This window comes from Azotobacter bryophylli (assembly GCF_042643485.1).
Taxonomy (GTDB): Bacteria; Pseudomonadota; Gammaproteobacteria; order Pseudomonadales; family Pseudomonadaceae; genus Azotobacter; species Azotobacter bryophylli.
On the sequence record NZ_JBHRSJ010000004.1, the window covers coordinates 1 to 55,301 of the forward strand.

The 55,301-nt window shown below is 69.2% G+C and carries 49 protein-coding genes, 3 pseudogenes and 3 riboswitches (1 of these 55 running past the window's edge); of the genes and pseudogenes, 30 read left to right on the plus strand and 22 right to left on the minus strand.

Annotated elements, in window-relative coordinates; translation table 11 throughout:
* The 4 genes and pseudogenes from ACFOJE_RS02680 to cobG form a co-directional block, all read right to left on the minus strand.
* Positions 1–652, minus strand: a pseudogene (locus tag ACFOJE_RS02680) (precorrin-3B C(17)-methyltransferase); the annotation flags it as partial.
* Complete coding sequence (locus tag ACFOJE_RS02685) at positions 652–1,398, minus strand: precorrin-2 C(20)-methyltransferase (protein ID WP_377812709.1); 747 nt, start codon at positions 1,396–1,398, stop codon at positions 652–654. The gene ACFOJE_RS02685 and the pseudogene ACFOJE_RS02680, both read right to left, overlap by 1 nt.
* Complete coding sequence (locus ACFOJE_RS02690; protein WP_377812710.1) at positions 1,395–2,021, minus strand: precorrin-8X methylmutase; 627 nt, start codon at positions 2,019–2,021, stop codon at positions 1,395–1,397. Before ACFOJE_RS02690 ends, ACFOJE_RS02685 begins: the two co-directional genes overlap by 4 nt.
* Positions 2,018–3,367: a precorrin-3B synthase gene (gene cobG / locus ACFOJE_RS02695; RefSeq protein ID WP_377812711.1), complete on the minus strand. Its 1,350-nt coding sequence runs from the start codon at positions 3,365–3,367 to the stop codon at positions 2,018–2,020. Before cobG ends, ACFOJE_RS02690 begins: the two co-directional genes overlap by 4 nt.
* A gap of 94 nt (positions 3,368–3,461) precedes the next feature.
* A riboswitch (cobalamin riboswitch) is annotated at positions 3,462–3,634 on the minus strand.
* 61 nt (positions 3,635–3,695) lie between these two features.
* On the opposite strand from cobG, the gene cbiE reads away from it, so the two are divergent.
* From cbiE to ACFOJE_RS02710, 3 genes are read left to right on the plus strand one after another with little or no spacing between them, the layout of a single operon-like run.
* Positions 3,696–4,919, plus strand: coding sequence for a precorrin-6y C5,15-methyltransferase (decarboxylating) subunit CbiE (gene cbiE, locus ACFOJE_RS02700; protein WP_377812712.1), 1,224 nt, complete (start codon positions 3,696–3,698; stop codon positions 4,917–4,919).
* Positions 4,912–6,012, plus strand: a complete 1,101-nt coding sequence (locus ACFOJE_RS02705; RefSeq protein WP_377812713.1) for a cobalt-precorrin-5B (C(1))-methyltransferase — start codon at positions 4,912–4,914, stop codon at positions 6,010–6,012. Before cbiE ends, ACFOJE_RS02705 begins: the two co-directional genes overlap by 8 nt.
* Positions 6,009–6,743, plus strand: coding sequence for a cobalt-precorrin-6A reductase (locus tag ACFOJE_RS02710; RefSeq protein ID WP_377812714.1), 735 nt, complete (start codon positions 6,009–6,011; stop codon positions 6,741–6,743). Before ACFOJE_RS02705 ends, ACFOJE_RS02710 begins: the two co-directional genes overlap by 4 nt.
* A gap of 100 nt (positions 6,744–6,843) precedes the next feature.
* Here ACFOJE_RS02710 and ACFOJE_RS02715 read toward each other — a convergent pair whose 3' ends face one another.
* A complete protein-coding gene (locus ACFOJE_RS02715; RefSeq protein ID WP_377812715.1) occupies positions 6,844–7,515 on the minus strand; it encodes a glutathione S-transferase family protein in 672 nt (223 codons plus the stop codon).
* An 83-nt stretch (positions 7,516–7,598) separates the two neighbouring features.
* On the opposite strand from ACFOJE_RS02715, the gene ACFOJE_RS02720 reads away from it, so the two are divergent.
* Positions 7,599–8,162 (plus strand): TetR/AcrR family transcriptional regulator, encoded by a 564-nt coding sequence (locus ACFOJE_RS02720; protein ID WP_377812716.1) that lies wholly within the window; start codon positions 7,599–7,601, stop codon positions 8,160–8,162.
* A gap of 88 nt (positions 8,163–8,250) precedes the next feature.
* Positions 8,251–8,450 (plus strand): annotated as a pseudogene (locus ACFOJE_RS02725) (precorrin-6A/cobalt-precorrin-6A reductase); the annotation flags it as partial.
* Between the two features lie 137 nt (positions 8,451–8,587).
* On the opposite strand, the gene ACFOJE_RS02730 reads toward ACFOJE_RS02725, so the two are convergent.
* The gene (locus tag ACFOJE_RS02730) at positions 8,588–9,250 is read right to left on the minus strand and encodes a hypothetical protein (RefSeq protein WP_377812802.1); all 663 of its coding nucleotides are present in this window, start codon (positions 9,248–9,250) and stop codon (positions 8,588–8,590) included.
* Positions 9,251–9,331: 81 nt separating this feature from the next.
* On the opposite strand from ACFOJE_RS02730, the pseudogene ACFOJE_RS02735 reads away from it, so the two are divergent.
* From ACFOJE_RS02735 to ACFOJE_RS02750, 4 genes and pseudogenes are all read left to right on the plus strand, one after another.
* Positions 9,332–9,565, plus strand: a pseudogene (locus ACFOJE_RS02735) (transposase domain-containing protein); the annotation flags it as partial.
* A gap of 28 nt (positions 9,566–9,593) precedes the next feature.
* A complete protein-coding gene (locus ACFOJE_RS02740; RefSeq protein WP_377812717.1) occupies positions 9,594–9,767 on the plus strand; it encodes a hypothetical protein in 174 nt (57 codons plus the stop codon).
* A gap of 127 nt (positions 9,768–9,894) precedes the next feature.
* Positions 9,895–10,899: a restriction endonuclease gene (locus tag ACFOJE_RS02745; RefSeq protein WP_377812718.1), complete on the plus strand. Its 1,005-nt coding sequence runs from the start codon at positions 9,895–9,897 to the stop codon at positions 10,897–10,899.
* A 39-nt stretch (positions 10,900–10,938) separates the two neighbouring features.
* A complete protein-coding gene (locus tag ACFOJE_RS02750; protein ID WP_377812719.1) occupies positions 10,939–11,643 on the plus strand; it encodes a YiiX/YebB-like N1pC/P60 family cysteine hydrolase in 705 nt (234 codons plus the stop codon).
* A gap of 212 nt (positions 11,644–11,855) precedes the next feature.
* Here the strand turns inward: ACFOJE_RS02750 and ACFOJE_RS02755 are convergent, their stop codons facing one another.
* Positions 11,856–12,146 (minus strand): helix-turn-helix domain-containing protein, encoded by a 291-nt coding sequence (locus ACFOJE_RS02755; protein WP_377812720.1) that lies wholly within the window; start codon positions 12,144–12,146, stop codon positions 11,856–11,858.
* On the minus strand, positions 12,143–13,453 hold the full coding sequence (locus ACFOJE_RS02760) for a type II toxin-antitoxin system HipA family toxin (RefSeq protein ID WP_377812721.1): 1,311 nt from the start codon (positions 13,451–13,453) through the stop codon (positions 12,143–12,145). Before ACFOJE_RS02760 ends, ACFOJE_RS02755 begins: the two co-directional genes overlap by 4 nt.
* A gap of 300 nt (positions 13,454–13,753) precedes the next feature.
* On the opposite strand from ACFOJE_RS02760, the gene ACFOJE_RS02765 reads away from it, so the two are divergent.
* The gene (locus ACFOJE_RS02765; RefSeq protein ID WP_377812722.1) at positions 13,754–14,326 is read left to right on the plus strand and encodes a flavin reductase family protein; all 573 of its coding nucleotides are present in this window, start codon (positions 13,754–13,756) and stop codon (positions 14,324–14,326) included.
* Positions 14,327–14,391: 65 nt separating this feature from the next.
* Here ACFOJE_RS02765 and ACFOJE_RS02770 read toward each other — a convergent pair whose 3' ends face one another.
* The 5 genes from ACFOJE_RS02770 to cobW form a co-directional block, all read right to left on the minus strand.
* Positions 14,392–15,042 (minus strand): energy-coupling factor ABC transporter permease, encoded by a 651-nt coding sequence (locus ACFOJE_RS02770; protein WP_377812723.1) that lies wholly within the window; start codon positions 15,040–15,042, stop codon positions 14,392–14,394.
* Between the two features lie 55 nt (positions 15,043–15,097).
* Positions 15,098–15,270: riboswitch (cobalamin riboswitch) on the minus strand.
* 243 nt (positions 15,271–15,513) lie between these two features.
* On the minus strand, positions 15,514–16,251 hold the full coding sequence (locus tag ACFOJE_RS02775) for a vWA domain-containing protein (protein ID WP_377812724.1): 738 nt from the start codon (positions 16,249–16,251) through the stop codon (positions 15,514–15,516).
* On the minus strand, positions 16,176–17,180 hold the full coding sequence (locus ACFOJE_RS02780) for an ATP-binding protein (RefSeq protein WP_377812725.1): 1,005 nt from the start codon (positions 17,178–17,180) through the stop codon (positions 16,176–16,178). The genes ACFOJE_RS02775 and ACFOJE_RS02780 overlap by 76 nt, the downstream gene beginning before the upstream one ends.
* A gap of 21 nt (positions 17,181–17,201) precedes the next feature.
* Positions 17,202–20,936 (minus strand): cobaltochelatase subunit CobN, encoded by a 3,735-nt coding sequence (gene cobN / locus ACFOJE_RS02785; protein WP_377812726.1) that lies wholly within the window; start codon positions 20,934–20,936, stop codon positions 17,202–17,204.
* A gap of 16 nt (positions 20,937–20,952) precedes the next feature.
* Positions 20,953–22,008 carry a cobalamin biosynthesis protein CobW gene (cobW, locus tag ACFOJE_RS02790; protein WP_377812727.1) on the minus strand — a complete coding sequence of 352 codons (1,056 nt, stop codon included), beginning with the start codon at positions 22,006–22,008 and terminating at the stop codon, positions 20,953–20,955.
* A 124-nt stretch (positions 22,009–22,132) separates the two neighbouring features.
* A riboswitch (cobalamin riboswitch) is annotated at positions 22,133–22,325 on the minus strand.
* A 218-nt stretch (positions 22,326–22,543) separates the two neighbouring features.
* Here cobW and ACFOJE_RS02795 point away from each other — a divergent pair.
* The 12 genes from ACFOJE_RS02795 to ACFOJE_RS02850 all read left to right on the plus strand — a co-directional run bounded on the left by ACFOJE_RS02795 (position 22,544) and on the right by ACFOJE_RS02850 (position 35,966).
* Positions 22,544–22,996: a cobalamin biosynthesis protein gene (locus ACFOJE_RS02795; RefSeq protein WP_377812797.1), complete on the plus strand. Its 453-nt coding sequence runs from the start codon at positions 22,544–22,546 to the stop codon at positions 22,994–22,996.
* Positions 22,993–23,721 (plus strand): precorrin-4 C(11)-methyltransferase, encoded by a 729-nt coding sequence (gene cobM, locus ACFOJE_RS02800; protein WP_377812728.1) that lies wholly within the window; start codon positions 22,993–22,995, stop codon positions 23,719–23,721. Before ACFOJE_RS02795 ends, cobM begins: the two co-directional genes overlap by 4 nt.
* Positions 23,722–23,790: 69 nt before the next feature.
* Complete coding sequence (locus ACFOJE_RS02805) at positions 23,791–24,477, plus strand: SDR family oxidoreductase (protein ID WP_377812729.1); 687 nt, start codon at positions 23,791–23,793, stop codon at positions 24,475–24,477.
* Positions 24,478–24,603: 126 nt separating this feature from the next.
* The gene (locus tag ACFOJE_RS02810) at positions 24,604–25,956 is read left to right on the plus strand and encodes an 8-oxoguanine deaminase (protein WP_377812730.1); all 1,353 of its coding nucleotides are present in this window, start codon (positions 24,604–24,606) and stop codon (positions 25,954–25,956) included.
* 213 nt (positions 25,957–26,169) lie between these two features.
* On the plus strand, positions 26,170–27,240 hold the full coding sequence (locus ACFOJE_RS02815) for a BMP family ABC transporter substrate-binding protein (RefSeq protein WP_377812731.1): 1,071 nt from the start codon (positions 26,170–26,172) through the stop codon (positions 27,238–27,240).
* A gap of 68 nt (positions 27,241–27,308) precedes the next feature.
* The gene (locus ACFOJE_RS02820; RefSeq protein WP_377812798.1) at positions 27,309–28,265 is read left to right on the plus strand and encodes a 2-oxoglutarate and iron-dependent oxygenase domain-containing protein; all 957 of its coding nucleotides are present in this window, start codon (positions 27,309–27,311) and stop codon (positions 28,263–28,265) included.
* Between the two features lie 65 nt (positions 28,266–28,330).
* A complete protein-coding gene (locus ACFOJE_RS02825) occupies positions 28,331–29,278 on the plus strand; it encodes an adenosine deaminase (protein WP_377812732.1) in 948 nt (315 codons plus the stop codon).
* A 41-nt stretch (positions 29,279–29,319) separates the two neighbouring features.
* Positions 29,320–30,771, plus strand: a complete 1,452-nt coding sequence (gene xdhA, locus ACFOJE_RS02830) for a xanthine dehydrogenase small subunit (RefSeq protein WP_377812733.1) — start codon at positions 29,320–29,322, stop codon at positions 30,769–30,771.
* A complete protein-coding gene (gene xdhB / locus ACFOJE_RS02835) occupies positions 30,764–33,205 on the plus strand; it encodes a xanthine dehydrogenase molybdopterin binding subunit (protein WP_377812734.1) in 2,442 nt (813 codons plus the stop codon). Before xdhA ends, xdhB begins: the two co-directional genes overlap by 8 nt.
* Positions 33,202–34,038 (plus strand): xanthine dehydrogenase accessory protein XdhC, encoded by an 837-nt coding sequence (gene xdhC, locus ACFOJE_RS02840; protein ID WP_377812735.1) that lies wholly within the window; start codon positions 33,202–33,204, stop codon positions 34,036–34,038. The genes xdhB and xdhC overlap by 4 nt, the downstream gene beginning before the upstream one ends.
* A gap of 34 nt (positions 34,039–34,072) precedes the next feature.
* Positions 34,073–35,380, plus strand: coding sequence for a guanine deaminase (gene guaD, locus ACFOJE_RS02845; protein ID WP_377812736.1), 1,308 nt, complete (start codon positions 34,073–34,075; stop codon positions 35,378–35,380).
* Between the two features lie 202 nt (positions 35,381–35,582).
* Positions 35,583–35,966, plus strand: coding sequence for a diacylglycerol kinase (locus tag ACFOJE_RS02850; RefSeq protein ID WP_377812737.1), 384 nt, complete (start codon positions 35,583–35,585; stop codon positions 35,964–35,966).
* Positions 35,967–36,213: 247 nt separating this feature from the next.
* On the opposite strand, the gene cptA is transcribed toward ACFOJE_RS02850, so the two are convergent.
* Positions 36,214–37,971 (minus strand): phosphoethanolamine transferase CptA, encoded by a 1,758-nt coding sequence (gene cptA, locus ACFOJE_RS02855; protein ID WP_377812738.1) that lies wholly within the window; start codon positions 37,969–37,971, stop codon positions 36,214–36,216.
* A gap of 307 nt (positions 37,972–38,278) precedes the next feature.
* Here cptA and ACFOJE_RS02860 point away from each other — a divergent pair, with 307 nt between their 5' ends.
* Entirely contained in the window at positions 38,279–39,109 is an 831-nt protein-coding gene (locus ACFOJE_RS02860; protein ID WP_377812739.1) for a nucleoside triphosphate hydrolase, read from the plus strand.
* Positions 39,110–39,269: 160 nt separating this feature from the next.
* Positions 39,270–40,109: a hypothetical protein gene (locus ACFOJE_RS02865; RefSeq protein WP_377812740.1), complete on the plus strand. Its 840-nt coding sequence runs from the start codon at positions 39,270–39,272 to the stop codon at positions 40,107–40,109.
* A gap of 49 nt (positions 40,110–40,158) precedes the next feature.
* Here the strand turns inward: ACFOJE_RS02865 and fdhE are convergent, their stop codons facing one another.
* From fdhE to uraH, 5 genes are all read right to left on the minus strand, one after another.
* On the minus strand, positions 40,159–41,088 hold the full coding sequence (gene fdhE, locus ACFOJE_RS02870; protein ID WP_377812741.1) for a formate dehydrogenase accessory protein FdhE: 930 nt from the start codon (positions 41,086–41,088) through the stop codon (positions 40,159–40,161).
* Positions 41,085–41,774, minus strand: a complete 690-nt coding sequence (locus ACFOJE_RS02875; protein ID WP_377812742.1) for a formate dehydrogenase subunit gamma — start codon at positions 41,772–41,774, stop codon at positions 41,085–41,087. The genes fdhE and ACFOJE_RS02875 overlap by 4 nt, the downstream gene beginning before the upstream one ends.
* On the minus strand, positions 41,771–42,691 hold the full coding sequence (fdxH, locus tag ACFOJE_RS02880) for a formate dehydrogenase subunit beta (RefSeq protein WP_377812743.1): 921 nt from the start codon (positions 42,689–42,691) through the stop codon (positions 41,771–41,773). Before fdxH ends, ACFOJE_RS02875 begins: the two co-directional genes overlap by 4 nt.
* A 10-nt stretch (positions 42,692–42,701) precedes the next feature.
* Positions 42,702–45,764, minus strand: coding sequence for a formate dehydrogenase-N subunit alpha (gene fdnG / locus ACFOJE_RS02885; protein ID WP_377812799.1), 3,063 nt, complete (start codon positions 45,762–45,764; stop codon positions 42,702–42,704).
* A gap of 204 nt (positions 45,765–45,968) precedes the next feature.
* Positions 45,969–46,319, minus strand: a complete 351-nt coding sequence (uraH, locus tag ACFOJE_RS02890) for a hydroxyisourate hydrolase (protein WP_377812744.1) — start codon at positions 46,317–46,319, stop codon at positions 45,969–45,971.
* Between the two features lie 190 nt (positions 46,320–46,509).
* On the opposite strand from uraH, the gene puuE reads away from it, so the two are divergent.
* The 5 genes from puuE to ACFOJE_RS02915 are packed head-to-tail and all read left to right on the plus strand — an operon-like array spanning position 46,510 to position 50,715.
* Entirely contained in the window at positions 46,510–47,436 is a 927-nt protein-coding gene (gene puuE / locus ACFOJE_RS02895) for an allantoinase PuuE (protein WP_377812745.1), read from the plus strand.
* On the plus strand, positions 47,433–47,948 hold the full coding sequence (gene uraD / locus ACFOJE_RS02900; protein WP_377812746.1) for a 2-oxo-4-hydroxy-4-carboxy-5-ureidoimidazoline decarboxylase: 516 nt from the start codon (positions 47,433–47,435) through the stop codon (positions 47,946–47,948). The genes puuE and uraD overlap by 4 nt, the downstream gene beginning before the upstream one ends.
* Before the next feature lie 9 nt (positions 47,949–47,957).
* Positions 47,958–48,953: an allantoicase gene (gene alc / locus ACFOJE_RS02905; RefSeq protein ID WP_377812747.1), complete on the plus strand. Its 996-nt coding sequence runs from the start codon at positions 47,958–47,960 to the stop codon at positions 48,951–48,953.
* Positions 48,954–48,974: 21 nt separating this feature from the next.
* The gene (locus ACFOJE_RS02910; protein ID WP_377812748.1) at positions 48,975–49,475 is read left to right on the plus strand and encodes an ureidoglycolate lyase; all 501 of its coding nucleotides are present in this window, start codon (positions 48,975–48,977) and stop codon (positions 49,473–49,475) included.
* 43 nt (positions 49,476–49,518) lie between these two features.
* Positions 49,519–50,715 (plus strand): urate hydroxylase PuuD, encoded by a 1,197-nt coding sequence (locus tag ACFOJE_RS02915; RefSeq protein WP_377812749.1) that lies wholly within the window; start codon positions 49,519–49,521, stop codon positions 50,713–50,715.
* A gap of 5 nt (positions 50,716–50,720) precedes the next feature.
* Here ACFOJE_RS02915 and ACFOJE_RS02920 read toward each other — a convergent pair whose 3' ends face one another.
* The 3 genes from ACFOJE_RS02920 to ACFOJE_RS02930 form a co-directional block, all read right to left on the minus strand.
* Positions 50,721–51,245 (minus strand): ATP-dependent zinc protease family protein, encoded by a 525-nt coding sequence (locus tag ACFOJE_RS02920; RefSeq protein ID WP_377812750.1) that lies wholly within the window; start codon positions 51,243–51,245, stop codon positions 50,721–50,723.
* Positions 51,246–51,398: 153 nt separating this feature from the next.
* Entirely contained in the window at positions 51,399–52,184 is a 786-nt protein-coding gene (dsbG, locus tag ACFOJE_RS02925; protein ID WP_377812751.1) for a thiol:disulfide interchange protein DsbG, read from the minus strand.
* A complete protein-coding gene (locus ACFOJE_RS02930) occupies positions 52,181–53,023 on the minus strand; it encodes a TlpA family protein disulfide reductase (protein ID WP_377812752.1) in 843 nt (280 codons plus the stop codon). The genes dsbG and ACFOJE_RS02930 overlap by 4 nt, the downstream gene beginning before the upstream one ends.
* Positions 53,024–53,271: 248 nt before the next feature.
* Between ACFOJE_RS02930 and ACFOJE_RS02935 the strand changes: the two genes are divergently transcribed.
* A protein-coding gene (locus ACFOJE_RS02935) for a heavy metal translocating P-type ATPase (protein ID WP_377812753.1) crosses the window boundary here: on the plus strand, positions 53,272–55,301 show its 5' portion. The gene runs 436 nt beyond the window's last position; only the first 2,030 of its 2,466 coding nucleotides appear in the window; the start codon lies at positions 53,272–53,274; its stop codon lies beyond the right edge, outside the window.

Here is a 55,301-nt window from a genome sequence, read left to right on the forward strand (position 1 = left end):
GCTCGGCGGCGGCGGCCGGCACGGCGACCACCAGCGCGCGCGGGTGGATCAGCAGCTCGCGCGCATCCGCGCCGCTCTGGCAGGACACCCGGATGCGCCGCCCGGCGTCCTCGCGCAGCGGCAGGCGCGCCTCGGCCAGCCAGGGCGCGTCGCCCTCGACGCTGACCCCCTCGCCGCCCAGCAGGTCGGCGACGAAGCGCTTGCCCTCGTCGACGTCGGCCAGCGCGTAGCCGTCCGGCGGGTTGAGCAGGCAGGTGCCGAAGCGCAGCTCGCCGGCCGTGGTGATCGCCGCCGGAATACCGAAGATCGCCGCGATGTCGCGGGCCAGATGGTTGACCCCGGCCAGCCCGCCGAGCAGCGGTACCACCGCGCTGCCGTCCTCGGCCACCGCCAGCACCGGCGGCTCCTGCTCCTTGTCGGCCAGCGCCGGGGCCAGGCTGCGGATCACGATGCCGGCGGCGCACAGTGCGACGATCGGCGTGCCGCTGCGGTACAGCTCGCGCAGGGTGGCGGCGAAGTCGGCGTAGGCGATATCCGCCTCGACGCGGCCCTGCAGGCCGTAGACCGGCGCCTGCGGGTAGCGCGTCTGGATGCGCCGCGCGGTGGCCAGGCTGGCGGAGCCGAGAATCACGATTGCGGGAGTCTTGAGCATCAGCCGCGCCACCTCTGGCCGGGGACCAGGATCAGGGAGAAGTACGGCGAGGCCATCGGGTCGACCTCGTCGAGCGCCAGCACGCGCTGCTGGGCCATGGTCGCCCGCTCGATGTACAGCGCGCGTTCGGCCAGGCCGAGGCGCTCCAGCACGCGGCGCACCTTGTCGAAGTTGCGGCCGAGCTTCATCACCACCGCCGCCTCGGCGCCGGACAGCCGCTCGGTCAGCTCCTCCTCGGACAGCACCCCGGAGAGCACCAGCAGGCTCTGGTTGCGGTAGACCAGCGGCGAACCCAGCGCGGCGGCGCCGCCGAGCATCGAGCACACCCCCGGCACCACTTCCGCCTCGTAGCGGCCGGCCAGGCGGTCGTGCAGGTACATGTAGGAGCCGAAGAAAAACGCATCGCCCTCGCAGATCACCGCCACGTCGCGGCCGGCGTCGAGGTGCTCGGCCACCTGCTCGGCGGCGGTATCGTAGAAGTCGGCGATCACGTCCTCGTAGGACAGCGGCGGCTCGAGCTTCTCGGTGGTCACCGGGTAGACCAGCGGCAGCAACTGCTGCGCCAGGTCGAGGTGCTGCTCGATGATGCCGAAGGCGTTGCCGCCCTGCCCCTTGCTGGCCTTGGCCTTGGCGACGAAATAGGCCACCACCGGCGCGGCGCGCAGCAGGCGCAGCGCCTTGACGGTGATCAGCTCCGGATCGCCCGGCCCGACGCTCAGGCCCAGCAGTCGTCCCTTGCTCATCATTCCACCTCCGTGGCCAGCGCGTTGACCGCCGCGGCGGCCATGGCGCTGCCGCCGCGCCGGCCGCGGACGATCACGTAGGGCACGCCGCGGCTGTCGGCGGCGAGCATGTCCTTGGATTCCGCGGCGCCGACGAAGCCGACCGGGAAGCCGAGGATCAGCGCCGGCTTGGGCGCGCCGGCGTCGAGCATCTCCAGCAGGTAGAACAGCGCGGTCGGTGCGTTGCCGATCACCACCACGCTGCCCTCCAGGTGCTCGCGCCAGTGCTCCAGCGCCACCGCCGAGCGGGTGTTGCCCAGCTCGCGGGCCAGCGCCGGCACCTCGGGGTCGTTGAGGGTGCAGATGACCCGGTTGTCGGCCGGCAGGCGCGCGCGGGTGATGCCCTCGGCGACCATCCGCGCGTCGCAGAGGATCGGCGCGCCGGCGGCCAGCGCGGCGCGCCCGGCGGCGCCGGCACCCGGCGAGAAGCGCAGCGCGTCGACCACGTCGACCATGCCGCAGGCGTGGATCACCCGCACGGCGAGCTTCTCCAGATCGGCGGGGATCGCCGCCAGATTGGCCTCGGCGCGGATGATGGCGAAGGATTGGCGGTAGATCTCCTGGCCATCGCGGATGTAGTCGATCATGCGGGGAACTCCGGGCAGGGAGCGGCCAGCCGCGCGGCGGCCTGCTCGATTGTCAGGTGGTCGGCCAGTTCGCGGCCGAAGCCGGCCACGCCGGGGTCGCGCGCCAGCAGGCGGTAGCGGCCGGGGGCGGTGGCCAGCAGGGTGTAAGGGGCGACCTGGGCGGACGCGCAGCTGCGCGGGCAGCCGCTGAGGTGCACCGCCGGCAGCTCGGCGCCGGCCGGCAGCAGTTCGGCCAGCGCGCGGGCGTCGGCCTTGGTCTCGGCCAGCGCGCGGGCGCAGCCGGACTGCCCGGTGCAGGCCACCAGCCGGGCCAGCGGCGCGGCCGGGTCGGTGAGCAGGCCGAGGTTCTGCAGGTCGGCGGCCAGCGCGGCGGCGGCGTCTGCCGGCACGTTGGGCAGCAGCACGCCCTGCCAGGGGGTCAGGCGCAGCGTGGCGTCGCCGTGGCGCTCGCTGAGCCCGGCCAGCGCGGCGAGCTGCGCGGCGTCCAGCCGGCCGAGCACCGCCTGCGCGCCGACCTGGCGCAGCCCGGCCTCGCATTGGGCCTGCACGCCGAAGCGCAACAGCGGCGCGGCCGGGGCGCGGCGCCAGGCGGCCAGCGCGGCGTCCTGACGCAGTTCCAGCTGCGGATGGCGCTCGCGCAGGCGGGCCAGCAGCCCGGCGGCCGGCAGCGTTTCCAGCAGCTGGCGCATGCGCGTCTGCTCGGGCGTAGCGCAGTCGAGGAACAGCTCCAGCATGGCGAACACCAGCTCGGCGGCCTGCGCGGCCGGCACCGCGGCCAGCGCCGGGGCGTCGCCGGGCTGCTGCGGCGGGCAGCCGGCCAGGCCGAAGGCATAGGCCAGCGCGCCCGGCAGGGCGGCCAGCCACAGATCGTGGGGGTGGTCGAGCATCGCCAGCGCCTCGCCGCCGTCGAGCTGCACGGCGAACTTGGGCGACAGCGCGTGCCAGCGCGGCTCGCCTTCCAAGCGGGCGAGCAGCGCGGCGGCCAGCGGCCGGGTATCGGCCAGCGCCTGCGGGTCGTGGCCGGCGGCGGGGCTGAGCATCAGGTTGCGCACGTCGTCGCCGCCGGCGCTGGCGGCGCCGAGGCCGGCGGCCAGCAGGCGCTCGATCAGCTCGGCCTCCCGGCCGGGCAGCACGCCGCGGATCTGCAGGTTGGCGCGGTTGGTCGCCTCCAGCACGCCGCCGGCGCAGGCCGTGGCGGCCGCGGCGATGGCGCGCGCCTGGGCGGCGTCCAGCCGGCCGCCCGGCAGCTTGATCCGGCAGATGCCGCCGTCGCGCGCGGCGACGATGCGCAGCAGGCCGGGACAGGCGGAAGGTCGCGGCACGGCCGCGTCAAGCGAATGGTTCAACAGGGTCACCCGGTGGCATCGCGCGGCGACCCTGCGCCGTCCGCGCACGGCGGACGGGTCGGCAGCATCGGTACACCCCGCCCGATGTCGGCGCGCGCGACTGGCTTGGCCGGCAGGTCTCCTGGCTGGCAGCTCGGCGTCCGCCACGCCTTCCCGGTTGCCCAGTGGCCTGTGTGGCGGACTCGCTGCGGACAGTTGCGGGGGCAGCCACGGCGATCCGTGTTCCCTCTTCGGCCCTGAACGGGCACCGGCGAGCGCGCTATTATGCCTGCCTTTTCACGCCCTGGCTGCGCGACGCGCCAACCGGGCCCCATCACGAGGAGATCGCATGACGCCCTGGCTGACCATCGTAGGCATCGGCGAGGACGGTTTCGCCGGCCTGGGCAAGACGGCGCGCCGCGCCCTGCTCGGCGCCGCGCATATCGTCGGCGCCGAGCGCCAGCTCGCCCTGCTGCCGCGCTGCGTGGCCGGCGCGCGCGCGACCTGGCCCAGCCCGTTCGGCCTCGCCCCGGTGCTGGCTCGGCGCGGCACGCCGACCTGCGTGCTGGCCAGCGGCGACCCGATGTTCTACGGCGTCGGCGCCAGCCTGGCCCGCGAGCTGCCGGCCGGCGAGCTGCGCGTGCTGCCGGCGCCCTCCTCGCTGTCGCTGGCCGCCGCGCGGCTCGGCTGGGCGCTGCAGGACTGCACCTGCGTGTCGCTGGTGGCCCGCCCGCTGGCCGCGCTCAACCGCCACCTCTACCCCGGCGCGCGCCTCTTGGTGCTGAGCAACGACGCGGACAGCCCGGCGCAGGTCGCCGCGCTGCTGCGCGAACGCGGCTTCGGCCCCAGCCGCCTCAGCGTGCTGGAACACCTCGGCGGCGCGGAGGAGCGGCGCATCGACGGCCTGGCCGACGACTGGCAGCTGCCGCCGGGCGCCGCCCTCAACCTGCTCGCCGTCGACTGCCGCAGCGATGCCGCCATGCAGCCGCTGCCGCCCACCGTCGGCCTGCCCGACGAGGCCTACCGCCACGACGGCCAGCTGACCAAGCGCGACGTGCGCGCGGTGACCCTCGCCCGCCTCGCCCCGCTGCCCGGCGAGCTGCTCTGGGACGTCGGCGCCGGCTGCGGCTCCATCGGCATCGAGTGGCTGCGCGCCCATGCGCAGTGCCGCGCCATCGCGGTCGAGGCCGACGAAGGCCGCCAGGCGCACATCCGCCACAACCGCGACGCCCTCGGCGTGCCGCACCTGCAGCTGGTCGCCGGCAGCGCGCCGCAGGCGCTGGGCGGCCTGCCGGCGCCGGACGCGGTGTTCATCGGCGGCGGCGTCACCGTACCCGGGGTGCTGGAAGACTGCTGGGCGGCGCTCAAGCCGGGCGGACGGCTGATCGCCAACGCCGTCACCCTGCAGAGCGAGGCGCGGCTGATCGACTGGCACGCCCGCCACGGCGGCGAGCTGCTGCGCCTGCACATCGCCCACGCCCGGCCGCTGGGCAGCTTCGACACCTGGCGCCAGGCGCTGCCGATCACCCTGCTCGCCGTGCGCAAGCCCATCGAGGCCGCCGCCGATGCGTGAGGAAACCCCGGAACAGCCGCGCCCGCTGCGCACCGGCCTGACCACCGGCAGCTGCGCCACCGCCACCAGCCTGGCCGCCGCGCGCCTGCTGCTCGGCGGCGCCGCCTGCGACGCGGTGGAGATCGTCCTGCCCAGGGGCCAGCGGGTCAGCATGCTCCTGGAGTTCTGCCGGCCGTGCGAAGGCGGCGCCGAGGCCGGCACGCTCAAGGACGGCGGCGACGACCCGGACGCCACCCACGGCGCGCTGATCACCGCCCAGGTGGCGCTCGATCCGCGCCCCGGCGTGCGCTTCCACGCCGGCCCCGGCGTCGGCACCGTCACCCGCCCCGGCCTAGTGCTGGCGGTCGGCGAGCCGGCGATCAACCCGGTGCCGCGGCAGATGATGACCGAGCACCTCACCGCCCTGGCCGCCGAACACGGCTATGCCGGCGGCTTCGAAATCACCGTCTGCGTGGAGAACGGCGCGGAGATCGCCCTGAAGACCATGAACCCGCGCCTGGGCATCCTCGGCGGCATCTCCATCCTCGGCACCACCGGCATCGTCCGGCCGTTCTCCTGCTCGGCGTACATCGCCTCCATCCACCAGGCCATCGACGTCGCCCGCGCCAACGGCCTGCAGCACCTCGCCGCCTGCACCGGCAACGCCAGCGAAGACGCCATGCGCCGCCACTACGGCCTCGATGACTGCGCGCTGATCGAGATGGGCGACTTCGCCGGCGCGGTGCTCAAGCACCTGCGCCGCGCCCCGGTGGCGCGCATGACCCTGTGCGGTGGCTTCGGCAAGATCAGCAAGCTGGCCGCCGGCCACCTCGACCTGCACAGCCGCCGCTCCAGCATCGACCTGCCGCAGCTGGCCGAGTGGGCCGCCGAACTGAGCGCCGACGGCGCGCTGCAGGACGCCATGCGCGCCGCCAACACCAGCCAGCAGGCGCTGGCCCTGGCCGCCGCCGCCGGCATCGCCCTCGGCGACGCGGTATGCGCCCGCGCGCTGGCCTTCGCCCGCTCGATAGTCCCGGCGCAGGTGCGCCTGGAAGTCTTCGCCATCGACCGCCAAGGCCGCTTCGTCGGCCAGGCACTGGAACCCGCACCATGAGCAACCGCATCCTCCTGCTCGGCGGCATCGGCGAGGCGCTGGCCATCGCCCGCCGCCTGCCGGCCGACGCCATCTACAGCCTCGCCGGCCTCGGCAAGGTGCCGGACGACCTGCCCTGCCAGGTGCGCGTCGGCGGCTACGGCGGCGCCGAGGGGCTGGCGCGCTTCATCAGCGAGGAAGGCATCGGCCTGCTGGTCGACGCCACCCACCCCTACGCCGCGCAGATCAGCCGCAACGCCGCGCGCGCCACGCAGCTCGCCGGCATCCTCTGCTGGGCGCTGCGCCGCCCCGGCTGGCAGGCCGGCCCCGGCGACGACTGGCGCGAGGTGAACGACTGGGCGGAACTGATCGCCGCCCTCGCCCCGTTCCGCCGCCCGCTGTTCACCCTCGGCCGCGAACCGCTGGAGCACCTGGAAGAAATCCCCGCCCACCAGCACTGGACCGTGCGCTGCCTCACCGCCCAGCCGCCTGCACCGCGCGCGGAAATCCTCGGCGCCCGCGGCCCCTTCGCCCTCGACGACGAACGCGCGCTCATCGCGCGCATCGACTGCGACGTGCTGGTCAGCAAGAACAGCGGCAGCCAGGCCACCGAACACAAACTGCAAGCCGCCCGCGAGCGGGGGATTCCGGTATTGGTGTTGAAACGGCCGGAGTTGCCGGCGGTGGATCGGGAGTTTGCTAGCGGCGAGGTGCTGCTGGCTGGGTTGGCCGAGGACGGCTGGCTGGCCTGACCGGCACGCCCCGCCGCGTAGGGTGGAAAACGACCGCAGGTCTTTTCCACCGAATCTTGCGCGGCTCGGGCTGGTAGAAAACGCTGCGCGGTTTTCTACCCTACGGGCTCGTCTGGGCGGCGCGCTGCAGCTCCGCGAAGTCGGGCGCGACCAGCACCTCGCGCCCCGACGGGCGTTGGCGCAAGCGCTGCAGGTAGGCAGCGAGCGTGGGGTGGCCGGCCAGCCACTCGCTATTCGGGACCCGCGTCAGGTAGTCGAGCATGGGCACGAGCAGCGCGTCGGCAAGGCTGAAGCGCGCGCCGCAGAAGAAGCCTTTCTCCCCGAGTTCGCGCTCGAGCACCGTCAGTGTCTGGTCGACCACCATTTCGGCCTCAACCAACGCCTGGCCATTGAGCGGCTCGATGACCCGCGGGCCGGCGACTCTCAGCAGATAGCGCCGGATCAGCCGGGTATCGACCGTGGTGATCAGCGCGCTCGCCCACTGATCGACCAGCGCTTGCGTGGCCGCGTCTGTCGGCTCCAGAGAACTGTCGGGAAAGATCCGGTCGAGATAACGACAGATAGCCAGGGTTTCGAAAACCCGGTTCCCGTCGTGCAGCAATACCGGCATTTGCCCGAAAGGATGCAAAGCGAAATGCTCGGCGCTGTGCAGAGGCACAGGCCGGCCGTCGACACTCATCCCGCTACCAACTGCCAAACCTTTCTCCAGACAATACAGCCGCACACTGCGTACGAGCGTGCTGAAAGCGGGACCATAGATATGCAAAGCCATCGGAAAGCTTCCTTCTTCGGAGGGAGGCCTGCATGCTGCCAAGTGGCACCTTATGTTCAAGAACATAATCCGGAGGACTCTCGATGGCATGGCCAGAAAACCGCTGCGATCAGACCAGGGAACGCATCCTCGACAGCGCCGCCCGGCTGTTTTCGCTACGCGGCTTCGATGCGGTTGGGATCGACGAACTGATGGAAGACGCCGGCCTGACGCGCGGCGCCTTCTACCACCACTTCCGCACCAAGTCGGAACTCTATGGCGAGGCCATCGCCCACGCCGCGCGAGTCGGCGCCGCGCATCTCGACACCCTGGGCGAGCATGGCCTGAGCAGGCTGGTGGACGGCTATCTGCAACACGACCATGCGCAGGGCGGCAACCCGCGCTGCCCGCTGGCCTTCATGGCCATCGATGTGGCGCTCAGGGAAACCCGCGTGCGGCAGAGCTACACGCGCACATTCAGCGGCTTTGTCGAGCGGCTGCAAGCGGCGCTACCGGGCGATACCGGAACAAGAGAAAAGGCGTTGCAGCTGGCGGTGACGCTCATCGGTGGCGTGGCACTGGCACGCGCACTGGACGATGCGGAGCTGAGCGAGGAGCTTTTGGCCGCTTGCCGCGATCACAGTCAGGCATTACTGGAGGAGTCTTGAGAGCGATGGCTGCCGAACGGCATCCACGGGACAGTTAGCAAAGTAACCCCTACAAGCAGAACTGGCGCATGTGCTGCCTCACCGTCCAGGCGCCCACGGCCCCTTCGCCCTCGACGACGAACGCGCGCTCATGGAACGCATCGACTGCGACGCAAGAACAGCGGCAGCCAGGCCACCGAACACAAGCTGCAGGCCGCCCGCGAACGGGGGATTCCGGTATTGGTGTTGAGAAGGCCGGAGTTACCGGCGGTGGCGCGGGAATTTGACAGTGGCGAAGCGTTGCGGGCGGGGTTGGCCGAGGGGCTAGCTGGCCTAGCCGGCACGCCTCATAGCGTAGTGTGGAAAACGACCGCAGGTCTTGCCCACCGGGTATTGCGACGGGGACAGATTGGTAGAAAACGCTGCGCGGTTTTCTACCCTACGTGCTACGCGCTTTCTTGAATCAGTCTCAATGCCCTGTCCCGGTACTTCCGTCCCGCTACGTACCTAGGATGGCTAGTACGGAAGCACGTCGACTCCCCTACCTTAAATTCCCAGAGTGACTTCGGAGTCATCACGTTGCTGTCCGTGATAAGGCCACCCAGGCTCTGCTTGAGATAGCTGTCATAGCGCCAACCGCATACGAAAATCACAGCCTCCGGTTTGATGATCTCAAGCTGCTTTCTTAAGAGCACACCAGAGAGCTCGAGGATCGGTGCGAAAGCCGCGCTGCGAACCGGAGAGGTCTTCCTATAGCTGACGGCCAGAAGATTCCCCCAGCCGATCTGCCCCCGCTCATATCCAAGAGTGCTTGCCGCGTGCAGGTGGAACCGCCCAAAGCTTGAGCGCTTGGTTGGCAGCGTCAGGTACTTCCGGTGCAGGCTCATAGATGACTCGATGTAGTTCCGGATCTCCCCATTGCGCACAGCCCTGAAGTGGCCGTTCCATTTCCTAGTCTCCATGCCAACGATCATCAGGGGCATACGCTCTTCCGGAGCAGAAGGTAGGAATATTCCCGCCAGGTCGTCGTCCTTGCCTTCAAATTGCCTGAGGACTGCTGGAGAAAGGGCTTCCGCGTATGCCTCGATCAGTCGTTCATTGATACCCATAGTTTTTCCGTTTTTGATCGGCTCAGGCGCCGTTTCCGGCCAGAAGCGGACAGCAGCCCAATAAATAAATCTGTCCCCGTTTCTCCGTTCGTCATCGGCCGCAAGAACTGGCTGCTCAGCGACACCCCCAAGGGCGCCACGGCCAGCGCGCGGATCTACAGCCTGATCGAAACCGCCAAGGCCAACGGCCAGGAGCCCTACGCCTGGCTACGGCACATCCTCGAACGCCTGCCAGCGGCACAATGCGTGGAAGACTACGAAGCGCTGCTGCCGTGGAGTTGCTCACCTACGCCTGCGCTTTGCAGCTCCACATGAGCCTTATCCATATGCAAGGGTGGGGTTCGTGGAGCGCTTACAGAGCAAACGCCACCAGCGCCTGCACCTGTTCTTCATCCGAGACATCAGTCTTGAGAAACGACGCCTGCCTGCCATCGGCCTTGATCAGCTCAAGGGTTTCCAGCGCAGCCGCTGGTTTTGCTTTTCAGCACTGCTTGTCAAAGATAGGCTTACGCACTGATTTATCTACACTTTCGTGGCTACATTAGCGCTTGGAAATGTCAACTCTGACTTGTCAAAAGACTGAGCTAGTAATTGGCTTTTTCAGATTGGATAGTCGCTAAGCCAAAACACCCTAAGGATGACAGTTGGAAACTCTCAACTTCCTGCCAAGCCAGTGGCAGCAAAAGTTCATTGAAGAATTTGTGGCATCAGACCGCCAAAGAAACACCTTGGTTGCCGCAATTGGCACTGGAAAAACAACGGCAGTCATTCATGCAGCTCATAGAAGGCTCAAAGAAGGCAGAAACAAAAAGCTAGTAGTCATCTCAGACTTTCAAGTTCGCCTTGAGCAGTGGGCAGAAACCGCCAAGGCGAAACAAATAGATCTAAGCCTTGCCTTTAGCGAGTTCGAGGAAGATGGAATAGCTTTCTCGTACAGCGACTTGCTCATTGATGGCATGTTTAATCGCCTTATCAAATACGCCTCCTCGGGAGGACTGCTCGTAATCATTGATGATGTGAATATACATCATAAAGAGGCGATTAATATCGCCGACAGATTACTGCTTGAAAATCAAACCAATCAGTGCTTATATGTTTCAACCACCCCACTAATGGGAAGCACTATCGACTGGACTTTCAATATTGAAAGGGAGTTCTTTTTCGATTTTCAAGCACTCGCTCTACCAGAAACAAGAATACAGATAGCAAGATTCGCCCCTAGCATTGATTTAGCATCAAGACTTTACGCCAAGACGAATAATCTAGATGACTTGAGTTGGCGTCAATTTGAAATCTTCGTTTCGAAACTACTCGAATCCGACGGCTACGAAATTGAGCTTATGGCCGGAACAAAAGATAATGGAATAGATATTGTTGCCGTCAAAGACCTCGGCGAACATGGGTTATTCAAAGCCCTTTGGCAAGCCAAGAAATACAGGGCAGGCAGGAAGATCGGAATCGAGACAATCAGAGAGTTAGCGGACGTAAGAAATGAGCACAAAGCCAGTAAAGGGATCATCGTCACCTCTAGCTTCCTGACCTCTGGAGCTTTGCAACGAGTTCAACGCGACCAATACATACTAGGAAAAGTAGATAGAAACGATTTAACCGCATGGATTGATAGAAAGCTATTCGGACACACCAGCTAACAAACAAACTAAAATTTCGCCTAGAGGAGAAAAATAGCGGTGAAGCCTGGTGATATTTTGCTAGTTACTGGCCTGACTGGCCAATCAAAGACAATTGTCTATGCGCAGAAACCTTGTTACTGGAGAGCAAAGTCCAGTCATGTCGCCGCGATATACGCGGAGAACGCTATTGTTCACTCAATCGGTGGCAAGGGGGTACATCTCGCCGAGATGACTGAAGAGTTAAAGTCATGCCAATCTGACTGGCGTGTTATGCGGCTTAGGGGATTGACTGAGGCGCAGGAAGAGGAGCTACAGAAAAGCGCACTATATTTTCAGAGACAAAAGTATAACCGCGCATTTATGATGGGCGGAAACGAGGTCTCATCTTTTTGCTCTGAATTTGCAGCCAAAACACACAAGCGCGCGGGAATTCGAATACTAAACGGAAGAAAGCTAAGCAAAGTAATACCTGCCGATTTCGATAAAGAATTCGATGCACAAAACGACTGGATTGCCGTGACTTCTGAGTACGCTGCTGACTTGGCCACATGGGGGCAAATATTACCTCTCATACATGTGAATCTGGCGTTCCAGCAAATGATTTTTGCTCGACGCAATCTCCACAGCCAAATTAGAAAGCAAATTTTTGATCACTTTGAAACCAATGGCTCCCCGGAAATGAAGAAAACTGTGGCGGAGGTAAAAGAAAGCTTTCGCACTGGTAGGGCTCTGAATTTTTGGGATGAAAATGACGCCATATAGCCATTGCAGAATTAGTCAATAATTACCAAACAAATCAGTCAGTGCTGAACCTCATTATTACTATACAGCTGACGGTAAGTCGTATGACATCCTCATTAAGGTCTTGTGAATGGAAAAAGGGGACAGATTTATTTATTGGGCTGACTGTCCGCTTCTGGCCGACTGCAGCGGGTTGCCAACGGATTCGCTCACTCAGTTCCTGCAACTCATAGTCACTCAGTCCCCCCAACCTCCCTCCTCTTCACCGCCACAACCCCCACCCGCATCCCGAACAACCTCAACACACTGTCCAGCGTCGCCACCGTGGGGTTGCCGGCGTCCTGTTCGAGCTGGCGCAGGGTGCGCAAGGAGAGTTTGCACATGCGGGCGAAGTCGGTCTGGTTCAGGCCGGTGACGCGCAGGCGCAGCTGGCGGATGGCGCCGCCGAAGCTCAGGGTGCCGTCGGCCAGTTGCTGGCGGATGTCGTCAAGTACCGCGCCGCGGTCTTCTTCCGGTTTCTTCATAACAACCCCCAGCGGCGCAGGGTGGTTTCCAGGCGGGCGAGCGGGATGGTCGGCGCCTGCCAGGTCTGTTCGGGCAGGCCCAGTTCGTTCAGCAGGTCCGGCAGGGCCAGCAGTCGCCGGGCGTCGGCGCGCAGGCCCTCAAACAGCCGCTCGGGGTCGCTCCAGCGCGCCAGGGCGTTACAGGCGGCACGCCAGTCGGTGCCGTCCAGCCGCTCGATGCCTTCGGGCCAGCGGGTCGTGCGCACCACGCCTTCGGGGTCCATCGCCATCGGCGCGAGGTCGTAGATCGGCGCCAGGTCGATGCGCTCGCGGCTGCGCAGGATGGAGAGGTTGCGCCCGTGGTTGTCGGTGTTGCCGAGGATCTGGTTGAGCAGGTCGCGGCGCAGGTACTCGGCGACCAGGGCGGGAATTTCCGCGCCCTGCCCGGCGGCGTCCCAGGTTTGCGCCAGACGGGCGACCACTTCGACATGCTCCAGGCGGCTGCCCGGCCGGGTCACGCCGCAGAGGGAATAGGCGGACTCGACGGCGATGCGCTCGACCCCGGCCGGGCCGACCCGGCGGTCGAAGCGGCGCATCCACAGGCTGGGCTTCTCCGCTTCCTCGTAGGCCAGCCCTTCGGCGGAGATGGTCTCGATGCCCAGCCGGTCGAGCGCGCGGTAGTAGCAGTATTCGCTGCGCAGGATGTTCCGGTCGGTTTCCGTCCCGGCGTTGCGCGGAAACTTGACGAACCAGTGCCGGCGCACCTCGGCGTCGGGCAGGCTGGCGTCCGGGTGGAGGTCGCCGGCGGCATCCTCGGCCAGCAGCAGCTTGGGCGCCTCGCCGCCAGCCCCCGTGGCGCCGCCGACGGCCGCCCCGCGCTCGTAGGCGTAGTCGAGGAAACGGATGTCGCGGCGGATCACTTCTTCGCGCGGGAAGCCGACCGCCTCGCACGGGGCGGCGACGGACTCCTTGACGCGCAGGTTGCCGACCGGCGCCATGGTGCAGCGCTGCAGCAGGAAGAACTCTTCCGGCGCATCGAGGGGCAGCGCCATGCACGCCAGAATGTGCCGCCGCGCGGCGCCGGCGGGGACGATGTCGTGCAGGAAGGCCGGGGCGATGCCCCGGTAGTCTTCCCAGCCCAGGGGGAACGCCGCGCTCACCGCCGGCGCCTTCGCCGTGCCCAGCTCGTCGAGGTGGGCGACCAGGTAGTCGGCCTCGTAGCTGGCGCTGCAACGGCTGCGCAGCCCGTCTGCGGGCGCGTCGAAGCGCACCCGCAGCGCATCGCGCCACTGGCCGTCCAGGTGGACCTGCAGGGTTATGGTTTCCATGGCATGTCCGGCTGCGCTTGCCGCCCCTCCGCTGAGTCGGTATCGATGGGCATCTTAATGCCTATTCTGGACCACTCCAAGTCGAAAAGAGGTATTTTAATGCCTATTATGCGGGCTGACAGGCAAGAAAAAGGCAATTTATTGCCTATCTGACAGACAGACGCCTTGCCCCGCCTCGAACTTCGTCGCCGGACGCCGGCATTCCCCGATTGCCCCCCGCCGCCGCGCCACCGGTAATATCTGCCCGGGCCGCTCTCTTTCGGGCGGTCTTCGTTCGTCATCAGGATCGAGAGGAGCAGTATGCACGACCGCCATATCGCCCCGGTGGAGCTGGCCAAGGCCAACCGGTTGCTCAACCACGGGCCGACCGTGCTGGTGTCGGCACGCCACGCCGGCGTCGACGACGTGATGGCCGCAGCCTGGGCCTGCGCGCTGGATTTCATGCCGCCCAAGCTGAGCGTGGTGCTGGACAAAGCGTCGCGCACCCGCGCGCTGCTGGAAGGCAGCGGCCGCTTCGTCATCCAAGTGCCGACCGTCGCCCTGCTGCAGCAGACCCATCAGGTCGGCAGCCACGGCCTGGCCGAGCAGCCGGACAAGCTGGCGCGCGCCGGCGTGGAACTGTTCGACCTGGAAGGCCACGACCTGCCGTTCGTGGCCGGCTGTTCGGCCTGGCTGGCCTGCCGGCTGCTGCCCGAGCCGCACAACCAGCAGACCTACGACCTGTTCATCGGCGAGGTGATCGGCGCCTGGGCCGACACCCGCGCGTTCCGCGACGGCCACTGGCTGTTCGAACAAGCCGACCCGGCCTGGCGCAGCCTGCACTACATCGCCGGCGGGCGCTTCTACGCCATCGGCGAGGCGCTGGACGTCTGAGGTCCGCCGCAAACGAAAACGCCCGCTGACCGTCGCCGGCAGCGGGCGTTTTGCTTGGTACGCGATCAGGCCAGGCGCAGCTTGCCGACGCAGGTCAGGCGCTGCAGCAGCGCGGATTGCGGCCAGCGCTTGAGCAGGCGCACGGCCAGGCAGGTGAACAGCGGCTCGCACAGCACCAGCGGCGCGTAGGAGGCGGCGAACAGCAGCCAGTTGTTCAGCGGCAGCGGCTCCTCGCCGATGGACAGCCAGAAGCCGACCATGGCCACCACGCCGCTGTAGTACACGGCGTCGAAGCGCACCACTTCCTGCCAGCTCAGGCTGCGCGCATCGCAGCCGAACAGGCGGCGACCGAACAGGCCGTGGGCGGCGATCAGCGGCAGCATCAGCGACAGCGAGTTGACGCCCAGGTGTACCAGGTCCTGCGGCTCGAACAGCAGGCCCTGCAGCAGCAGGCCGATGGCGAAGCCGAACAGGGTGGGCAGGAAGCCGAAGATGAAGTAGATCGCCGAGGCGCCGACGAAGTGCAGCTCGGAGACGCCCACCGGCAGGTGGTAGACCTCCATGAACAGCGAGAAGAACAGCGCGGCCAGCAGGGTCTTGGCCACCTGGTCGAGGCGGCTGATCCAGCGCGGAGCGTAGAGCAGCAAGGTGGCGATGGCGGCCGCGTGGCCGTAGAGCACTTTGGCGGCGTTCAGCGCGCCGGGTTCGATATGCATCGGACTCCCTCCGAGGGATGCGTGGGTCGGGTGGCCGCGTGGGCGGCCGGGGTTGCCGGCAGGTCTCCTGGCTCGCGGGTCGTCGCCCTCCCGCGCCTTCCCGGTCCGAAGACCAGTGGCACCTCGCGGAAGCGCTCGCCGCTCACAGTTGCGGGGGCAGCACGGGAATCGCCCGCGAGCGGGCTCACCCGTTTCCCTGTTGTCACCGCCGCAGTGCGGCGGAACCGGATTGCTTGGGCGGGTCGCCATCGGAGCAGCCCGCCGGTGTTCTATTCGTTCCTCTTCTCGGCACTCATGGTCGAGGTGGGTGACTCGGTAGAAAATCGCTGCGCGAGTTTTCTACCCTACGGCGCGAAGGCGTCCCGAGGCGTAGGGTGGGCAACTCGTGCAGCGATTGCCCACCGCAGTACTCCGAGGTGGACAAGGCTGCGCCGTTGTCCACCCTACGCCGGACCTTCTTTCCTGCACCGCTCATAACAACGTCAGCTCGTCGATATGCCGGTATTCGGCGCCCAGCGCCTCGGCCAGCGCACGGGCGAGGCCGAGGCGCAGCGGGCCGCTCTCGATGTCGATGAGCAGCGCCGGGCAGGCCGCCGCCGGCACGGCCGGCAGTGCGCGCAGGCGGCCGTCGGTGAGCAGCCAGAGCTGCTGGCGCTCGCCGGGATGGCTGCGTCGGCGCCGCGCCAGCCAGGCGTCGGCCTCGGCCAGCGCGGCGGACAGCGGCGTGCCGCCGCCGGCACCGAGCTGCTCCAGCCAGCGCCGCGCGGCCTGCGGGGCACGCTGCCCCTGGCAGAACCAGCGCGGCCGAGCGCCGTCGGCCTGCAGCAGGGCCAGCGCCACGCGGCGGCGGCGCGCCTGTTCGAGCAGTTCGGCGAGCAGGCCCTTGGCGCGGCGCAGCGCGCCGTGGCGGCGGGTCGAGGCCGAGGCGTCGACCACGATCAGCCACAGCGCCGGCGCAGCACTCACGCGGCTGCGGTAGTGCAGCTCGGCGCGCGAGCGCGGCCGGCCGCGTTGCAGGCTGCGCGGCCAATCCGGGCAGCCGCGACCGGGCGCGCCGGCGCGGCCGCGCGGGGCCGGCTGGGGCTTGTCCCGGTGTCTGGCATCCGCGCCCTGGGCTGGCTGCGGGCGGATGCTCAGGGCTTTTTTGTCCAGCGCGGCGGCGCGCGGCGCTCGCCGATGCCCACCGGCTGCGCCGGCAGCTCGCCCCACTGGCCCTCACCTTGTTCGCCGCGCTGGCCGTCGCTCTGGCCGCCGGCCGGATCGGGCTGCGGCGGCGCGGCGGCCGGGCCGTGCGGATGGCGATGGCGCAGCACGAAGTCCTGCACCGCGTCGATGTCCTCGACGGCGATGGCCGCGGCGCCGCGCCAGGCGGCGTGGGCGCGGGCGGCGCGCAGCCAGACCAGGTCGCCGCGCAGGCCGTCGATGCCGGCGGCGTAGCAGCGTGCGGCGATGACTTCCAGCGCCGCGTCGTCCAGCGGGATCGCTTCCAGTTGCTCGCCGGCCTGCCGGCAGCGCGCCTGCAGCTCGTCCTGCGCCGCCTGCCAGCGGGCGCGGAAGGCCTGCGGGTCGCGGTCGAAGTCCAGCCGGCGGCGGACGATCTCGGCGCGCTCGGCGGGCAGCGGCGCACCGCCGAGGGCGACGGCCAGGCCGAAGCGGTCGAGCAGCTGCGGGCGCAGCTCGCCCTCCTCCGGGTTCATGGTGCCGATCAGCATGAAACGCGCGGCGTGGCGGTGCGAGATGCCGTCGCGCTCGACGTGGTTGACCCCGCTGGCCGCCACGTCGAGCAGCAGGTCGACCAGATGGTCGGCCAGCAGGTTGACCTCGTCGACGTACAGCACGCCGCCGTGGGCGCGCGCCAGCAGGCCCGGGGCGAAGCGCGCGCGGCCCTCGCCGAGGGCGGCGTCGAGGTCGAGGGTGCCGACGATGCGTTCCTCGGTGGCGCCCAGCGGCAGGGTCACCAGCTGGCCGCCGTCGAGCAGCTCGGCCACGCCGCGCGCCAGGGTCGACTTGGCCATGCCGCGCGGGCCCTCGATCAGCACGCCGCCGATCGCCGGGTCGACCGCCGCCAGGCACAGCGCCAGCTTCAGCGCGTCGGCGCCGACCACCGCGGCGAGGGGGAAATTCACGGGTTCATGCATGGGAAATCCTCGTCGGGGCCATCAGCCGTCCTCCTCGCAGTCGAGCAGCAGGTTCTCCAGCGCCTCGCGGTAGGCGCCCGGCTGCTGCCAGAGGCCGCGCTGCTGGGCGTCGAGCAGCCGCTCGGTCATCTCGCGCAGCGCCGCCGGGTTGTGCTGGCGGACGAACTCGCGGGTATCGGCGTCGAGCAGGTAGGCATCGGTGAGCATCTCGTACTGGTGGTCGTCGATCAGCTCGCTGGTGGCGTCGAACGCGCACAGGTAGTCGACGGTGGCGGCCAGCTCGAAGGCACCCTTGTAGCCGTGGCGCTTGATGCCGGCGATCCACTTGGGATTGGCGGCGCGGGCGCGCACCACGCGGTTGAGTTCTTCCTTGAGGGTGCGGATGCGCGGGTTGTCCGGCTGGCTGTGGTCGCCGTGGTAGCTGGCCACCGGGGCGCCGCCGAGGGTTTCCGCCGCGGCCAGCATGCCGCCCTGGAACTGGTAGTAGTCGTTGGAGTCGAGCAGGTCGTGCTCGCGGTTGTCCTGGTTGTGCAGCACCGCCTGCACCGCGCCGAGGCGCCGCTCCAGCGCCGCGCGGGCCGGCACGCCGTCGCCGCCGGAGCCGTAGGCGTAGCCGCCCCAGGTCAGGTACACGTCGGCCAGATCGGCGCGGCTGTCCCAGGCGCCCTCGGCGATGGCCTGCTGCACGCCGGTGCCGTAGCCGCCGGGGGCGGCGCCGAACACCCGCCAGGCGGCGCAGCGGCGCGCTTCCTCGGCACTCAGCCCTTCGGCGGCCAGCTCGGCGCTCTCGCGGCGCACCCGCGCGGCCAGCGGGTTGAGTTCTTCCGGCTCGTCCAGCGTGGCCACCGCCAGCACCGCGGCGTCGAACAGGCGCAGCAGGTTGGCGAAGGCGTCGCGGAAGAAGCCGGAAACGCGCAGGGTGACGTCGACCCGCGGGCGGTCGAGCAGCGACACCGGGAGGATCTCGAAATCCTCGACCCGCCCGCTGCCGGCCTGCCACACCGGGCGCACGCCGAGCAGCGCCATGGCCTGGGCGATGTCGTCGCCGCCGGTGCGCATGGTCGCGGTGCCCCACACCGACAGGCCGAGGCGGGTCAGGTGCTCGCCGTGGTCCTGCAGGTGGCGCTCCAAGAGCAGGCTGGCGGACTGGAAGCCGAGCCGCCAGGCGGTGGGCGTGGGCAGGTTGCGCACGTCCACCGCGTAGAAGTTGCGCCCGGTGGGCAGCACGTCGAGGCGCCCGCGACTGGGCGCGCCGCTCGGCCCCGGCGGCACGAAGCGGCCGTCCAGCGCGGCGAGCAGCCCATTGATCTCCGCCGCGCCGCAGGCGTCGAGCAGCGGCGCGACGCGCTGGTGCAGCTCGGCGAGCACCGCGGCGCTGGCCGAGCCGGGCGCCTCGATCTGCCCGTCGATCAGCTGCAGGGCGAGCAGCTCCAGGCGCTCGCGGGTGTCGCCGGCCGTGCGCCAAGTGTCGGCGCACAGGTCCATCAGGCAGTCCGGGCGCGGCCCGCTCCACGCCTCGCCGGGGTCGCCGGCCAGCGGGTCCCAGCCGAAGCCGAGGTCGGCGGCCAGCGCGCGCAGCAGGCTGGCGTTGCCGCCCTGGCCGTCGCCGCGCGGCACGCGCAGCAGCGCCAGCAGGGTGTCGCGGCGCAGGCGGCCGCTGGGCGACTCGCCGAACACGTGCAGGCCGTCGCGGATCTGCGATTCCTTGAGGTCGCACAGGTAGGCGTCGAGCTGCGGCAGCCAGCTGTCCGGGTCGGCGCTGAGCTGCAGGTTCAGCTCGCGGTCCAGCGCGGTGGCGCGCACCGTGGCGAGGATCTCGCCGCGCAGCTCTCCGGCGCGGCGCGGGTCGAGCAGGCTGGCCTCGTAGTACTCGTCGGCCAGGCGTTCCAGGTCGCGCAGCGGGCCGTAGCTCTCGGCGCGGGTCAGCGGCGGCATCAGGTGGTCGACGATCACCGCCTGGCTGCGCCGCTTGGCCTGCGCGCCCTCGCCGGGGTCGTTGACGATGAACGGGTAGACGTTGGGCAGCGGGCCGAGGATGGCGTCCGGCCAGCACTCGGCGGACAGCCCGACGCCCTTGCCCGGCAGCCACTCGAGGTTGCCGTGCTTGCCGACGTGCACCACCGCGTCGGCGCCGTAGGCCTCGCGCAGCCAGAAGTAGAAGGCCAAGTAGCCGTGCGGCGGCACCAAGAGCGGGTCATGGTAGATCGCCGCCGGATCGAGCTGGTAGCCGCGCGCCGGCTGGATGCCGACGAAGGTCAGCCCCAGGCGCAGGCCGGCGACCATCATCCGCCCGCCGCGGAACATCGGGTCGTCCTCCGGGCCGCCCCAGCGCTGCAGCACCGCCTGGCGGTTGGCCTCGGGCAGCCGCTCGAACAGCCGGTGGTAGTCGGCCAGCGCCAGGCTCTGCTGGCAGGGGCGCAGGTCGAGCGTGTCGAGATCGTTGCTCACCCCGCCGAGCAGCGCGTGGATCAGCGCAGTGCCGGAATCCGGCAGCCCGGCCACCGGGTAACCGGCTTGCTGGAGCGCGCGGAGGATGTTCAGCGCCGCCGCCGGGGTGTCGAGGCCGACGCCGTTGCCGATGCGCCCGTCGCGGGTCGGGTAGTTGGCCAGCACCAGGGCGATGCGCTTGTCGGCGTTGGCCTTGCGCGCCAGGTTCACCCAGCGCCGCGCCAGCTCGGCGACGAAGTCCATGCGCTCGCCGTCGGCCTGGTAGCAGACCACATCGCTCTGGCTGCGCTCGCTGCGCCAGGCCAGGCCCTTGAAGGTGATCGGCCGGGTGACGATGCGCCCGTCCAGCTCGGGCAGCGCCACGTGCATGGCCAGGTCGCGCGGGCCGAGGCCCAGCGGGTTGTCCTGCCAGCGCTGGCGGTTGTCCAGCGCGCAGATCGCCTGCAGCACCGGCACGTCGCGGCGGAACGGGCGCAGCGCCGGGCGCTCCGGGCTGGACAGGGCGAAGCCGGTGGTATTGAGGATCAGCGCCGCGTCGGTTTCGTCCAGCCAGTCCTCGACCTGGGCCAGGCAGGCCGGCTCCTTGAGGCTGGCCACGGCGATCGGCAGCGGGTTGAGGCCCTGCGCGGCGAGGCGCGCGCAGAACTCGTCGACGAAGGCGGTGTTGGCCGCCTGCAACTGCGCGCGGTAGAACAGCAGCGCCGCCACCGGCGCGCCACAGCGCCAGTCGGCGTGCCACAGCGCCGGGGTGCCGCTGCCGCGGCGCGGGTGGTAGACGGCGACGCGCTGCAGCGCCTGCGGCTCGCGCCACTCGCCGGGATGGCCGAGCCAGCGGTCGGCGAGGAAGCGATACAGCTGGCGGGCGTTGTCCAGCCCGCCCTGGCGCAGGTACTGCCAGGCGCGCGCGGCGTCCTCGGCGGACACCGTGCTCAGGCGGGTCAGCTCCGGGTCGGGGCGGTCGTCGCCGGGCACCAGGATCAGCGTGGCGCCGGCCTCGCCCAGCTCGACCAGCTGCTCGATGCCATAGCGCCAGTAGCCCACCCCGCCGTGCAGCGAGAGCAGGATCACCCGCGCGTGGCGCAGCACGTCCTCGACGTAGAGGTCCACCGAAGCGTGGTTGCGCAGTTGGCCGGGGTTGGCCAGGCGCAGGCTCGGGTAGTCGTCGCCCAGCTCGCCGGCGGCCGCGGCCAGCAGCGTCAGGTTGGAGTCGCCGCTGCACAGGACCACCAGCTCGCCGGGGGTCTGGCCGAGGTCGGCGATGCTGTCGTCGGGGACGAAGCCGCCGGGCTGGGTGCGCAGGAGGTGCATGGCGTGGGCTTCTGGCTCAGCGGGCCAGTGCGGCGCGCAGCTCGGCGTCGATCACCGCGGCATCGAGATCCTGGCCGATGATCACCAGGCGGGTGGCGCGCGGCTCGCCTTCGCGCCAGGCGCGGTCGAAGTGCTTGTCGAAACGCTGGCCGACGCCCTGCACCAAGAGGCGCATGGCCTTGCCCGGCACGGCGACGAAGCCCTTGACGCGCAGCACGGCGTGGCGCTGCACCAGCTCGGCGAGCGCGGCGAGCAGCAGGCGCTCGTCGACTTCCGGCAGCTCGACGCCGAAGGAGTCGAACTCGTCGTGGTCGTGGTCGTCGCCATCGCCGTGGTCGTGGTGGCCGGGACGGGCGTCGATGTGCAGCTCGGCCTCGGCGCCGATGCCCAGCAGCACGTCCAGCGGCAGGCGGCCCTGCTGCGCCTCGACGATCTTCACCGCCGGCGGCAGCTCCTCGGCCACCTCGGCGCGCACCGCGGCCAGCGCGGCGGCGTCGAGCAGGTCGGTCTTGTTCAGCACCACCAGGTCGGCGCAGGCCAGCTGGTCCTCGAACAGCTCGTGCAGCGGCGATTCGTGGTCGAGGTTGGGGTCGGCGCGGCGCTGCTCGTCCACCTGCTCGGGGAAGGCGGCGAAGGTGCCGGCGGCCACCGCCGGGCTGTCGACCACGGTGACCACCGCGTCGACGGTGCAGGCGTTGCGGATTTCCGGCCAGTTGAAGGCCTGCACCAGCGGCTTGGGCAGGGCGAGGCCGCTGGTTTCGATGAGGATGTGGTCGAGATCGGCGCGACGCTGCACCAGTTCGCGCATCACCGGGAAGAACTCTTCCTGCACGGTGCAGCACAGGCAGCCGTTGGCCAGCTCGAAGACCCGACCGGCCGCTTCCTCCTCGCTGCAGCCGATCGAGCACTGCTTGAGGATCTCGCCGTCGATGCCCAGCTCGCCGAACTCGTTGACGATCACCGCGATGCGCCGGCCGGAGGCCGAGTCGAGCAGGTGGCGCAGCAGGGTGGTCTTGCCGGAGCCGAGGAAGCCGGTGACGATGGTGACGGGAAGTTTGCTCAGGGATTTCATGGGCAGCCCTACGGGTGCGGCGGGCTGGCATGACGAAGGGACGCCGGGCGCGCGGGCGCCGGTCGTTCGGGTTCGCCACCGGATCACCCCGCCCGGTTGTCGTGGAAGTCGGGGAGCCCACGGCAAGCGGACTCCGGCGAGGCAGGTCTCCTGGCTCACGGTTGGCGCTACACGCCATCCCCTCGCCTTCCCGCCCTCGGGCAGTGGCGCAATCAAGGGGCTCGAACCGTCTACAGTTGCGGGGGCAGCCGCGGCGTCGCACCGCGTTCCCTCTTAGCTCCGATCGCCGCCGGAGAACCTCGAAGCGCGCAAGGCTACGCAGGGTGCGGGCAGCGGTCAATCGCCGCGGCGCTGGTTAGGGTAGGCAACTCGCGCAGCGATTGCCTACCGGGCAGGCCGGCGCCGGAGATTGGTAGAAGATCGCTACGCGAGTCTTCTACCCTACGCGACTCATACCCAGCGCCGCGGTTGACGCTGCGCGGGCGGCGTGCTGTCCTACGCGCCCCTCGCCATCCGCCCGCCCTGCCCGCCGCCGATGTCCGCCGCCCAGCCCCGTCCGCCCCGCCCGTCCCGGCTCCATGTCGCCGGACTCGGCTGTCGGCGCGGCTGCGCGGCCGACGAACTGCAGCGCCTGCTGACGGACAGCCTCGGCGAGCTGGGCCTGACCCCGGCCGATCTGCACGCGCTCGCCACCCTAGACGGCAAGCTGGCCGAGCCGGGGCTGGGCGAACTGGCCGCGCGCCTCGGCCTGCCGCTGCATGGCCTCACGGCCGAAGAACTGCGCTGCTTCGAGGCGCGGCTGAGCGCCCCCTCGGAGGCCGCCCGCCGCGCCACCGGCAGCGCCGGGGTCGCCGAGGCCGCCGCCCTGGCCCTCGCCGAGCGCCTCGCCGGCAGACCGGCCGAGCTGGTCCTGACCAAGCGGCGCAGCGCCGCCGCCACCTTCGCCCTGGCCCGCGCCGGGCACGCCCCCGAATCGGAGCATCCATGACCGTGTTCTTCATCGGCGCCGGCCCCGGCGCCGCCGACCTCATCACCGTGCGCGGCCAGCGTCTGATCCAGCGCTGCCCGACTATCCTCTACGCCGGCTCGCTGGTGCCGGAAGCGGTGCTCGAAGGTCACCACGCGCACACCGTGGTCAACACCGCCGAGCTGGACCTGGAGACCATCGTCGACCTGCTCGCCGCGGCCCACGCGCGCGGCGAGGACGTGGCCCGGGTGCACTCCGGCGATCCCTCGCTGTACGGCGCCATCGGCGAGCAGATCCGCCACCTGCGCCGCCTCGGCATCCCCTACGAGATCGTCCCCGGCGTCACCGCCACCGCCGCCTGCGCGGCGCTGCTCGGCTGCGAGCTGACCCTGCCCGAGGTATCGCAGACGGTCATCCTCACCCGCTTCGCCAGCCGGACCGAGATGCCGGAAGGCGAACAGCTGGGGGATCTGGCCCGCCACCGCGCCACCCTGGCCGTCCACCTCGGCGTGCGCCAGCTGCCGAAGATCGTCGCCGAACTGCTGCCGCACTACGGCGCCGACTGCCCGATCGCCGTGGTCCATCGCGCCAGCTGGCCGGACCAGGACTGGGTGCAGGGCACCCTCGCCGACATCGTCGACAAGGTCGCCGCCAAGGACTTCCGCCGCACCGCGCTGATCCTGGTCGGCCGGGTGCTGACCGCCGAGGCGTTCGCCGACTCGTCGCTGTACGCGCCGGGCGCCTGAGCCCGTATGGGCCCGGCCCGTCGGCGACGCTATCCTTCCAGTCTTCTTCCTCACATTCGGAGTTTCTCCATGACACAGGGAAAAACCGCCTTGGTCGTCGGCGCCTCGCGCGGACTCGGGTTCGGGCTGGTCGGACAGCTGCGCGCCGCGGGCTGGCAGGTGATCGCCACGGTGCGCGACGACCGCGGCGCCGAGGCGCTGAAGGCCGTGCCGGGCGTGCGCGTCGAAACGCTGGAGATCACCGACGGCGGCAGCGCCGAAGCCCTGGCCGGCCGCCTGCAGGGCACCCGGCTGGATCTGCTGTTGGTCAACGCCGGCATCTCCGGCCCCCGCTTGGAGTCGCTGCTGGAGGCCGACGAGGCGGAGGTCGCCCGGCTGTTCCTGACCAACGCCGTGGCCCCGGTGCGCCTCGCCGAGCGCCTGCTGCCGCTGGTGGAGCCGAGCCGCGGGGTGATCGCCTTCATGAGTTCGGTGATGGGCAGCCTGGAGCTCGGCCCCGGCATGGGCATGCCGCTGTACGGCGCCAGCAAGGCCGCGCTCAACCACCTGAGCCGCAGCTTCGCCGCCGGCCTGGGCGAAGCCGGCCCGACCGTGCTGTCGCTGCACCCGGGCTGGGTGAAGACCGACATGGGCGGGGAAGAGGCCCCGCTGGATGTGGAAACCAGCTGCAGGGGCCTGGTCGAGGTGATCGGCCGCGCCGCCGGCCAGGGCGGCCATCGCTATCTCGACTACCAGGGCCAGACGCTGCCCTGGTGAGCCGGGCCCGGGTGGGCACGCCCCGCCCGGACCGCTATCATGCGCGCGCTGCCTTCGCGGCCCCTGGATCAGCAGACAGGGCATAACTGAGCTGGCCCTTTCCCGTTATCGAAGGAGGAGCCGGCCATGCCCGCCGCCCGCATCTGGATCAAGAACCCCCTCGCCCTCTTCACCGCCAACGACCGCGACGCCGCCGGCGGACTGGTGGTGGAGAACGGCGTCATCGCCGAGCTGCTCGGCGCCGGCCAGGCGCCGGCCCGGCCGGTGGACAGCACCTTCGACGCCCGCGAGCACGTGGTGCTGCCGGGGCTGGTCAACACCCATCACCACTTCTACCAGACCCTCACCCGCGCCTGGGCGCCGGTGGTCAACCAGCCGCTGTTCCCCTGGCTGAAGACCCTCTACCCGGTGTGGGCGCGACTGACCCCGGAGCAGCTCGCCCTGGCCAGCCGGGTCGCCCTGGCCGAGCTGCTGCTCTCCGGCTGCACCACCGCGGCGGACCACCACTACCTGTTCCCCCGGGGGCTGGAGGAGGCCATTGACGTGCAGGTGGAGGCGGTGCGCGAGCTCGGCCTGCGCGCCCTGCTCTGCCGCGGTTCCATGAGCCTGGGCGAGGCCGACGGCGGCCTGCCGCCGCAGCGGACGGTGCAGCCGGCCGAGGCGATCCTCGCCGACGGCGAGCGGCTGATCCGCCGCTACCACGAGCGCGGGCCCGGCGCGCGGGTCCAGATCGCCCTGGCGCCCTGCTCGCCCTTCTCGGTGACCCCGGAGATCATGCGCGCCAGCGCCGAGCTGGCCGAGCGCCATGACGTGCGCCTGCACACCCACCTGGCCGAGACCCTGGACGAGGAAGCCTTCTGCCTGCAGCGCTTCGGCCTGCGCACCGTGGACTACCTGGACAGCGTCGGCTGGCTCGGCCCGCGCACCTGGCTGGCCCACGGCATCCACTTCAATGCGCAGGAGATCGCCCGACTGGGCGCCGCCGGCACCGGCGTGTGCCACTGCCCGGTATCCAACATGCGCCTGGCCTCGGGCATCTGCCCGACCCTCGAGCTGGAGGACGCCGGCGCCCCGCTGGGCCTCGGCGTCGACGGCTCGGCCTCCAACGACGCCTCCAACCTCATCTTCGAGGCGCGCCAGGCGCTCTACCTGCAGCGCCTGCGCTACGGCGCCGAACGGATCACGCCGCAGCGGGTCCTCGGCTGGGCCACCCGCGGCTCGGCGCGCCTGCTCGGACGCGACGACATCGGCGAGCTGGCGGTGGGCCGGCAGGCCGATCTGGCCCTCTTCAAGCTGGACGAGCTGCGCTTCTCCGGCAGCCACGACCCGCTCGCCGCCCTGCTGCTGTGCGGCGCCGAGCGTGCCGACCGGGTGATGGTCGGCGGCCGCTGGCGGGTGATCGACGGCCGGATCGAGGACCTCGACCTCGCCGCCCTGATCGCCGCGCACCGCCGGGCGGCGCGGCAACTGGTGGGCTGATCCGCGACCGGCCGGGCGAGCGCGGGCCGGACGGGGCCCCATGCACCATCCGAAGGCCGTGCCGAGCCGCCGCGCACCAGCAGCGCCCAGTCCGGGCGCCAGGCGGGCACGCCGGGGGCCGCGGCTTTCCGGAAAGCCTGATTTTTTGTCTGATTGGTCAGCTTTTTGCAGAAGGCAGGCTGACCGAAACAATGTCCCGGAGTTTCCCCGACCATGAAGTCCAAACACCTGCTCCGAAGCCTGGCCGCCGCCGTCGGCTTCGCCACCGTCCTCGGCGCATCCGCCGATCCGCTCAAGGTCGGCTTCGTCTACCTCGGCAGCATCGGCGACCACGGCTGGACCTACCAGCACGAACAGGGACGCAAGCAGCTGCAGGAACAGCTCGGCGAGCAGGTGCAGACCACCTACGTCGAGAACGTGCCGGAGAGCGGCGACGCCGAGCGGGTGATCCGCAACCTGGCCAAGGGCGGCTACGACCTGGTGTTCGCCACCTCCTTCGGCTACATGAACCCGACCGCCAAGGTCGCCCGGCAATTCCCCCAGGTGACCTTCGAGCACGCCACCGGCTACAAGCAGGACCGGAACCTCGGCACCTACATGGCGCGCACCTACGAGGGCCGCTACGTCGGCGGCTTCCTCGCGGCGAAGATGACCAGGAGCCGGAAGATCGGCTACATCGCCTCCTTCCCCATCCCGGAGGTGATCCGCGACATCAACGCCATCCAGCTGGCCCTGGACAAGTACAACCCCGGCAGCGAGGTCAAGGTGGTCTGGGTCAACACCTGGTTCGACCCGGGCAAGGAGGCCGACGCCGCCAACGCCCTGATCGACCAGGGCGTCGACGTGATCTTCCAGCACACCGACAGCCCGGCGCCGATCCAGGCGGCCCAGCGCCGCGGCGTCTACTCGGTGGGCTACGCTTCGGACATGGCCCACTTCGGGCCGGACTCGGTGCTGACCTCCATCGTCAACAACTGGGGCCCGCACTACGTCAAGTCCGCCCGGGCGGTGCTGGACGGCAGCTGGAAGCCCCAGGACTACTGGGGCGGACTGGACGACGAGACGGTGCAGCTGCCGCTCAGCGAGCGGGTGCCGGCGGAGGTCAGGGCCGAGGCCCAGGCGCTCGTCGAGGAGATCAAGAGCGGCCGCTTCCATCCCTTCACCGGGCCGATCAGGGACCAGGCCGGCAGCGTGCGCATCGCCGAGGGCGCGACGGCGAGCAGGGCCGAGCTGGCGTCGATGGACTACTACGTGGCGGGGATCAAGGCGCAACTGCCGAAATGACCGCCCTCGCGGATGCGCCCGAGGCCATCCGCGCGGCCACCCCGAACCAGAAGGCTCCCGGAATCGCCATGGATTCGCTACCGATCATCGACATCTCGCCCCTCTACCGCCGCGACGAGAGCGCCTGGCGCGCCGTCGCCGGCCGCATCGACCGCGCCTGCCGGGAATGGGGCTTCTTCTACATCGAAGGCCATCCGATCGGCGCCGAGCGCATCGCCGCGCTGAGCGATCTGGCCCGGCGCTTCTTCGCCCTGCCGCTGGCGGAGAAGCGGCGGATCGACATCGCCGGCAGCGGCCACCACCGCGGCTACGGCGCCCTCGCCGCCGAGCAGCTCGACCCGGCGCAGCCCGGCGATTGCAAGGAAACCTTCGACATGGGCTTCCACCTGCCCGCCGACCACCCGGAGGTGCTCGCCGGCAAGCCGCTGCGCGGCCCCAACCGGCACCCGGCGCTGGAGGGCTGGGAGACGCTGCTGGAAAGCCATTACCGCGACATGCACGAGCTGAGCTGCACGGTGCTGCGCGCCATCGCCCTGGCCCTGGGCATCGAGCGGGACTTCTTCGACCGGCGCTTCCGCCAGCCGGCCAGCGTCCTGCGCCTGATCCACTATCCGCCGCAGCAGGGCGCCGAACGACCGGGCGCCGGGGAGCACACGGACTACGGCTGCATCACCCTGCTCCACCAGGACCGGGTCGGCGGCCTGCAGGTGCGCGCCCGGCGCGGCCAGTGGATCGACGCACCGCCGCGGGACGGCACCTTCGTGGTCAACATCGGCGACATGATGGCGCGCTGGAGCAACGACCGTTACCGCTCCACGGCGCACCGGGTGATCAGCCCACGGGAACAGGACCGCTACGCCATGCCGTTCTTCGCCGAACCGCACCCGGAGACCGCGATCGCCTGCCTGCCCGGCTGCCAGGACGCGGAGCGCCCGCCGCACTACCCGCCCACCACCTGCGCCGAGTGGCTGCTGTCGCGTTTCGCCGCCACCTACGCCCATCGCCGCGGGGATGTCGCAGGTTGAACTTTGGAAACACCGGCGGGTGGATTAGGCTGCGCGGATCCATCACCGAAGGAGAAGCACCCGTCATGCACGCCTGGCTGAACGCCCTGCCCAAAGCCGAATTGCACCTGCACCTGGAAGGCACCCTGGAGCCCGAGCTGCTGTTCGCCCTCGCCGAACGCAACAAGGTCGCCCTGCCCTGGCCCGACGTAGAGAGCCTGCGCCGCGCCTACGCCTTCCACAACCTGCAGGAGTTCCTCGACCTCTACTACCGCGGCGCCGACGTGCTGCGCACCGAGCAGGACTTCTACGACCTGACCTGGGCCTACCTGAAGAAGTGCCGGGAGCAGAACGTCATCCACACCGAGCCCTTCTTCGATCCGCAGACCCACACCGACCGCGGCATCCCCTTCGAGACGGTGCTGACCGGCATCGAGCAGGCGCTCAAGGACGGCCGCGAACAGCTCGGCATCAGCAGCGGGCTGATCCTCTCCTTCCTGCGCCACCTGCCGGAAGAAGCGGCGCAGCAGACCCTCGACCAGGCCCTGCGCTTCCGCCACGCCTTCATCGCCGTGGGCCTGGACAGCTCCGAGAAGGGCCATCCGCCGAGCAAGTTCCAGCGCGTGTTCGACCGCGCCCGCGCCGAGGGCTTCGTCGCCGTCGCCCACGCCGGCGAGGAAGGCCCGCCGGAATACATCTGGGAAGCCCTCGACCTGCTCAAGGTCAAGCGCATCGACCACGGCGTGCGCGCCGCGGAGGACCCAAAGCTGCTGGAGCGGCTGATCGAGGAGCAGATCCCGCTGACGGTCTGCCCGCTGTCCAACGTCAAGCTCCGCGTGTTCAAGGACATGGCCGAGCACAACATCCTCAAGCTGCTGGAGATGGGCGTGAAGGTCACGGTGAACTCCGACGACCCGGCCTACTTCGGCGGCTACGTCACGGAAAACTTCATGGCCCTGCACGAGAGTCTCGGCATGACCCGCGAGCAGGCCGAACGCCTGATCCAGAACAGCCTGGACGCGCGGCTGGTGTGAACCGCCGCCCCGTCCGGGGCACCACCGACACGGAGTACGCCTTGATCCAGTTCCTCCTCAACCACGAACTGCGCAGCGAGCACAGCCTGGACCCGAACCTGACGGTGCTGCGCTACCTGCGCGAGCACCGGCACAAGACCGGCACCAAGGAAGGCTGCGCCTCGGGCGACTGCGGCGCCTGCACCGTGGTGGTCGGCGAGCTGGACAGCGTCGGCGGGCGCGAGCGCATCCGCTATCGCACCCTCAATGCCTGCCTGACCTTCGTGGCGGCGCTGCACGGCAAGCAGCTGCTGACCGTGGAGGACCTGCAGCATGGGGGCGACCTGCACCCCGTGCAGCAGGCGATGGTCGACTGCCACGCCTCGCAGTGCGGCTACTGCACGCCGGGGTTCGTCATGTCGCTGTTCGCCCTGCGCAAGAGCGTCGAGGGCAGCGATCCGGCGGCCGCGCACCAGGCCCTGGCCGGCAACCTGTGCCGCTGCACCGGCTACCGGCCGATCCTCGCCGCCGCCGAACGGGCCTGCGCCGACCGCCGGCCGGACCAGTTCGACGCCGCCGAGGCCGAAACCGTCGCCCGGCTCAAGGCCATCGCCCCGCGCCGGACCGCCGAGCTGGGCGACGGCGAGAAGCGCTGCCTGCTGCCGCTGACCGTGGCCGACCTGGCCGCGCTCTACGAGGCCGAACCCGAGGCGCGCCTGCTGGCCGGCGGCACCGATCTGGCCCTGGAAGTCACCCAGCAGCAGCGCAGCCTGCCGGTGCTGATCCACCTCGGCCACATCGCGGACATGAAGCGGATCGAGACGTTCGACGACCGCCTGGAAATCGGCGCCGCCGCTGCGCTGACCGATTGCCAAGACGCCCTGGCCCGGGAATACCCGGACTTCGGCGAGCTGCTCGGGCGCTTCGCCTCGCAGCAGATCCGCAACCAGGGCACCCTGGGCGGCAACATCGGCAACGCCTCGCCCATCGGCGACTCGCCGCCGCTGTTGATCGCCCTCGGCGCCAGCCTGCTGCTGCGCAAGGGCGACCGGAGCCGCACCCTGGCGCTGGAGGACTACTTCCGCGGCTACAAGATCACCGCCCGCGAGGACGGCGAGTTCATCGAGCGGATCATCGTGCCGCGCGCCCGCGCCGGCCAGGCGTTCCGCGCCTACAAGCTGTCCAAGCGCCTGGACGACGACATCTCCGCCGTGTGCGCGGCCTTCAACCTGACCCTGGCCGACGGCGCGGTGCGCGAGGCGCGCATCGCCTTCGGCGGCATGGCGGCGATACCGAAACGGGCTACCGTCTGCGAACGGGCGCTCGCCGGCGCCGTCCTCGATGCCGCGCTGATCGAGCGGGCCTGCGCCGCCCTGGCCGAGGACTTCGCCCCGCTCAGCGACTTTCGCGCCAGCCGCGAGTACCGCCTGCTCGCCGCGCAGAACCTGCTGCGCAGGTGCTTCATCGAGCTGACCGAGCCGGATATCGAGACGAGGGTGACCCGCCATGCATAAGCCGAACGCAAGCCAGGAAGAACTGGCCGCCCTGTTCCGCCAGGAGCTGGTCACCGGCGTCGGTCGCAGCGTCCGGCACGAGAGCGCGGCCAAGCACGTCACCGGCGAGGCCGTCTACATCGACGACCGTCTGGAATTCCCCAACCAGCTGCACGTCTACGCCCTTCTCTCGGAGCGCGCCCATGCGCGCATCCTGCGCATCGACACCGCGCCCTGCTACTCCGTCCCCGGCGTCGCCCTGGTCATCACCAGCGCCGACGTGCCCGGCCAGCTGGACATCGGCGCGGTGTTCCCCGGCGATCCACTCCTGGCCGACGGCAAGGTGGAGTACGTCGGCCAGCCGGTGCTGGCGGTGGCCGCCGACAGCCTGGAGAACGCCCGCCGCGCGGCCCAGGCCGCGATCGTCGAATACGAGGACCTGGAGCCGGTGCTCGATGTGGAGGAAGCCCTGCGCCGCCAGCACTTCGTGCTGGACAGCCACACCCACAAGCGCGGCGACGCCGCCGCTGCGCTGGCCGGCGCCCCGCACCGCCTCGCCGGCACCTTGCGGATCGGCGGTCAGGAGCACTTCTACCTGGAGACCCAGGTGTCCTCGGTGCTGCCCGCCGAGGACGGCGGCATGCTGGTCTACTGCTCGACCCAGAACCCCAGCGAAGTGCAGAAGCTGGTGGCCGAGGTGCTCGGCGTGCCGATGAACCGGGTGACCGTGGACATGCGCCGGATGGGCGGCGGCTTCGGCGGCAAGGAGACCCAGGCGGCCGGGCCGGCCTGCCTCTGCGCGGTGATCGCCCGCCTCACCGGGCGGCCGACCAAGATGCGCCTGCCGCGCCAGGAGGACATGCTGATGACCGGCAAGCGCCACCCCTTCCTGGTCGACTACGAGGTGGGCTTCGACGACGACGGCCGCCTGCGCGGCATCCGCATGGACCTGGCCGGCAACTGCGGCTACTCGCCGGACCTGTCCGGGGCCATCGTCGACCGCGCCATGTTCCATGCCGACAACGCCTACTATCTAGGCGACGCCCTGATCCACGGCCACCGCTGCAAGACCAACACCGCCTCCAACACCGCCTACCGCGGCTTCGGCGGCCCGCAGGGGATGCTCGCCATCGAGGAGATCATGGACGCCATCGCCCGTCACCTCGGCCGCGACCCGCTGGAGGTGCGCAGGCGCAACTACTACGGCAAGACCGAGCGCAACGTGACCCACTACCACCAGACGGTGGAGCACAACCTGCTGGAGGAAATGACCGCCGAGCTGGAGGCGAGCTGCGACTACGCCGGCCGCCGCGCTGCGATCCGCGCCTTCAATGCCCGCAGCCCGGTGCTGAAGAAGGGCCTGGCGCTGACCCCGGTGAAGTTCGGCATCAGCTTCACCTCCAGTTTCCTCAACCAGGCCGGCGCCCTGGTGCATATCTACACCGACGGCAGCATCCACCTGAACCACGGCGGCACCGAGATGGGCCAGGGCCTCAACACCAAGGTCGCGCAGATCGTCGCCGAGGTGTTCCAGGTCGACGTCTCGCGCATCCGGATCAGCGCCGCCAACACCGACAAGGTGCCCAACACCTCGCCCACCGCCGCCTCCAGCGGCGCCGACCTGAACGGCAAGGCGGCCAAGAACGCCGCGCAGACCATCAAGGAGCGGCTGGTGGAATTCGCCGCCCGCCACTGGCACCTCTGCCCGGAGGACGTGCAGTTCCGCAACGGCCAGCTGCGCCTGCGCGACCGTTTCGTCAGCTTCGAGGAACTGATCCAGGCCGCCTACGTCGGCCAGGTGTCGCTGTCTTCCACCGGCTTCTACCGCACGCCGAAGATCTACTACGACCGCGAGCAGGCCCGCGGCCGGCCGTTCTACTACTACGCCTACGGCGTGGCCTGCTCGGAGGTGCTGGTCGACACCCTGACCGGCGAGTACCGGCTGCTGCGCGCCGACATCCTGCACGACGTCGGCGCCTCGCTGAACCCGGCCATCGACATCGGCCAGATCGAGGGCGGCTTCGTCCAGGGCATGGGCTGGCTGACCTGTGAGGAGCTGGTGTGGAGCGACCAGGGCCGCCTGCTGACGGCGAATCCGGCCAGCTACAAGATCCCCACGATCGCCGACGTGCCGGCGGACCTGCGCGTCCGGCTGGTGGAGAACCGCAAGAACCCGGAAGACACGGTGTTCCATTCCAAGGCCGTCGGCGAGCCGCCGTTCATGCTCGGCATCTCCGTCTGGTGCGCGCTCAAGGACGCCGTGGCCAGCCTGGCCGACTACCGCGCCCAGCCGGCCATCGACGCCCCGGCGACGCCCGAGCGGGTGCTCTGGGGCGTGGAGCAAATGAAAAGGCTGAAGCAGGACACAGGGCGGGTGAAACCCGCCGGAAGTGGCGCGGGCCGCACCGAAATCGGCGGCGTGCACCCGCTCTGCGAGTCGGGGAACCACGAATGAGCCACATGACCTGGATCGACGCCCTCGCCGAACTCAGGCAGCGCCACGAACCCTGCGTGCTGGTGACCATCGTCGAGGAGCGCGGCTCCACGCCGCGCAACGCCGGCGCCAAGATGGTGGTCGCCGGCGAGTGGCTCTACGACACCATCGGCGGCGGCCACCTGGAGCACAAGGCCGCGCAGATTGCCCGCGAGATGCTGCAAAGCGGCGCACGCGAGCCGCGCCTGGAGCGCTTCGCCCTCGGCGCCAGCCTCGGCCAGTGCTGCGGCGGCGCCACCGTGCTGCTGTTCGAACCCATGGGCCGGGCGCTGGCGCAGATCGCCGTGTTCGGCGCCGGCCACGTCGGCCGCGCCCTGGTGCCGCTGCTCGCCGCCTTGCCGTGCAGGGTGCGCTGGATCGACTCGCGGGAGCGGGAGTTTCCCGAGATCGTCCCGGCCGGGGTGGAGAAAGTAGTCAACGACGAGGTGGTCGAGGAAGTGGCGCGGATGCCGGCCGGCGCCTACTTCATCGTCATGACCCACGACCATCCGCTGGACCTGGAGCTGAGCGCCGCCATCCTCGGCCGGAACGATTTCGCCTATTACGGTCTGATCGGTTCGAAGAGCAAGCGCGCCCGCTTCGAGCACCGTCTGTACCAGCGCGGCTTCGCCCCCGAGATCGTGCAGCGCATGCGCTGCCCCATGGGCCTGCCCGAGGTGAAGGGCAAGCTGCCGATGGAAATCGCCATTTCCGTGGCCGGCGAGGTGATCGCCCACTACAACGCCCATTTCGGCGAGAAACGCCAGGGCGGCGAAAGCGTCGCCCGGCTGCTGCCGGCCTCGCGCCGCGGCTGAACCGCGACGCCGGAACGAACCCACGAGAGTCGCCATGCCCCAGACCCGAGCCTACCGCGCCGCCCTGCTGCACTGCCTCGCCGATCCGCGGGAGGTGGGCGGCGAGGCCTCCCACGAGTATTTCGCCGACGGCCTGCTGGTCGTCGAGGACGGCAGGGTCGTCCAGCTCGGCGATTCCGGCAGCCTGCTGCCGAAGCTGGCGGCCGGGGTCGAGGTGGTCGAGTACGCGGACGCGCTGATCGTCCCCGGTTTCGTCGACACCCACGTCCACTATCCGCAGATGGGCGTGATCGGCTCCTACGGCACCCAGCTCCTCGACTGGCTGGAGACCTACACCTTCCCCGCCGAGGGCCGCTTCGCCGACCCGGCCCACGCCCGCGATCAGGCCGGGCTGTTCCTGCGCGAGCTGCTGCGCAACGGCACCACCACCGCCCTGGTGTTCAGCACCGTGCACCCGCAGTCGGTGGACGCCTTCTTCGAGGCAGCGGAAAAACTCAACCTGCGGATGATCGCCGGCAAGGTGCTGATGGACCGCAACGCCCCGGACTACCTGACCGACACCGCCGAATCCGGCTATGCGCAAAGCCGCGCGCTGATCGAACGCTGGCACGGCAAGGGCCGCCTGCACTACGCGGTCACCCCGCGCTTCGCCCCGACCAGCACGCCGGAGCAGCTGCGCCTGGCCGGCCAGTTGCTCGGGGAATACCCCGGCCTCTACCTGCACACCCACCTCTCGGAGAACCGCCAGGAGATCGACTGGGTCAGGCAGCTGTTCCCCGAGCGCAGCGGCTATCTGGACGTCTACGACCACTACCGGCTGCTCGGGGCGCGCTCGGTGTTCGCCCACGGCGTGCACCTGTGCGACGAGGAGTGCCGGCGTCTGGGCGAGACCGGCTCGGCGGTGGCCTTCTGCCCGACCTCCAACCTGTTCCTCGGCAGCGGCCTGCTTGATCTAGCCCGCCTGGAAGGCCACGGCGTGCGGGTCGGTTTGGGCACCGACATCGGCGGCGGCACCAGCTTCTCCCAGCTGCACACCCTGAGCGACGCCTACAAGGTGCTGCAGCTGCAGGGGCAATCCCTCGACCCGTTCAAGGCGCTGTACCTGGCCACCCTCGGCGGCGCCCGGGCGCTCTACCTGGACGACCGCATCGGCAACCTGCAACCGGGCAAGGAAGCGGACTTCGTGGTGCTGGACTACCGGGCCACCCCGCTGATCACCCACCGCCTGGGCGAGGCTCGCACCTTGGCGGAAAGGCTCTTCGCCCTGATGATCCTCGGCGACGACCGTGCGGTGCTGGAGACCTTCGCCGCCGGCCGCTCGGTGCACCGCCGCGGGTCATAGCCAGCCCGGGAGCAGCGATGACGCCGCCGGGCTTCCCCGGGCCTCGCGACCATTCGCCGCGCCGCGGCCGGTCCGAACCGACCAATTGACTAGCCGGATGCCCGCTTTCCCTTCATGGCATTAAGCCGTCATCGGCTATCATGACCGCCCCATGAGCCTGATGTCCGGCTCATGGCAGCAATCCCGCGGAGAACCTCCCAAGATGTCCAGCGAATTCACCAACGGCCAGGCCTTGAAGGGCAAGACCGGCCTGCGTCGCATCCTCAATGCCACCAGCTACTCCCTCGCCGGGCTCAAGGCCGCCTTCGTCGGAGAAGCCGCCTTCCGCCAGCTGCTGCTGCTGAACGTACTGCTGATTCCTGCGGCCTTCCTGCTGGACGTGAGCCGCGCCGAGCGCGCGGTGATGATCGCGGTGGTGTTCCTGGCGCCGATCGTCGAGCTGCTCAATTCGGCCATCGAGGCGGCGATCGACCGGATCTCGTACGAGCTGCATCCCCTGTCCAAGCGCGCCAAGGACATGGGCAGCGCGGCGCAGTTCATGGCGCTGTCGCTGATCGCCCTGGTCTGGGCCAGCATCATCCTCTAGCCCGCCGCGACCCGAGGGCGATCCTCGGGCCTTGGCCGCCCTCCCGAACGCGCAAGGCGCGGCCCGTATCTTCGACGATACGGGCCGATCGGACGATATCGGGAACCCGGCAGCCCCCTGATGGGGCCAGGCAGCCGCCGGGCGCTCCGCTGCATCGGAGTGGCAGGAGCGCCCGACGGACGGACGCATGGGAGAAGTGCTCCCGGCGCAGCCAGACAGCGCGCCGGGAGTCAATGGGCGGGTTTTCCTAGCGGGCGGCCTGACCCTGCTCGACGCCGGCGGCGAGCGCAGCGGCCTGCTGCTGCGCGACCTGGTCGAAATCCCTCACGGTCTTGGCCTGATAGGGATTGCCGATCAGGCGCGGAAGCGCCTGGAAGCCCGGGTTGACCAGGCTCTTGCCCGGGGTGAACTCGTCGAAGCGCAACCCGGCCAGATCCGCCCAGGTATGGATGAAGTGCGAGGTGCTGTAGGGGCGGTGCAGGCTGGCGGCGAAATCCGTCTGCTGCCGGGCCTGCCAGGACGGCGACGTCCAGACCAGGAAGGGCACGGTGTACATCTGCGTGGTCGGCGCGAGCTCGTTGCGTCCGAGCACCGCGTTGTTCGGCGCGTCGTACACCGACTCGCCGTGGTCGGACATATAGAGCAGGAAGCCGTTGGGATCGGTGGCGCGGAAGCGCTCGATCAGCGAGGACACCACGTAGTCGTTGTACAGTACGGCGTTGTCGTAGCTGTTGTAGATCTCCAGCTGATCGTCGGTGACATTGGCCGGCACGCCGGCACGGTCGGTGAAGCGCGCGTACTCCTGCGGATAGCGGTACTGGTAGCTCATGTGGGTGCCGAGCAGATGGATGACCACCAGCTTGCGCGGCGCCGAGTCGGCGAGCACCTTGCCGAAGGGTTCGAGCACCACGCTGTCGTACTGGCTGGTGGTGTTCTGGTCGCGGTTGTTGTTCAGATAGACCTGCTCGTCCGCCTGCTTGGACAGGGTGGTGAGCATGGTGTTGCGCCTGGTCATGGTCTGCTGGTTGGTGATCCAGTAGGTCTTGTAGCCGGCCTGCTTCATCATCCGGATCAGCGTGGGAGTGCTCAGGTAGAGATCCGGATGCTCCATGTCGGCGAAGGTGAGGATCTGCTGCATCGCCTCGATGGTATAGGGGCGCGGGCCGATCACGTTGTCGAACACCTGCAGCTCGTCGCGCAGGCGGTCGAGGTTGGGCGTGGTCGGCCGCCCGTAGCCGTAGAGCGACATGCGCTGACGATCGGTCGATTCGCCGAGGATCAGCACCAGGGTCGCCGGCTGCCCGGCATGGGCATCCGTCAGGTTCTTCAGCGGCGGGATGCGCTCCATGTCGGAAAGCTGCTTAGCCATGTTGGTCAGTTGCAGGCGGTACTGGTGATAGCCGACCGCCAGTTGCCAGAACGCGGCCGACTCGATGTTCTCCTCGAATTCGGCCATGGCGCGCTCCAGGGTGTCGCGCTTGAGGTACTGGTGGACCGCCTCATAGCCCATCGACACTACGAACAGCAGCACGCAGGCCACCGGCAGCGCCTTGCGCGGCAGGTAGACCGGGCGCACCTTGCGCCACAGCAGCCAGCCGCCGAGACCGTAAGCCAGCGTGGAGAAGACGATCCACCAGGCGAAGTAGTGCTTCAGATACTCGCTCGATTCCACCGTGTTCGACTCGAACATGATGAAGATGACGCTCTGCGAGAACTCCTGGCCATACACCAGGAAATAGCCGAAGCCGGCCAGCGAAGACAGCCAAAGGACCGTGCCGATCACCCCGGCCAGCAGCCGCGTGTGCGCCGGGAACAGCAGGAGCGGGATCAGCCACAGGGCGCTGACCATCGAGGCCTGCTGCAGGCCTTCGAAGGCCGCGGCCCCGGATAGGGCGATCATCAACTGGGTCACGCCGGAGAAATACCAGAAGAACAGGTACATCCAGCCGATTCCGGCCCAGTCGACCCCTCCGCGCCGGTCAGACGCCGCTTCGATTATTGCCATTGCCGCCTCAATTATTACATTAGATGCAAGGATACAAAAATACGGAATAGCATTATGCCCACTCAGCGTGAATTTTCCGTCAAAAATCCCCCCACATGTGCCTCAGCCTCGATTATCCAAACGGCTAACTGCACATTCGGCGCAATATTTTGTAATATCGAAGCAACAGAATTATCATCGTTTCTTCATTACGGCAGAGCCGCGCGAGAGTGCCTCTCGCTGCTCTTCAGGCGCTGAGAGCCGTAAATCACCCCTCTGGCTCGCTGGCTGGGCAAGAAAAGTCTTTTACCTAAATCGAAACAATCGAATGCTCCCGACCAACAGAAACGAACACTTTCCACGCCAGCAATCTGGTACAGCAGTACCGCTTGTTTGCACGCGTGTCCGTGCCCTGCTGTCGCGCTTTTCCTGTCCGCACGGTGAGCTCGCGCCGCTGATCGCTTTTGTCGGTTGTGACGGGGCGGGTAAATCGACGGTTTCCGACGCCGTTCTCGCCTGGCTGCGCGAGAGCCGCGAGGCCGAGGCCTGTCACCTGGGCATCCAGTCCAAGACCATCGGCGAAGCGCTGATGAAGCTGCCGTTGGTCGGCAAGACGATCGCCCGCCTCATCGCCGCCAATACCCAGCGCGCCAACGACACGCTGAAGAACCACGACACGCCCAAGAGCAGCGAGGGCGAGGTGCCGACCACCCTGGCGGCCGTGGCGATCTTCCTGCTCACGCTGCGCCGCTGGTGGCGCTTCCAGAAGATGATGGAGCTGCGCCGTAGCGGTGTTGCCATCGTGGCGGATCGTTATCCGCAGATAGCGGTGCTGCAGATGAAGATCGACGGCCCCGGACTCGCCGACTTTCAGGGCGGCAACGCCTTCATCCGGTTCCTCGCACGGCGTGAGAAGGCCCTCTACGCCTACATGACCAGTTACCGGCCGGACCTGGTGATCCGTCTGAACGTGGATCTGGAAACGGCGTACGCGCGCAAGCCGGACCATCGGTACGAGTCGCTGGCGCGCAAGATCGCCGCCGTTCCGCAACTTTCCTACCGGGGTGCCCCCATCGTGGATCTGGATAGCCGCGAGCCCCTGGAACAGGTCATCGCTCAGGCCAAGGAAGCCGTCGAAGCCAGACTGGCCGGCCGTTGAGTGTCCGTGGCGAACAGAATGAAGCGGGCGGAGCCGAGCGCTTCCGTCCGGCAGAGATACCATCCACTCCTCCCGATCGTTCGTGCCTTCGGCGCTTTCCGGCATCTCATCCCGGACTTTCGGACCGAACCCGAATCGCGGTACGCAGAGGTATGACGTAATGAGCGTGATGAATACGCAGACGCCCCCGGCCGGGGTAGCTCGGGACGACGGCACGATGGCGCCGCTGATTGCCATCGTCGGCTGCGACGGTTCGGGCAAGACCACGCTGGCCTCCTGGATCAGCTCGACGCTGCCCGTCACCTACTGCTACCTCGGTCTGGGTACGGGGAACATTGCCGAGAAGCTCTCCAACTGGCCGCTGATCGGCAAATTGCTGGTGCGCCGCATGTCGGCCAAGGCACGCCAGGCGCGGACCAAGGGCGAGCGCATTCCGGGAGCGCTGACCGCGCTCGTGATCTATGGGTTCACGCTGCTGCGCCTGCATCGCTTCAAGCGCATGCTGAGTCTGCGCAAGGCGGGTCAGGTGGTGGTGTGCGACCGCTACCCGCAGGTCGAGGTGCCCGGTTTCAACGATGGACCGGGCCTATCGGCAGCCAGACCCAAGGGGCCCTTCACCGCCTGGCTGGCACGCAGCGAGCATCGGCTCTTCAAGCGCATGGCCGCCTACCATCCCACCCTGGTGATCCGGCTGCACATCGATGCCGACACCGCCCATGCGCGCAAGCCGGATCACGACCTGTCGCTGTTGCGCGCCAAGGCAGCCGTCATCCCGAAACTCGACTTCAATGGCGCCCGGATCGTCGATCTCGACGCCAGCCAGCCGCTGGCCGACATCAAGGCCACGATCCTGGAGCTGGTGCAGAACGTGATGGAAGAGCACCAGCACGGACATCAGCCGGCACCGCGTCCGGCCATCCTTTCGCTGCCGGTGCTCGAAGGCTCGGCTCCGGCCCGTCCGAAGAAAGCCAAACCGCTCGAAGAACCCGTCGCCAGCTGAAGTTCCCTGCATGATGGCGGGTAACTTCCTGCCCACGGCAGGTCCTCACTCACTCGCCGGACACCAGCAGCAGGTTGCAGCCGCCGCGCAGGTACTCGCCCTGCTCGGCCAGCAGCAGGTCCAGGGCCAGGCTGGCCAGGTCGTCGGCCACCGGCTCGGCGCGGCCGTGCAGGTCGCGTTGCACCAGCTTGAGGTAGCCGTGGCATTCGCCGCAGGCTTCCGCCCGCACCGGCAGGACCGGCCGGCCCTGCGCATCGTCCAATTCCAGATAGAGCATCTTGCCGCCCGCCCCGCAGAGGCTGCAGGTCACCCGTTCCAGATGCCATTCGCAGGCGCACAGGGCGCAGTGCAGGTAGCGCACGCCGCTGCGCCGGGATTCGCCGTGAATCACGCCGGCCACCGGCGGCGAGCCGCAGCAGGGGCACAGCCCGCGGCTCTCCGGCTCCGCACGACGGGGCGGCCGGGGCAGGTTCGCGGCCAGACGCACCCAGACGAGCTGCAGGGCAGCTGCCACCAGCGGCAGCAGCGCCCGCTGCTCGTCGGCGCCGGAGCGACCCTCGAAGACGTCGTCGGCAAGCGCCTCGAGCTGCGCCGGGGTCTGCTCGCGCAGGGTCGCCAACAGCCGGCGCTGGCGCTGCCCGACGTGCAGCTCCAAGGCATCCAGCAGGACGAACAGCTCCGGCTGCCAGGCCACGTTCCCGCGCAGCGCCCGGACGCCCAGCGGTGGCATGCCGTGCTCCAAGGCCAGGTCGAAGGCACCCGGCGCCGGCCGCCAGAGCGGCGCGCGCTCGAGCAACTGCTGCTGGACCTGGGCCAGCTGGGCCATGAAGGCGAGGAAATCGGCCAGGGGCTCGACCGCCTCGGCCAGCTCGCGCAGGCGCAGCGCTCGCCGGCCGAAGACCTCACCATCCGGCAGCAGCACCGCCTCCGGCGCCATGATCGCGCCCGGCGCGCTGCCGAAGGCGTGCTGGCCGCTCATGGCCGGCTCCGCCGGCCGGCGCCCGGCAGCGGCGCGCGGCCCTTCTCGCGGAGTTCGTCGCGGGTGATCTCCTCGTACCAGAGCGAATGGTGGTGCCTGGCCCAGGCCCGGCTGACCCAGCCCCGGGTCATGGCGCGGATCGAGCCCTTGACCCAGATCGCCGAGTAGATGTGGATGATCAGGGTGACGATGGCGAGGAAGGCGACGTAGGCGTGCACCAGCACCGCCCAGCGCAGCAACTGGCGCGGCATGTCCATGGCGAAGTACGGCTGCCAGACGATGACGCCGCTGACCAGCAGCACCGGCACGCAGAACAGGAAGATCCAGTACACCAGCTTCTGCCCGGCGTTGTTCTTGCCCACCGGCGGCAGGCGCTCGTCGCGGTTGGCGAGCACGTCGTCGATCTGCCGCAGCCACTGGAGGTCGTGGCGGCGGAACAGGTTGCTGGCCATGTAGCGCACCGCCTGGATGGCGAAGAACACCGTCATGAACACACCGATGAAGGGGTGCACGATGCGCGTGCCGATCGGCCCCATGAACAGCCCGGTGAGGTCGAAGAACAGCGGATGGAACAGGGCCAGCCCGCTCAGGGAAAGCAGCACGAAGCAGATCGCGACGATCCAGTGGTTGACCCGCGACCACCAGCCGTAGCGCAGGATGTCGCGGCGAACGTTGGCGCGGCTCATCGGCGATCCTCCTCCAGGGCGGCGTCGGCCCGGTCCGGGTCGGGATCGTCCTCCGGCTCCTCCTTGGGCCCCTTAACGATGTAGTGGAAGAACCCCGCCAGCACCGAGAGGCCGATGGCGGCGGACATCAGCGGCTTGGCCAGCCCCTTCCACAGCTCGACCAGCGGGCTGATCTGCGGGTCGCGCGGCAGGCCGCTGTAGAGCTCGGGCCGGTCGGCGTGCTGCAGCACGTAGACCACGTGGGTACCGCCCACCCCCGGCGGATCGTAGACCCCGGCGTTGTCGAAGCCGCGCGCCCGGAGGTGCTCGACGCGCTGGGCGCCGTATTCGAGCATGGCCGCCTTGGTGCCGAACTGGATCGAGCCGGTCGGGCAGCTCTTCACGCAGGCCGGCTCCAGCCCGTTGAACACCCGGTCCGAACAGAGGGTGCACTTGTAGGCCTTGTGGTCCTTCTTCGACACCCGTGGGATGTCGAACGGGCAGCCGGCCACGCAGTAACCGCAGCCGATGCAGTGCTCGGAATTGAAGTCGACGATGCCGTTGGCGTACTGCACGATGGCGCCCGGCGCCGGGCAGGCCTTGAGGCAGCCGGGATCGGCGCAGTGCATGCAGTTGTCCTTGCGGATCAGCCACTCCAGGCCGCCATCCTCGTTGACGTACTCGGAAAAGCGCATCACCTCGAAGGAGCTGGGCGAAAGGTCCTGGGGGTTGTTGTAGGTGCCGTCGCAATGGCCCACCTCGTCGCGCAGGTCGTTCCATTCGGAACAGGACACCTGGCACGCCTTGCAGCCGATGCACACCGACACGTCGATCAGCTTGGTCACCGGCTCGACGCCGCCGCCGCGTACCTCGGGGACGGGCTCGGGCGTCGCCGAGCGGCGGACGAAGTCCTGCAGGTTGGGTTGCACGCCGCGCATGGACGCCTCCTCAGATCTTCTCGACGTTCACCAGGAACGACTTGAACTCCGGCGTCTGCGTATTGCCGTCGCCGACGAAGGGGGTCAGGGTGTTGGTCAGGAAGGCCTTCCTGGCCACCCCCGTGTAGCCCCAGTGGATCGGTATGCCCACCTGGTGCACCGTGCGCCCGGCCACCTGCAGCGGCACCAGGCGCTTGGTCACCACCGCCACCGCCTCGATGAAGCCGCGCTTGGAGCGCACCCGCACCCGCTCCCCGGCCGCGATGCCCAACTCGCGCGCCAGCGCCTCGCCGATCTCGACGAACTTCTCCGGCTGCATGATGGCGTTGAGCCGAGCGTGGGTGGTCCAGTAGTGGAAGTGCTCGGTCAGCCGGTAGGTGGTGGCGGCGTAGGGGAACTCGTCGTTGCGGCCGAACTGGTCGCGGTCCTCGGCGAACACCCGGCCCACCGGGTTGTGCACCGCCAAGGCGTTGCCCGGGTGCAGCGGGTTGCCGTCGATGGGCGACTCGAAGGGCTCGTAGTGCTCGGGGAAGGGTCCCTCGCCCATCCACTCGCTGGCGAAGAAGTGCCCGGTGCCGCTCTCGGTGAGGATGAACGGGCCGACGTTGGCCGACGGGGGCGCATCCACCGGGTAGTCGGGGACGTCGGCGCCGACCCAGCGCTCGCCGCTCCACCACAGAAGACGCCGCGCCGGGTCCCAGGGCGTGCCGTCCGGGCGCGCCGAGGCGCGGTTGTAGAGGATGCGCCGGTTGAGCGGCCAGGCCCAGGCCCAGCCGAGGGTCTGGCCGTTGTCGTAGGGGTCGGAGTTGTCGCGCCGGGCCATCTGGTTGCCGCGCTCGGTCCAGGCCCCGGAGTAGATCCAGCAGCCGCAGGCGGTCCGGCCGTCCTCGCGCAGCTCGCCGAAGTCGTTGAGCAGCTCGCCCTTGCGCCGGATGACGTTGCCCTTGCCGTCGTCGATGTCAGCCAGGGCGCGGCCGTTGTACTCCATGGCCAGTTCGTCGGCGCCCGGATGCTCGGGATCGCTGTAGCGCCAGGTGAGGTTGAGGACGGGGTCGGGGAAGGCCCCGCCCTCCTCCCGGTACAGACGCTGCAAGCGGTGGAACAGACCGGCCAGGATGGCGTTGTCGGTGTGCGCCCGGCCGGGCGGCGGGGTCGCCCGCCAGTGCCACTGCAGCCAGCGCGAGCTGTTGGTGATGGAGCCGTCGTCCTCGGCGAAGCAGGTGCTCGGCAGGCGGAACACCTGGGTCTGGATCTGCGCCGGGTCCACGTCGTTGAACGGTCCGTAGTTCTTCCAGAATTCGCCGGTCTCGGTGGCCAGCGGGTCCATGATGACCAGGAACTTGAGCCTGGCCAGGGCGGCGCCGACCTTGGCCTTGTCGGGGAAGGCGGCGAGGATGTTGAAGCCCTGGCAAAGCATGCCGGTCATCCGCCCCTGGCTCATGTCGTTGATGGCGTAGAGCACGTCGTAGAGCGGCTGGCTCAGCTTCGGCAGCCAGTCGTAGCGCCAGTCGTTCTCCGCCGTGGCGGCGTCGCCCCACCAGGCCTTCATCAGGCTGACGAAGAAGCGGTCGTAGTACTTCCAGTAGGAGACCTGGCCGGGCAGCGTCGGCATCTTGCGGTGCTCGCGGATGTAGTCGGCGTAGTTCTGCGCGCCGGTGGCGGGCAGTACTAGATAGCCGGGCAGCAGGTTGGAGAGCAGGCCCACGTCGGTCAGCCCCTGGATGTTGGAATGGCCGCGCAGGGCGTTCACCCCGCCGCCCGGCATGCCCATGTTGCCCAGCAGCAGCTGGACCATGCAGGCCGTGCGGATCATCTGCGAGCCGATGGAGTGCTGCGTCCAGCCCAGGGCGTAGAGGATGGTCATGGTCCTGTCCGGCGCGGCGGTGGTGGCGATCAGCTCCCAGAGCCGGAGGATCTCCTGGCGCGGCATGCCGCACAGGTTCTCGACCACCTCCACGCCGTAGCGGGCGAAGTGCTCGCGCATCAGGCGGAACACGCAGCGCGGGTGCTGCAGGGTCGGATCGGTGCGGACCTGGCCCTGCTCGTCCAGGTCGAAGTTCCAGGTGCTCTTGTCGTACTGGTGGCGCGCCGGGTCGTAGCCGACGAACAGGCCATTGTCGAAGCCGAAGCCCTCCTTCACCAGGTGGCTGGCATCGGTGTAGGCCAGCACGTACTCCTGGTTGTACTTGCCGTTCTCGATCAGGTAGTGGATCAGCCCGCCGAGGAACAGGATGTCGGTGCCGGTGCGGATCCAGGCGTGGTGGTCCGCCACCGCCGTGGTGCGGTTGAAGCGCGGGTCGATGGAGATCAGGATCGCGTTGTTGCGCTCCTTGGCCTGCATCACCCAGCGGAAGCCGACCGGATGCGCCTCGGCCGAGTTGCCGCCCATGGACAGCACCACGTTGGCGTTGCGGATGTCGACCCAGTGATTGGTCATGGCGCCGCGACCGAATGAAGGGGCAAGACCTGCCACCGTCGGTGCGTGTCAGACCCTCGCCTGGTTGTCCAGCTTGAGGATGCCCAGGCTGCGGACGATCTTCTGGGTCAGGTAGGCGGTCTCGTTGGTCGCCGCCGAGGCGGCCACCATGCCCGTGGTCATCCAGCGGTTGACCAGCCGGCCCTGCTCGTCGCGGCTCTCGAAGTTGCGGTCGCGGTCGTCCTTCATCAGCCGGGCGATGCGGTCGAGGGCCTCGTCCCAACTGATGGTGCGCCACTCGCTGCTGCCCGGCTCGCGAACCTGCGGGTATTCCAGGCGCGACTCGCTGTTGATGAAGTCGAGCACCCCGGCCCCGCGGGGGCAGAGCGAGCCGCGGCTGACCGGATGGTCCGGGTCGCCCTCGACGTGGAACACGCGGTCGTGGACGTTGATGGCGCCGTCGCCGCGGCTGTAGAGCAGCATGCCGCAGCCCACCGAGCAGTAGGTGCAGACGTTGCGGCTGACCTTGGCCCCGGCGAGCTTGAAGTTGCGGATCGAGGCGAGGGCCCGGTCGGGGGCGAAGCCCATCAGGGCCATGCTGGACGCGGCGACCCCGGCCGTACTCAGCCTGAGGAACTGCCGCCGGGATACGCGCACTGTCATGGGTATCTCCTGTGCCAGGAGGGCGATACGCCAGCGCTCTGACAGCCGCCCCCGGGTGAGGCCGGGACTGGACGTCCCGGACCGCTTGCAAGGAGTATAGATGCGCCTCGCGGATGCACCGGAAACCCGGCCGTCGCGATACCGCAGCGCCCCAGGAGAGTGCATGCTGGCACCATCCCGCCCCGCGACGAGGCGGTTCTAGCTGCCGCGGTAGGTGGAATAGCTGTACGGCGAGACCAGCAGCGGGACGTGGTAATGCCCCTCCTCGGCCAGGCCGACGCGCAGCACCACCACGTCGAGGAAGGCCGGCTCGGGCAGTTCCAGCCCGCGGCCGCGGTAGTAGTCGCCGACGTGGAAGTGCAGCTCGTAGACCCCGGCGGCGAACGCCTCGCCCTGCAGCAGCGGCGCGTCGCAGCGCCCGTCCGCGTTGCTCGCGACCTGCCGGAGCAGGCGCCGCTGTTCGCCTTCCAGGCGGTACAGATCGATGCGGATGCCCGCCCCGGGGCATCCGTGGGTGGCGTCCAGAACGTGGGTGGTCAGTCTTCCCATGGGCTTGTGCGGGGCCGCTCCCTGCCGGAGCCGGCCCTGTCCTCCGTCGTCGAAATGAATGGTCGAACCGCATCGGCTCGGGGTTCCGGGTGCAGAAAGCAGACCACCGAGCCTACATTACTTGACCGATTAGGCAAGTTTTTTGCTATGAATATCCCAACCGCCGGAATTCCGCCCGAGAGGCCCGACCGTGAACCACTATCCCCGCGACCTGATCGGCTACGCCGACCGACCGCCCCACCCGCACTGGCCCGGCGAGGCGCGCATCGCCCTGTCCTTCGTGCTCAACTACGAGGAAGGCGGCGAGCGCTGCATCCTCCACGGCGACCGGGAGTCCGAGGCCTTCCTCTCCGAGATGGTCGCCGCCCAGCCGCTGCCCGGCGTGCGCCACATGAGCATGGAATCCCTCTACGAGTACGGCAGCCGCGCTGGCGTCTGGCGCCTGCTGCGGCTGTTCCGCGAGAAGCGCATTCCGCTGACCGTCTTCGCCGTGGCCATGGCCGCCCAACGCCATCCCGAGGTGATCCGCGCGATGGTCGCCGACGGCCACGAGATCTGCAGCCACGGTTACCGCTGGATCGACTACCAGTACATGGACGAGGCCGAGGAGCGCATGCACATGGCCAAGGCCATCGAGATCCTCACGGAGCTCGTCGGCGAGCGCCCGCTGGGCTGGTACACCGGCCGCACCGGCCCGAACACCCGCCGCCTGGTGCGCGAGGAAGGTGGCTTCCTCTACGACTCGGACACCTACGACGACGACCTGCCCTACTGGGACCCGGCCTCCACGCCGGAACGGCCGCACCTGGTGATCCCCTACACCCTGGACACCAACGACATGCGCTTCACCCAGGTACAGGGCTTCAACAGCGGCGACGACTTCTACACCTACCTGAAGGACGCCTTCGACGTGCTCTACGCCGAGGGCGAGGCCGGCGCGCCGAAGATGCTCTCCATCGGCATGCACTGCCGCCTGCTCGGCCGTCCGGCGCGTCTGGCCGCCCTCGCCCGCTTCCTCGACTACGCCCGGGGCTTCGAGAAGGTCTGGTTCGCCCGGCGCATCGACATCGCCCGCCACTGGCACGCCACCCACCCCTTCGCCGGAGCCGGCCGATGAGCGCCTTCGCCACCCTCAAGCCCTCTAGTCTGTCCCGCGCGGAATTCGTCCGCGCCTTCGCCGGCATCTACGAGCATTCGCCCTGGGTCGCCGAGACGCTGTTCGACCAAGGCATCGGCCCGGCCGACGACGACATCGGGCACCTGCACGCGCGCATGGCCGCCATCCTGCTGGCGGCCGACCGCGAACGGCAGCTCGCCCTGATCGACGCCCACCCGGACCTGGCCGGCAAGGCCGCCGTGCGCGGCGAGCTGACCGCCGCCTCGACCGCCGAACAGGCCGGCGCCGGCATCCAGGACTGCACGCCCGAGGAGTTCGCCCGCTTCGAGCGCCTCAACGCCGCCTACAAGGCGCGCTTCGGCTTCGTCTTCATCATGGCGGTCAAGGGCAGCGACCGCCAGCGGATCCTCGCCGCCTTCGAGGAGCGCCTGAACCACACGCCTGAGCAGGAATTCGCCCGCGCTCTGGCCGAAATCAACCGGATCGCCCTGTTCCGCCTGCAGGCGATGTAAGGACTCCCGATGAGAAAATACGCCGCGCCCTTCGAGAAATACCTCAACCTCGCCGACGCCCGCCTCGGCACCCGCGCTCTCTTCGTCACCGACGACTGGTTCGCCCCGGTCGAGCGCATGCTCCAGCCCGGCGAGCCGGAATGGAAGGAAGGAGTCTACGACGACAACGGCAAGTGGATGGACGGCTGGGAGTCGCGGCGCAAGCGCTTCGAGGGCTACGACCATGCGGTGATCCGCCTGGGCGTGCCCGGCGTGCTCAAGGGCGTGGACATCGACACCCGCTACTTCACCGGCAACTACCCGCCGTCGGCCTCGCTGGAGGCCTGCTTTCTCGCCGAAGGCGATCCCGACGAACGCACCGAATGGACCGAGGTGCTGCCGGCGGTGGAGCTGTCCGGCGACAGCCACCACTACCACGCGCTCGCCTGCGAGCGGCCCTTCACCCACCTGCGCTTCAACATCTACCCGGACGGCGGCGTGGCGCGCCTGCGCGTGCACGGCATCCCCTACCGTGACTGGAGCGCGGTGGACGCCGGCGAAGCCATCGACCTGGCCGCCGCCCTCAACGGCGGGCGCGCCCTGGCCTGCTCGGACGAGCATTTCGGCCGCATGGGCAACCTGCTCAACCCCGGCCGCGGGGTGAACATGGGCGACGGCTGGGAAACTGCGCGCCGGCGCACCCCGGGCAACGACTGGGTGATCGTCGCCCTCGGCCATCCCGGCGAGATCGAGCGCATCGTGGTCGACACCCTGCACTTCAAGGGCAACTACCCGGACAGCTGCTCGATCCAGGCGGCCTACGTCAAGGGCGGCACCGACAGCCAGATCGAGACCCAGAGCCTGTTCTGGCGCGAGCTCCTGCCCAGCCAGAAGCTCTCGATGCACCGGGAACACGAGTTCGTCGAACCGATCAACCGGCTCGGCCCCGTCACCCACGTGCGCCTGAACGTCTTTCCCGACGGCGGCGTCAGCCGCCTGCGGCTGTTCGGCAAGGTGGCCAGGTAGACCGGAGCGGAGCACCAGAACATGCGCACCCTGACCATCGAACCCCTGAGCAAGGAAGCCTTCGCCCCCTTCGGCGAGGTGATCGAGACCGAAGGCAGCGACTTCTTCCCGATCAACAACGGCACGACCCGCCGCTATCACCGGCTGGCGACGGTCGAGACGGCGACGCCGGAGGACCGGGCGATCATCAGCATCTTCCGCGCCCGAACGCTGCCCCGTCCCCTGCCCATCGCCATGCTGGAGCGCCACCCGCTGGGCAGCCAGGCGTTCGTGCCACTGCGCGGCCAACCCTTCCTGATCGTGGTCGCGCCGCCCGGCGCGGCGCCCGCGCCAGAGCAGGTGCGCGCCTTCCTCGGCGACGGCCGGCAGGGGGTCAACTACCACCGCGGCGTCTGGCACCACCCGCTGCTGGTCATCGCCGACGAGGACGACTTCCTGGTGATCGACCGCGCAGGCCCCGGCGACAACTGCGACGAGCATTTCTTCGCGGAAGGCGACCGGCCGCTGCTCTCCTACCCCTAATCGCAACAGGCCCGTCGCGCCGCGGCGGGTCGAGGTACACCGCGTGGAAGCACACCTGACCGAATGGCTGAACCTGACCGTTCGCTGGATACACATGATCGTCGGCATCGCCTGGATCGGCGCGTCGTTCTACTTCGTCTGGCTGGAGAACAACCTCGACCGCACCAACCCGCGCGAGGGGCTGTCGGGCGATCTCTGGGCGATCCACGGCGGCGGCATCTACCACCTGGAGAAGTACAAGCTGGCACCACCGCGGATGCCGGAGAAGCTGCACTGGTTCAAATGGGAGGCCTACGCCACCTGGCTGTCCGGGATCAGCCTGCTCGGCGTGGTCTACTACCTGAACCCCGGCCTCTACCTGCTCGCCCCCGGCAGCGCCCTGGCGCCGGCCGCAGGCGTGGCCATCGGCCTGGGCTCACTGCTGCTCGGCTGGCTGGTCTACGACGCGCTCTGCGATTCGTCCCTGGGCAAGCGCCCGGCCCTGCTCGGCGCCGTGCTCTTCGCCCTGATCGTGTTGGCCGCCTGGGGCTACTCCCGGGTGTTCGGCGGCCGCGCCGCCTACCTCCACACCGGCGCGCTGATCGGCACCATCATGGTCGGCAACGTGTTCCGGATCATCATGCCGGCCCAGCGCGATCTGGTGAAAGCCATCGAGGAAGGCCGCCAGCCCGACCCGCGCCTGCCGGCCAAGGGCCTGCTGCGCTCGCGGCACAACAACTACTTCACCCTGCCGGTGCTGTTCGTCATGATCAGCAACCACTTCCCGAGCACCTACGGCAGCCGCTACAACTGGCTGATCCTGGCCGCCATCGCCCTGCTCTCGGTGCTGGTGCGGCACTACTTCAACACTCGCCACCGGAGCCAGAAATTCGCCTGGGCCCTGCCGACCGCCGCCCTGGGCCTGCTCTGCCTGGCCTTCGTCAGCGCGCCGCGGCCGCCGGCGACGCCCGCGCCGCTGGCGGTCGGCCCGGCCGGAAGCGGTCAGTTCGCCCGGGTCGAGGCGGTGATCCGCGAGCGCTGCGCCGTCTGCCATTCGGCCAGCCCCACCAGCGAGCTGGTCGGCGCCGCGCCGGCCGGGGTGATGTTCGACACGCCCGAGCAGATCCGCCAGCAGGCCGCCAGGATCCGCGCCCAGGCGGTGGCCAGCCAGGTGATGCCGCTCGGCAACGTCACCGGGATGACCGCGCAGGAGCGCGAGCTGATCGGGGCCTGGATCGACCGGGGCGCGCGGATCGACTGAACGCCTCAGGCGCAGCGGGGAGCGCCGGCGGAGAACTTCAGGCTCGGGTCGACCACGGCATCGAAGTCCTTGAGCGCCTCGGAGCCGATCAGGAAGGGATAGTCGAAGGAGGTCCGGTCGGTCAGGTTGACCTCGATGTTCTGCCGGATGCGGCCCATGCAGACCTGCATGTGGATCACCGGGCGCGGGGTGTAGGCCTCGCTCTCGCCCTCCGCCATGTCGCCGGCGCGGCGCTTGATCTGGCTGATGCGCACCAGCGGGCGGACCAGCACCTGGTCGTGCTTGTCGGCGTCGCCGTCGACGGCGAGCTGGAAGCGCACCCAGGAGCTGCCGCCGCGCTGGAAGATGCGGATGTTCTGCGCGCTGAGCGACGCGGTTTCCGCGCCGGTGTCCAGCTTGGCGGGCAGCACCAGGTCGAGGTCGGTGAGCAGGGCCTTCTCGTTCAGGCCGAAGACGTTCTTCTGTTCGGCCATGCCCTCCGCGGACAGGACCATCGCGCTGGCGAACAGCGCGGAAAGCACCACTTTCATGAGTCGCTGAATCTCTACTTCTAAAAGCCACAACGGTCGCCGACCGGCCTCTCTGCCGATCGGTAATGCCTTGAACCTTAACAGATTTCCCCCTCCCGTTCGCGAACCTGGCGCACGCACTGGACGCGGCCGGCGCCCCGACCGGAAGAGCCCTCAGAGCTTGCCGAGGATATTGACCAGCGCCTCGGGCTGCGGGGCGCCCTGCTGCTGTTGCAGGCGGCCTCTTTCGTCCTGGTAGAAGATGGCCGGGGTGGCCACGGCCCCCAGCTCCTCCATCAGCGTCTGATTGGTATCCAGCTTGACCTGGATGTCGCCGGGGATGGTCGCCAGCGGCTTGAGCGGGCTGGCCTGCGGATTGCTCTCGTGCTCGAGCAGGGCCTTGGCCGGGTTCTTCGTCTTCAGCAACGCCGCCGCCTTGAAGGGGCTGTCGGCGCGCAGGATGCCGACCATGATGTGGCGCAGCTGCACCTTGCCGCTGTCCACCCAGGGCCGGGCCTGGCGCCAGAAGGTGCTGCAGTAGGGGCAGTTGGGGTCGGTGAAGACGTAGACGATGCGCGGCGCGTCGTCGCGGCCGTCGGCGATCCAGGCGCTGCGCTCCATCCGCTTCCACATGGCCTGGGCCAAAGGCGCGAAGACCAGCCGCTCCAGCGGCTCGCGGCTGAGGTCGTTGCCCTTGGCGTCGAACAGATGGCCGGACAGCACGTGCTCGCCATCCGGGGTGAGGTACAGGGCCATGCCCTGGTTCTGGTACTCGGCGGCGTAGCCCCGCAGGCCGCCGGGGGCGTCGAAGCTGCCGACGATGCGCGCGCCCTTCTGCTCGATCGTGCGGATCGCCGGGGGCAGATTGGCCGCGGACAAATCGTCGGCCGGCGCCACCGGCGCCTGCAGCAGACCCAGCGCGAGAACGGCCATGGAAGACAGGGGGCGGGACAAGTTCATCGTTCGGTACTCCTGACTGGATGAACGGGGGCGTCGGCAGGGCCGAACGCCTCGAGGTGGCGGGCGAGACTGCCGCGCGAGAGTTCGCCGAGGCGGCTGCCCAGCAGGCGGCCTTCGGCGTCGTAGAAAAGGGTCGTCGGCAGGGCCCCGGCGCCGACCGCCCGGGCCACACGGCCATTACCATCATAGAGGACGTTCCGCAGCCCCGGCGCCTGGCTGGCCAGGAAGCCCTCCACGGCTGACGGCTGCTCCGCCTGGTTGACGAAAAGGAAGGTCAGGTCCCCGCGCTCGCCCTGGGCCTGCCGCAGTACCGACATCTCCCGCCGGCACGGCGGACACCAGCTGGCCCAGAGATTGACGACCAGCGGGCGGCCGCGGTAGTCGGCCAGCCGGACCGGCCGGCCGGCGGCATCCTGCAGGACGAGGTCCGGCAGCGACGCGCTCCGCTCGTAAAGCTGCAGCGCCAGACTGCCCAGCCCCCAGCACAGCAGGCCGCAGCCCAGGGCGACACCCAGCGACCGGCGCAGCGCCGGGTTGCGCCAGGCGCGCAACGAGGCCGCCAGCAGCACGGCCAGCACGCCCGGCCAGGCGAGAAAGCCGCCGTCGCGCGGGTCGATGATCTGCCAGGGATCGAGCCGATAGTCCGGCCAGTAGCGCACGACGAATCCGCCCCGGGCGGCCAGCAGGCCGAGCAGCAGCAGGTTGAACAGCACGGACTGCGGATCGCTCCCGCCGCGCCTGGCCGTCCACCAACCGACCAGGCTGGCGAGCAACAAGGAGGCCAGCAGCAACAGCGGGGCGAGTCCCAGCGCCAGGGGGCCGGCGGACAGGCTCAGCATCGGCCGCCGCTCGGCGAAGTCTGTCCGTCCCGCGCCCCGGCGATCCGCCGCGCAAACCGCATCGATACCTGCAAGGTGAGCCCTCGTCCGTGTACTGGCCGCACAGCTTACCCCAGCCGCGATTGCCCGGGCTTGACCGCATGGGGCAAACCGCGCGAAGGCGCGGGCGCCGCCCCCGGCCTTGACCTTGCCCTCATCGGAAGGCTTATGGTTGATGCCAGTCGTTCCCGTCCGATTCCGGAGTTCCCATGGACAGTCCAGCCTCCCCCGCCACCCACCTCAGCCTGGCCATCGACGGCATGAGCTGCGCCTCCTGCGTCGGTCGCGTCGAACGCGCCCTGAAGAAGGTGCCGGGCATCGCCGCGGCGACCGTCAACCTGGCCACCGAGCGCGCCGACATCGACTTCGCCGGCGCCCCCGATCTGGCGGCCGCCGTCGAGGCGGTGCAGCGGGCCGGCTACCAGGTGCCGGAGCGGAGCCTCGAACTGAGCATCGCCGGCATGAGCTGCGCCTCCTGCGTCGGCCGCGTCGAGCGCGCCCTGAAGAAGGTGCCGGGGGTACTCGAGGCCAGCGTCAACCTGGCCACCGAGCGCGCCCGGGTCCGGGCGGTGCAGGGCGTCGACGGCGGCGCGCTGATCCAGGCCGTGGCCCGGGCGGGCTACGAGGCGAAGCTCGACACCGGCGAACGCGGCGCCCCGGATGAAGAAGCGGCGCGCCGGGCCTCCGAGCTGTCCGGGCTGCAGCGCTCCCTCGGCCTCGCCCTGCTGTTCACCCTGCCGGTGTTCCTGCTGGAGATGGGCGCGCACCTGATTCCCGGCATGCACCAGTGGTTGATGCACAGCCTGGGCACGCAGAACAACTGGTACCTGCAGTTCGTCCTCACCAGCGTCGTGCTGTTCGGCCCGGGCCTGCGCTTCTTCCGCAAGGGCATCCCCGGGCTGCTGCGCGGCGCGCCGGACATGAACGCCCTGGTGGCGGTGGGCGCCAGCGCCGCCTACCTCTACTCCCTGGTGGCGACCTTCGCTCCCGGCCTGCTGCCGGCCGGTACGGTGAACGTCTACTACGAGGCGGCGGCGGTGATCGTCAGCCTGATCCTGCTCGGCCGCCTGCTGGAGGCGCGGGCCAAGGGCCGCACCTCGGAGGCGATCAAGCGGCTGATCGGCCTGCAGGCGAAGACCGCCCGGGTCCTGCGCGAGGGCAAGGCCGAAGAGGTCGCCATCGCCGAGGTGCGCGCCGGCGACTTGCTCGAGGTGCGCCCCGGCGAGCGCCTGCCGGTGGACGGCGAGGTGGTCGAGGGCAGCAGCTTCGTCGACGAGTCCATGATCACCGGCGAACCGGTGCCGGTGGAGAAACAACCCGGCGCTGAGCTCGTCGGCGGCACCATCAACCAGCTCGGCGCCCTCACCTTCCGCGCCACGCGGATCGGCGGCGACACCGTGCTGGCGCAGATCATCCGCCTGGTCGAGCAGGCCCAGGGCTCGAAGCTGCCGATCCAGGCACTGGTCGACAGGGTGACCCTGTGGTTCGTGCCGGCGGTGATGCTGGCCGCGCTGCTGACCTTCGCCGCCTGGATGGTCTTCGGCCCCGCCCCGGCCCTCAGCCTGGCCCTGGTCAACGCGGTGGCCGTGCTGATCATCGCCTGCCCCTGCGCCATGGGCCTGGCCACGCCCACCTCGATCATGGTCGGCACCGGCCGCGCCGCCGAACTGGGCGTGCTGTTCCGCAAGGGCGAGGCGCTGCAGCTGCTGAAGGACGCCCGGGTGGTCGCCGTGGACAAGACCGGCACCCTGACCCGCGGCAAGCCGGAGCTGACCGACCTGATCGTCGCCGAAGGCTTCCGGCGCGGGGAGGTGCTGGCCCGCATCGCCGCCGTGGAGGACAAGTCGGAACACCCCATCGCCCGCGCCATCGTCGCCGCGGCCGAGGCGGAGAACCTCGACCTCGGCACCCTGGAACGGTTCGAGGCGGTGACCGGCTACGGCGTGCGCGCCACGGTGGACGGCGTGCGGGTCGAGATCGGCGCCGACCGCTTCATGGCCAGGCTCGGCCTCGACGTCGGCCTGTTCGCCGGGGACGCCAAGCGCCTCGCCGAGGAAGGCAAGACGCCGCTCTACGCCGCGCTGGACGGCCGCCTCGCGGCGATCGTCGCGGTGGCCGATCCGCTCAAGGAAACCACCCCGGCGGCGATCCGCGCCCTGCACGAGCTCGGCCTCAAGGTGGCGATGATCACCGGCGACAACCGCCGCACCGGCGAGGCCATCGCCCGTCAGCTGGGCAT

What these genes read in the sequence shown, in the direction of transcription:
- ACFOJE_RS02685 (WP_377812709.1), bottom strand. Translation starts at nt 1,398, where the DNA reads ATGATGAGCAAGGGACGACTGCTGGGCCTGAGCGTCGGGCCGGGCGAT.
- ACFOJE_RS02690 (WP_377812710.1), bottom strand. Translation starts at nt 2,021, where the DNA reads ATGATCGACTACATCCGCGATGGCCAGGAGATCTACCGCCAATCCTTC.
- cbiE (WP_377812712.1), top strand. Translation starts at nt 3,696, where the DNA reads ATGACGCCCTGGCTGACCATCGTAGGCATCGGCGAGGACGGTTTCGCC.
- ACFOJE_RS02705 (WP_377812713.1), top strand. Translation starts at nt 4,912, where the DNA reads ATGCGTGAGGAAACCCCGGAACAGCCGCGCCCGCTGCGCACCGGCCTG.
- ACFOJE_RS02710 (WP_377812714.1), top strand. Translation starts at nt 6,009, where the DNA reads ATGAGCAACCGCATCCTCCTGCTCGGCGGCATCGGCGAGGCGCTGGCC.
- ACFOJE_RS02715 (WP_377812715.1), bottom strand. Translation starts at nt 7,515, where the DNA reads ATGGCTTTGCATATCTATGGTCCCGCTTTCAGCACGCTCGTACGCAGT.
- ACFOJE_RS02720 (WP_377812716.1), top strand. Translation starts at nt 7,599, where the DNA reads ATGGCATGGCCAGAAAACCGCTGCGATCAGACCAGGGAACGCATCCTC.
- ACFOJE_RS02730 (WP_377812802.1), bottom strand. Translation starts at nt 9,250, where the DNA reads ATGGGTATCAATGAACGACTGATCGAGGCATACGCGGAAGCCCTTTCT.
- ACFOJE_RS02755 (WP_377812720.1), bottom strand. Translation starts at nt 12,146, where the DNA reads ATGAAGAAACCGGAAGAAGACCGCGGCGCGGTACTTGACGACATCCGC.
- ACFOJE_RS02760 (WP_377812721.1), bottom strand. Translation starts at nt 13,453, where the DNA reads ATGGAAACCATAACCCTGCAGGTCCACCTGGACGGCCAGTGGCGCGAT.
- ACFOJE_RS02765 (WP_377812722.1), top strand. Translation starts at nt 13,754, where the DNA reads ATGCACGACCGCCATATCGCCCCGGTGGAGCTGGCCAAGGCCAACCGG.
- ACFOJE_RS02770 (WP_377812723.1), bottom strand. Translation starts at nt 15,042, where the DNA reads ATGCATATCGAACCCGGCGCGCTGAACGCCGCCAAAGTGCTCTACGGC.
- ACFOJE_RS02780 (WP_377812725.1), bottom strand. Translation starts at nt 17,180, where the DNA reads ATGCATGAACCCGTGAATTTCCCCCTCGCCGCGGTGGTCGGCGCCGAC.
- cobN (WP_377812726.1), bottom strand. Translation starts at nt 20,936, where the DNA reads ATGCACCTCCTGCGCACCCAGCCCGGCGGCTTCGTCCCCGACGACAGC.
- cobW (WP_377812727.1), bottom strand. Translation starts at nt 22,008, where the DNA reads ATGAAATCCCTGAGCAAACTTCCCGTCACCATCGTCACCGGCTTCCTC.
- ACFOJE_RS02795 (WP_377812797.1), top strand. Translation starts at nt 22,544, where the DNA reads ATGTCCGCCGCCCAGCCCCGTCCGCCCCGCCCGTCCCGGCTCCATGTC.
- cobM (WP_377812728.1), top strand. Translation starts at nt 22,993, where the DNA reads ATGACCGTGTTCTTCATCGGCGCCGGCCCCGGCGCCGCCGACCTCATC.
- ACFOJE_RS02805 (WP_377812729.1), top strand. Translation starts at nt 23,791, where the DNA reads ATGACACAGGGAAAAACCGCCTTGGTCGTCGGCGCCTCGCGCGGACTC.
- ACFOJE_RS02810 (WP_377812730.1), top strand. Translation starts at nt 24,604, where the DNA reads ATGCCCGCCGCCCGCATCTGGATCAAGAACCCCCTCGCCCTCTTCACC.
- ACFOJE_RS02815 (WP_377812731.1), top strand. Translation starts at nt 26,170, where the DNA reads ATGAAGTCCAAACACCTGCTCCGAAGCCTGGCCGCCGCCGTCGGCTTC.
- ACFOJE_RS02820 (WP_377812798.1), top strand. Translation starts at nt 27,309, where the DNA reads ATGGATTCGCTACCGATCATCGACATCTCGCCCCTCTACCGCCGCGAC.
- ACFOJE_RS02825 (WP_377812732.1), top strand. Translation starts at nt 28,331, where the DNA reads ATGCACGCCTGGCTGAACGCCCTGCCCAAAGCCGAATTGCACCTGCAC.
- xdhB (WP_377812734.1), top strand. Translation starts at nt 30,764, where the DNA reads ATGCATAAGCCGAACGCAAGCCAGGAAGAACTGGCCGCCCTGTTCCGC.
- xdhC (WP_377812735.1), top strand. Translation starts at nt 33,202, where the DNA reads ATGAGCCACATGACCTGGATCGACGCCCTCGCCGAACTCAGGCAGCGC.
- guaD (WP_377812736.1), top strand. Translation starts at nt 34,073, where the DNA reads ATGCCCCAGACCCGAGCCTACCGCGCCGCCCTGCTGCACTGCCTCGCC.
- ACFOJE_RS02850 (WP_377812737.1), top strand. Translation starts at nt 35,583, where the DNA reads ATGTCCAGCGAATTCACCAACGGCCAGGCCTTGAAGGGCAAGACCGGC.
- cptA (WP_377812738.1), bottom strand. Translation starts at nt 37,971, where the DNA reads ATGGCAATAATCGAAGCGGCGTCTGACCGGCGCGGAGGGGTCGACTGG.
- ACFOJE_RS02860 (WP_377812739.1), top strand. Translation starts at nt 38,279, where the DNA reads ATGCTCCCGACCAACAGAAACGAACACTTTCCACGCCAGCAATCTGGT.
- ACFOJE_RS02865 (WP_377812740.1), top strand. Translation starts at nt 39,270, where the DNA reads ATGAGCGTGATGAATACGCAGACGCCCCCGGCCGGGGTAGCTCGGGAC.
- fdhE (WP_377812741.1), bottom strand. Translation starts at nt 41,088, where the DNA reads ATGAGCGGCCAGCACGCCTTCGGCAGCGCGCCGGGCGCGATCATGGCG.
- ACFOJE_RS02875 (WP_377812742.1), bottom strand. Translation starts at nt 41,774, where the DNA reads ATGAGCCGCGCCAACGTTCGCCGCGACATCCTGCGCTACGGCTGGTGG.
- fdxH (WP_377812743.1), bottom strand. Translation starts at nt 42,691, where the DNA reads ATGCGCGGCGTGCAACCCAACCTGCAGGACTTCGTCCGCCGCTCGGCG.
- uraH (WP_377812744.1), bottom strand. Translation starts at nt 46,319, where the DNA reads ATGGGAAGACTGACCACCCACGTTCTGGACGCCACCCACGGATGCCCC.
- uraD (WP_377812746.1), top strand. Translation starts at nt 47,433, where the DNA reads ATGAGCGCCTTCGCCACCCTCAAGCCCTCTAGTCTGTCCCGCGCGGAA.
- alc (WP_377812747.1), top strand. Translation starts at nt 47,958, where the DNA reads ATGAGAAAATACGCCGCGCCCTTCGAGAAATACCTCAACCTCGCCGAC.
- ACFOJE_RS02910 (WP_377812748.1), top strand. Translation starts at nt 48,975, where the DNA reads ATGCGCACCCTGACCATCGAACCCCTGAGCAAGGAAGCCTTCGCCCCC.
- ACFOJE_RS02920 (WP_377812750.1), bottom strand. Translation starts at nt 51,245, where the DNA reads ATGAAAGTGGTGCTTTCCGCGCTGTTCGCCAGCGCGATGGTCCTGTCC.
- dsbG (WP_377812751.1), bottom strand. Translation starts at nt 52,184, where the DNA reads ATGAACTTGTCCCGCCCCCTGTCTTCCATGGCCGTTCTCGCGCTGGGT.
- ACFOJE_RS02930 (WP_377812752.1), bottom strand. Translation starts at nt 53,023, where the DNA reads ATGCTGAGCCTGTCCGCCGGCCCCCTGGCGCTGGGACTCGCCCCGCTG.